Here is a 57,671-nt window from a genome sequence, read left to right on the forward strand (position 1 = left end):
TGTCGTCTTGTCATGATGATTAAGCTCATATGAGTAAATATAGAGTTACTATAGCTTATTCTAAAACAACTGTGCTAATTGATGACACGCCCTAGCTGTCACTCCTACCTTAGCTAATGACTGGATTTAGTAGCCTTAATGTCAGCGGTTTATTAAGTTTTTTGCGCTTATTTCACCCAGTTGCAATTCACTATATAATAAAACGATGACTACTACGGTGACTGCTATGACGGCTTCTAAATTTTTAAAAAATAGCACCTATCTACTGAGTGCTTTTCTTCTTGCTGCCTGTCAGCCTTCACCGCCTACCAATGAGCCTGTGACTGCAGAAAACAGTGAGACTGTAGATACCCCTATTGTCATTACCGACGATAGTGTGACCATGACGCCAGATCATATATTGAGCATAAAACCTTCACGTTATCAGCCCAGTCTTGGTTTACAAGGTAAGATCGAACCTATCAAACAGACTAAGCTTATCGCTGCATACCCCATTAACGTCGAAGAAATACTGGTTACTGAGGGTCAATGGGTAGAAAAAGATATGCCGCTGCTTATTGTTCGACGCCTGCAATCAGAAAGCAAAACAGCAGATGCATCCAACCCAGCCAAGAAAAAATCTTCGGCATCGAACAGCGTTGCCCCAGATTCTGAGATGACGAACGATGCGGTTGATGTAAAGCAAACACACTCACAAAAAACAGACGCTAGCTCAAAACCCAATCAACCTACAGTAGAAAATGGTGCAACAACCACTAAAAACGACCCAATTGCTCACAAAGAAGAGGCAGCAGCAAAAGCCACAGTGGGCGCTCCTAAAAACGCAGTCGGCAATCCTAAAAACAATGACCAAACCAGCGCTAATAGCACGGCAAGCTCAAAACCGCAGCAGAGTCAGTATAATTTGGTCACTGTGCGTGCCAGTTTTTCTGGCCATGTAAAAAACTTATATGCCAAAGCAGGTCAAAGACTAGAGGCGCGCACGCCTTTATTACAGATTAGCGATGAAACTAAATTACACTTTATCGCGACCCTACCTATTCAAGCAGAACCACAACTTTCGGTTGGTCAGACTGTCAATTTTACAGCTGAAGGTATGTCGGAACAGTTCACAGGACAAGTCAGTAAACTGACCGCGACCAGCCAGCCGAAAAAGCTGTTGGTCTATGTTAACGTCATTGATAATGAAGCAAGTCGAGACAAGTTATTGCCAGATATGAAAGTCACGGGGCGGGTTAATTATGGTCAAATAGATGTGGGCACTATCGTACCTAAGCGCGCGTTGCACGATGTTGACTTGACAGAATTACAAACGTCACCATATAAGCCTCTGTCACCGTTGACTGCTAACGTGTGGATTATTGGACAGGATCAGCGCCTGACACGCCAGCCTATTGAAGTAGTCGAATATGACCCTATCACAAAGCAATATTTAATTGCGGGTATTAGCAACGACAGTTTGATTTGTTTGGCTGATTTACCGGCTGATGCTAAAGGTAAAAAAGTCAATGTCTCATAGCTATGCATGCCGACAGTTACATTGTGTAGAAACATTAACAAAGCCTCTCTTGTTTTGTAACTGCGTAATTAGGCAATATGACCGTACAATATATAGCATTAACCGAGTATTCTGAATCATTGGTATTAAATGACTCAATATCTTGAAAGTTTGAGAAATCTTAGAAAGTTTGAGAACCTAGAGGCTTAATCGTTTAACTGTTTAAGATCCTAAAATCAGCGATGTATTTATCGTGATACAAAATATCAAAACAGATGAAACGTTTGGCCAACCATAACAACAACTAGAGGATAACCCATGAGCAAGCAGATTTTATTAATCGAAGACGATCCTGATCTAGCTGAGTTAATCAGCGATTACCTGACCATGAATTATTATGACGTCCATCATGCAGGGCTTGGTCAAGAAGGGCTTGATTTGTTGGATGCTAAAGAGCGTGACATTGATTTGGTCGTACTTGACTTAATGCTGCCTGATATGGATGGTATGCAAGTTTGTCAAAAAATTCGCGGCAATAAAAACAACATGACCAATAAAGTGCCAATTATCATGTTGACCGCGAAAGGTGATACCACCGATCGCGTGCTAGGTCTTGAGATGGGTGCTGACGATTATATATCTAAGCCTTTTGAGCCACGTGAGCTTCTCGCTCGAATCCGTGCTGTTATTCGCCGCCATGAGCAGCCCAATCAAGCAGATAGCCAGTCTGATAGCTTGACCTTTGGTCGTTTGAGTGTCTTTCCTGACAGCCATGAAGTGACCATCGACGATGAGCCTGTTCGTTTAACGACGCATCAGTTTCAATTATTGCATTACTTTGCCACCCATTCTGGTAAAGTATTGAATCGCGAGCAACTGTGGCAAGCCATGCCCAATGATGACAGCTCAGATAATATCGATCGCGCCATTGATGTTCATATCTCGCGTCTGCGTGCTTTAATTGAAGACAACCCACGCCAGCCAAAACGTATTATTACCGTACGCGGTGTTGGTTATCAATTTGCCACTGATCAGGTTTGATCACAAAAGCGGCAAATTAATCGATAAAAACCATACTTTTGATTTGTTTATGCAAATTAGAAGTATGAGTCGATATAAACGGCTGATAGTAGAGATGGGTTGATGCAGCAGTTGGGATTTCGTTCGGTATTTGCCAAATTATTTGCCAGTGTCATGCTGGCACTTATCTTATTTGCAGTGGCGATGGTGCTGTTGACGCAACTTGTGCACGATAAAGATGCAAGTATTCGATCAGAAGTATTGGCCACTCAGATTTTAGGACAAATAGACCCCTTCTTGCATGAGCTGAATATCTCTGTTAGCGAGGACAATCGCTTGCAAGCGCGCTTTATGCTAGCAGTGGTCAAAAAGAGCTTTGATATCTTTGATGAGTCATTACAGGCAAAGATGGGCTTGTATGACAGCGAAGGTCGATTGCTAATGCAAACGGATAACAGCGATTTGCCATTGGAGTTGCCCGCACCGCCCTCTTTATTTTCACGCGTTTTCCCCTCTCTCGCAGACACCTCCCCTACCAAGCAAGCTCAGGTTTATAGCAGCACCGGCTATACGCTTTTGTATGAATCACGCTTACCGCCTAAAAAACCAGTACTCTCTTCTGCGCTGAATTTATTTACTGGCACACTACTACTGTTACTTATTATGGCAGGTGTCCTATGGTGGATTGCTCGTACCATCACTTGGCGCATCAATCAGATGAGCCAGCAGATGGCGCAACTGGGTGATGGTGATTTTACCGTACGGGTGAATGCTCGTGGTAACGATGAGATCGCCTCACTAGCGCGTGGATTTAATCAAGCAGCACAAAAAATTGAACACCTTATCGATGCCAATAACCTGCTCTTAGCGCATGCTTCTCATGAGCTACGTACCCCCATTACTCGTATCCGCTTACAGATTGAGATGATGGATATGCTCGCAGGAGCGCTACCAGCTGATACCAAAGCAAAATTTGATAAACGTGCGCAAGCGATTAACCGCGATTTGTCAGGACTCAATGATTTGGTAGAGAGTATCTTACTGGTGAGTCGTTTAGACGCCGGTCATGCCTTGCAGCAAGTTGAAAGTTTAGATTTATACGATCTGGTGAATCAAGAACGGCAACATTATCCTGAAGCGACGCTCATTGGTGAACATATTGTGATCGATGGTCAATCATCAATGTTGACCCATTTGATTCGCAACTTGTTAACCAATGCCATGCTACACGGCAAGCCACCCGTGACGGTACTATTGTATGGTGTGCAAACTATTGATGAAGCAGATACCATACCTAATTACCTGCTACAAACGATACTCTGCAGTAGCTTTGCCGATTATAATAGCTCTGATTTTGACTCCTATCACGAACCAATCGAGGTTAATGAAGACAATACGCATAATCATATTGCGCATAGTAATATTACGCATAGTCATACACACTCAAACGATTCTTCTCATAGTACTGGTAAAGTTAAATCTGAAGCAACGGATGCTATTATCGTGTTGCCAGCACCACCGATATATAGAAACGGAGAAAATATTGCGGTTGAGCATGATCTCAATTCCGATATTGATACCGATACCAATGTAAAGATAGAGACTAAAATAGATAAGGCTGATATTAATAATATCAACGGAGACATTGACTCTATTGAGACCTGTGCGACAACAGAATCTACTGATGCGAATAGTGTTCAAACTGACGCAAGTACTTCGGCAAACTCAGTCAACAGTAACGATACCGTTGGAAGCACCAGTGCATCCTCATTGATTGCTAATTATCATAACTTTACCAATGATTTGACTGACAAAATTAAAAAGATGGTTTGGAAAGCAGTTCCTGACACTGAAGAGCCGTCTGCAGTTATCAATGACGCTAAGAGTACTGCCTTGAATGATGCAACTCCTAAATCCAAAGGCGCCATAATAAATAAAGGTGGCAATACACGCGACAAGGGTGATGCTCAAAACAACACTCAAAATTCTACAGAAATACTCAGTACACCGCGTAAAGAAGGCTTGTTTGCCAAGCATCTAAAAAAAGCCAAGACCGATCCTGTACGCCCATTACCGAAATATGCAGTATTGGCAGTGATTGATGAAGGCACGGGTATTCCAGAAGACAAACGTGAAGAAGTATTTAGTCCATTTGTGCGGTTGCAACAAAAAAATAAAGGCTCTGGACTAGGCTTATCGCTAGTATCACAAATCGTTACCGCACATCAAGGGCGCATCATTACTGATACGTTGAATGGACATACTAGGTTTTTAGTTGTTATACCAGTCAAGCACGACCCACATTATCACCAGCATGACTAGAATGGACTAAAAATGGCTAAATTTTGCCAAACATCGTCAAATAGCGTATCAATATCTCGATATTATTTGCGCTACTTTCCTTGTTTGACGGCAATTTATCTCATTTTTATCACTATTTTTAAAATGAGGACACGACCAAGTCAGCGATGCTATAGTCGATTCAATTTAAAAGTAGTACAAGGCAACCGAGTGTAGATGTATATTTAATACTTCAAGCGAAGTTAACGCCGTAATACTTTTATAGTGGAATGACTATATAAGGTGCTATGAACAGACACTTCATTCTACTCGATCGTCTCGACTCACATTCTACAAAACCCCTCTTACTAATAGCTATTAATCATAAGCCTGTCACGGATGTTCATATCCAAAGTGCTCGATAATATGCTATATTAGCGCCCCTTATTATAGGGTTATTAACGGTTGTTTCTTAATTGGCTTCTTACATTGTTAAAGAGGCCCGACAGCGCGTTTGTGACTATTAAAAAAATTATTGAATTTTGAGCCCTCCATGAATGACATGATTGTCTTAAACAATGTGACCAAGAGTTTTTTAAGCGACCGATCAATCAAAGACAAAGATGGCAAACCACATTGGTTTACTGCCGTTGAACCGACCTCGTTATCTGTCCAGCAAGGCGAAATCTTCGGCCTAATGGGATACTCGGGTGCCGGTAAGTCTACTTTGCTACGCCTAATCAATATGCTTGAGCGTCCAGATGCTGGTCAAGTCATCGTCGATGGCACTGACTTGACCACTTTGTCTGCCAGTGAATTGCGTATCGCTCGGCATAATATTGGTATGATTTTTCAGCAATTTAATCTGATGTCCAATCGTACTGTTTTTGACAACGTGGCCTTTAATTTAACCGTTTCAGGATATCCGAGCCGCGACATTCATAAACGAGTGATGGATTGCCTAGAGATTGTTGATCTAACAGACCGCGCTGGTCACTACCCTGCGCAGCTGTCAGGCGGACAAAAACAGCGTGTCGGTATTGCCAGAGCGATTGCCCCCAGTCCTAAAGTATTATTGGCTGATGAGCCAACCAGTGCGCTTGATCCTGCGACGACTCGCAGCTTGTTGACTTGTCTACGTGATATCAACGAACAACTTGGCGTCACCATTGTGATTGTGACTCATGAGATGAGTGTCATCCGTAGGCTGTGTGATCGCGCCGCATTACTGCATCAAGGTCAACTCTTGGAAGTTGCGGATGTGAGAGACGGTCTGATTCAAGCGACCACCCCGATTGGCAAAGGCTTAGTGCACGAAGACTAATGAGGCAGGAGAAATAAATATGTTAACTGGTAGTGAATTGTCCGCCTCGATAGACAAGCTGTTTGCCCTGCGCAAAGAGATTGTGAACGCGTTTATTGATACATTTATTATGCTTGGCATCTCAACGACGGTGGCCATTGTCATCGGTGGGTTGTTTGGCATATTTTTGTTTTTATCCAGTGATCGACAGTTTTTGCAAAACAAAACATTGTATGGTCTGCTTGGTGGCATCACCAACTTTATGCGCGCCTTTCCATTTGTCATTTTGATGATTGCCATGAGCCCATTTACGAAGGCTATCGTTGGCACAGGTATTGGACCGATTGCGGCCTCATTGGTACTCGCCATTGCAGGTTCGTTTTATTTTGCCCGTTTGGTCGAGCAAAACTTACGTGAAGTGCCACGCGGTATCATTGAGGCGACCGAGTCTATGGGCGCACGTCCCTTGACCATTATTAAAGTCCTACTCAATGAAGCACGCTCAGGACTGGTATTGTCCGTGACGATTCTCTGTATCAGCCTGCTCTCTTATTCAGCGGCGGCGGGTATGATTGGCGGCGGTGGTCTGGGAGATTTGGCCATTCGTTATGGCTACTATCGTTATCAAACGGAGGTGATGATTTTTATCGTTATTGTCCTATCAGTAATGGTCGTCTCCATTCAAGCATCAGGTAATTGGTTGGCTAACCGTTTGGATAAACGATAGAAAAAAGACTGAGACAAAGTCAGTTAATGCTAATATGAATAATACTCAGGGTTTAATGCCGATTCATCCTAAGCAAAATGCTTGACTTTGTTACTGAGACCCTTTAATTTTGATACTAACTTAACAGTCGTTAACTTAGCAGCATTACTATCCCTAATGTTGCTTTTTTAATGGCCAGCGTTTGCCCTCCATCCCATCCCTCTTATTAAGGAAGCTCCATGAAATTAACAGATATCAGCCGTCAGTTAGCAACTGCATTTGCTGCCGTTGGCGTATCAAGCCTAGTCTTGGTTGGTTGCAACAACTCATCAGCACCAGAAGCGACTAAAGAGCCTGTTACCGAAGGCTCAACAGCAGAGACTGCCGCTAGCGATATCGATCCTGAGCATACCAAAATCGTCATCGGTACCACCGAAGGTGACTTCGCTGATATGGTGCGTAACCAAGTGAAAAGCTCACTGGAAGCGCAAGGTTACGAAGTTGAGCTGATTGCTTTTACTGACTATGTACGCCCAAACCTTGCCTTGGCTGAAGGTGATTTGGACATCAACATCTTCCAGCATAAGCCTTATCTTGATACCTTCAAAAAAGAAAACAATCTTGATCTGGTAGAAGTTTTCCAAGTACCTACTGCCCCACTTGGCATTTACTCAGGTAAAAAGACCACGCTTGATGATGTTTATAAAGGCATGAGAGTCTCTGCACCAAATGATCCAAGTAACTTTGCTCGTGCGCTGGTAATGATGGATGATCTTGGCTGGATCACGCTAAAAGACAATATTGATCCGCTAACGGCATCAAAAACTGACATCGCTGATAACAGCAAATACGACATTGAAATCATTGAGCTAGAAGCCGCTCAATTGCCACGTGCTCGTGATGAAGTCGACTTTGCAGTTATCAATGGCAACTATGCCACGGATGCTGGCATCAAGCTGACTGAAGCACTATTTCAAGAACCTAGCTTTGCTTATGTCAACTGGTCAGCCATCAAATCAGCAGATGCTGGCAAAAAATGGGTCGAAGATGTGACCAATGCATATAATTCAGAAGCCTTTAAAAAGTATGCTCATGAAACTTTCCCTGGTTATAAGTACCCAAAAATCTGGGGCTCTGATCACAGTGCGCACACGGATACCGCAACAAAACCTGCACCTATAGAAGCTGCTGCTCAATAAGCTCATAAGCCAAAAGCACTTAAATCCAAAACACTTAAATATCGTCTTCGTCCCGATTGTAAACGCCCATTGCTAGATAGTGATGGGCGTTTTTTATGGACTCGATTTTACGATTTTTATTTTTTAACCGCGCGCTGCTGTCTATCAGTTACTAAAAATGACGTTACAGCCTGTTTGTCCTTTGTAGGAAAGCGTCACGTGCCCTTTTACTTGCTGCCAATTTTTTCTATAGTGGGTAGGTCAGATAGAGAGGGTGATCAGAATATTGATGATTCGATGCTCTATCAATAAATACATAAATAACAAGGATAATAAGATGCGTGCTAAAACTTATAATATTCGTACCGCTGGACAAGCAAATATTCCTGTACTAGGGCTTGGAACATGGCAATCGACTGGTCAAGATTGTGTTGATGTCGTCAGTCAAGCGTTGAAAATGGGTTACGAGCACATCGATACCGCTCAAGCTTATGGTAATGAAAAAGAAGTTGCTCAAGGTATTAAACAATCAGGGGTATCTCGGGATAAGTTCTTTTTGACCACAAAGATTTTTCCTGATGACATGAAGTTTGAGCCTGAGAAATTGATTGCCGCCGCCAAGCGCTCTTTAGCAGACTTAGATACTGATTATGTTGATTTGCTACTATTGCACTGGCCGGATGACCGTGTTCCTTTATCTGAAACCATTCCTGCCTTGTGCGAACTACAGAAACAAGGTTTGACACGCCATATCGGGGTCTCTAACTTTAATATTGCCAATATCATTGAAGCTGAGAAATATGCTGATGTACCGATTGTGGTCAATCAGGTTGAGTTTCATCCGTTCATCAAGCAAAAAACCTTGCAGACTTTTTTGAACAATCACCACATTCTACTCGAAGCTTATTCACCACTTGCACGCGGGGATGTATTCGATAATGAGATTATTAAAGAAATCGCTGACAAACATAATGTCACGCCAGCACAGATATCATTGGCTTGGATTCTGGCAGACAAGCATCGTATCGCTATTCCGAAAACGTCTAACCCTGATCATTTGCAAGGCAACTTAGACGCTATAAAAGTACAATTAAGTGCGGATGATATTGAGAAAATCAGCAGCTTAGCACGTGCTGATGGACGCAAAATTAAGCATCCAGATTACTCACCTGAATGGGACGACTAAGTTCTTGTAAAAAACCACCAAAACTTATTAGTACCAAAATTCATGTAAAAAAAGAGCCGCTAATATATTATTAGCGGCTCTTTTACTATGGTATGGACTATATAATTACTGCTGTAGAGTATCCGTCTCATGCACCTTTTCAGCAGGATTATATTGCTCAGAAGGAGGCACTACACCGCTTCGGTTGTTTTCTTTCATTGATTTGGCCACTTCTGGCGGCATGTAGTTTTCATCATGCTTCGCCAAGACTTCTCCAGCGACAAAAGTATCACCCTGCATCTTACCTGTCGCGACGACACCTGAGTTTTCAGCAAATAAATCTGGCAAAATACCTTGATAAGTCACAGGTACGGTCGATTGAAAGTCCGTAATGGCAAACTCAACGTTTAGTGGATTGTCTTCTGCGCGCTGGACACTACCCGCAACGACCATACCGCCTGCTCGAATACGCTTATCTTGTGGTGCTTCACCTTGTGCAATCGCGGTAGCATCAAAGTAGTAATCGGTCTGTTGCCCAATGGCATAAAGAACCAATACCACGGCTATCGCCGCCCCTGCAAGCGTAAACATAACCCACATCAGTTTTTTGCGACGAACTGCGTTCATACCACTACCTCATTGATGAGTCACTGTTTTATAAATTATAGTCAATGCCATACAAATATATAAAACAGAAAAATTTGAAGAAACTACCATTAGAAAAACGTTCTAAAAATGTCTTTCTAATCGTACTCTTCTAATGGCTATATGGTAGCATTTTTCGGACAAATCAATAAGCCCTATAACCTCTGTGGCAGTCACCTCTTTATCAGGTGCTAATTGCAGATTGAGTGGCTAAAAATTAACGGCTAACGCTAGATAGGACGAGCCTACTAGCTAATGAGGCTGTTTGGTGACAGGCATGGTTGTTTTAGCAGTACGCTGTGCTTGCCGCGCTTGCTGAATGGTCAACTGTTTGATTAAAGCCTGTCGTTGTCTACGACTATAAATAACAAAAGCCAGCATCATGCCAACGGTAATTGCCCAGCACGACCAAACAAAAACACCATGCTTACCCATGGCAAGAAATTCAGATACGCTATAAAAGTAAGGCTGCATAATATTTTCCTAGCCGTGATTTTTTTTGGCGACAGTCATGACCGTCATTTAGCTTGCCTGCGAATGTATTCTTTGACCCACGCTTTGCCTTGATCACGATACAAAATAAGGGTATTGGTACGATAAATCGCTAATGTTGCCACTAATAAATAACTACCAATAATCATCAGTAATAAGGGCATCCACATATCTGCTGACATCTTGGGGGCGGCGGTCAAAGTAAAGGTCGAGCCTTGATGCAAGGTGTTCCACCACTGTACCGAATACTTGATAATGGGCAGATTTACTGCGCCAACAATAGACAAAATGGCCGCGGCTTTACCACGATTGGCAGTATGCTCAAACGCGGCAAATAACGCCATCACGCCCGCATACAGAAACGCCAAAATGAGCATAGAGGTCAAACGTGCATCCCAAACCCAGTAAGTACCCCAAGTGGGTTTCGCCCAAATAGAACCCGTGATTAAGCTAATCACACAGAGCAAGAATCCTAGCGGAGCAAGCGCCTGTGCCACCAGACTGGCGGTCTTGATTTTCCAAACTAAAAAAATGACCCCGAGCACTGCTAAGGCAAAATAGATGGAAATAGCGATACTGGCAGCGGGTACGTGAATAAAGATAATGCGGTAGCTATTGCCCTGCAGATAATCAGGCGGCGCAAAAGCGAGACCCCAGATACTACCGATCAATAGGCAAATACTGGCTAATATGGCTAACCACTTGACCCAAGGCGAAAAAATGCGAAAAAACTGCTTGGTACCCACAGTGGTCAAAAAGCCTTGCCAGATGCGCTGCCACAAGCTAGGAGATGAGACGTTATTCAAGTTGGGCATGGGAATAAACCTATTGGCACAGCGTATTGGTTGTAACCGATATAGCGCATCATGGGCGCGACTACCTGCTAACCTGCTGGCGTTAAACACTGGATAGAATCTACAAGTGATTGTTTGCTTAGTTAACTGACTATTATAGCAAAATTGCCAGTTTTCAACATGCTGTTAATACAAAGGTTTTTTATAGGGGTTTTTATTACAAACTCTCAATACAGAGAGTTGTACATAACTTATATCGTTTCTAATTCAGCCACGCCATTTTTAACGTCATGGCAATCACCCATGGCGTCACCAAAACCGAGATAATACTGCCTGCTAGTAATAAAGCCAGTATCGGTAAACCATTGAGACCAGTGGCAAATAAATCAACCGCTCCTGTGGCAAAAATTAACACTGGTAACTGCATCGGCAAAGCAATCAAAGGCACTAGCACCGCACCATTCTTTAATGACAGCGTCAAACTACTCGCGACCGCTGACAGCATCAACAACATCGGACTGCCCGTAACAATAGAAGCCATCAATATCCACGCCTCAAACCAACTAAGCTGAAACAAAGGCACGGCAAGTAAACTAAGCGCTGCCACAATACCACTACTAAAAATCCAATGGATAACCAAACGAATCAACACCCATAAGGGCAATGATGCTTTGGCAACGACCAATTGCGCCAACGTGCCATTATCAAGGGCAGGCTTAAACAAGCCATCGACACCCATGACCAGTGACAATAGAGCGGCAATCCAAACCGCCGACACGCCAAGGCGTTGCAATAGCGCAGGCTCGCTACCCACTGCTAGCGGAAATAAGGTGATAATGACCAAAAACAGCACTAGCGGATAAAGCCACTGCACGGCGCCTTGCTGTTTGACTTGCCACTCGCGCCGCCATAACTGCATAAAGCTGATACCGCGCACCGCAGCTAAGTCAGTATTTGAGCTTTTATTCACTGTTTGTACTGGACCGTCTATTTCTATCATTTATTTGCTCTTCTACGGATGCTTGTGACACTTATACTGAGAGTATGCAAACTAGTATTCAAACCATATAATCGGACAAATCGAGCACTTGATTGGCAACACCAACGGCCTGATGACTGGTCATTAATATAGCGCCGCCTTCATGGGCAAAATCGCGCAATCTGTCTTCCATTCGCGCTACCATATCCACATCAAGGGCAGTAAAAGGCTCATCGAGTAGCCATAATGGTGTCACCTCAGGGGTCAATAAATATAACCGTGCAAGGGTAATGCGGCGGGTTTGCCCAGCAGATAAATGGCTTGAGCTAATCGTCTCAAAGCCTTGTAATCCGACCCAAGCCAAGGCGTCATCAATATCAGTAACGCTTGGGCTAATCCCATATAAATTCAGCAAAAAGGTCAGGTTTTGCGCGACCGTTAGATTTGGATGTATACCTAACTGGTGCGACACATACAAAGGCTGAATAGGTAAACTTGCTACTCCTTGATAATAAACCTCACCGCTTAACACTGGCAATAACCCAGCTAGCTGCATCAGTAAAGTGGTCTTACCAGTACCATTGGCACCAATTAAATGGCAAATACTACCTGCCGGTAAATCGAGCGCAACGCCTTCACATAGAGGGGTTTCGCCGCGCTGAACGGTCAGCTCATCAAGCGCAAGTAAGGCGGTATTCAGAGCTGTCATCAAAACCTCTCATTATTTATTAAGCAGCAGTCAATATTCATCACAAACACAGATGACGTTCATGGCATAATACTTTATGCTTACCCCACCCACACAGTATAACAAATTGTCGATTATTATGACCTCAAAACCTATGCAGACTTCAAAAGATAACCAAAATCTAGATACGCCAGCGCTAACCATAGATGGCTTAATCGAGGCACAAGTTGCCTTTATGCAGCAATGGCTACGCATGCAAGCTGAACCGCTGTCTATGCAGGCATGGCAATGGTTTGCTGCACAGCCATTAAATAAATATGTCAGCGCCGATGATTTGCAACAGCTGAGTAATGACTGGCTACTCAATCAACCGATGACGGATATGATGCGTAAAGATATTCGCGATATCTTGCATACGATTATTTATCATCCAGTCAATGATAACGTGCCGTTGTCTGAGCTGGTGGATGACACTCAAGTTGAAACCCTTGCCAACTATGTCGGTAGCCACGATCAGCAACGCAATATCTTGATTCACACCCTGGTCGGCAACGAGACTTTTGCCGATTTGCTAACCCAAACGCTATATCATGCCATTAATGACTTTATGGAAACCACGCTGGATAAAGCAGGCGCTGCTGGTAAACTGATGAAATTTGGGCGCAGCTCTTTTGAAAAGGCGACCAATAGAAACCTTGACGAAAAACTGCAGGCGTATTTGCATCGTAATATTAAAGATTTAGCACGCCGCGCAGAAGCCAATGCGCAAGAGCATTTATCAAATGACGAAGTCGCGCGATTATTAATCACTGGTTGGGCGCGAATCAAAGACCAGCCTGTCAGTCATCTACAGACTTATCTGCGTGATGAACCTGACAACAGCAGTATCGATCATATCGAAGCCAGCATGCAGCAAAGCTATAACCGCCTGCGCCAGTCACCTTATTTACACAGCCTTGTGGCAGCGAGCATCGATACTTGGTATGGTAATCATCAGTCAGATACTATTGCGACAGTAGTTTCGAGTCTTCATATTGATGAGCGGGCCATGACTCAATTCAGTACAGCGCTATTACCTATAGTGCACGATGCCATTGAAAGCGAGTGGTTGACGGCACATACTCGTGAAATGTTACAAGCGTTTTATGAGCAACCGAATATCAAAGAAGGTTTAGCACTTAATGCTCAATAATTTACTGTCTTGATGTATTTGTCTCAATTTTCCATCTCATTCATTTATTTGATAGCACCATACTTATGAGTCAACGTAATACACTCAGCTTGTGGCAAAAACTCAAACAGTTACTGACTGGTTCAGTAGCGCAGGCTGATGAAATTGATATGATACAAACAGAGCCTCATAACATGTATAGTAGTGATACATATAGTAGTGATACAGATGATGAGGATACTAGTGACGCTCATGATGCTACCAAAATTGATTCTCAACCTGATGTCAAAAATAAAAGCAAACATTCAGAAACTGACGCCTTTAACTCGAGTGCCAGTCAACACGAAACTAGCGACACGCCCATTATCGATTTTCTGAAACAGTACTTTAATGATAAGCAGTGGCACTATACTCACTATCGACCTAAAAGTAGTGGCAACAAAAACAATGACCGTCAGCAATCGCATCACTTATCGCTTAGAATGCGCAATAAAAGTCTCGATTGCGGCTATTTGTTTCGCGTGCAAGAAAAAAACAAGCTGCTGGCAGTCTATGGGATTTTGCCATTTTTGATACCAGAGAGTCACCAAAGCGCGGCGATGCTACTGATTACTCAAATAAATTATGACTTGCTAATCGGCAATCTAGAAATGGATGTCAATGATGGCGAGATACGCTACAAACACGCTATCGATGTCGAAGCGGTAGGCATCGGTAATGATATTATCGAGCATTTATTGCAAAGTGTCATCGCGATGACCACGGTCGCGAATGAGATATTTAGTGATTTGATCGATAATCAAAACCCTGCGGAAGACTTACCGACATTGCTGACCGAGCTACGTCAACAATCAGATTCTAGAACCTTCTTTTTGCCAACGCAATTTGTGCAGTAATGAACTGACTACCATAGCTATCCATAGCTATCCATAGCTTTTACAATGTCTCATCTGTACCTTACTTTCAAAGCGCTTAAACCTATTTATCCTTAAAATACTTTTCAAAAAAGACATCCTCTAACACTATGCTAAAAATTGCTTACTCTGATATTTTTCGATATTCTGTGCCGGAAAAACACCGCTTTCCTATGCAAAAATACACCATGATTCCCGAGCGGCTATTGGCTGAAGGCACTATCAGTACCGACAACTTTTTTGCCCCTGCACGTTTGAGCGAAGATGAGATTTTGACCACGCATACTGCGGACTACTGGTATCAGCTGAAAACCCAAACGCTACCACGAAAGGAAGCGCGAGCCATTGGCTTTGAAATGACACCTGAGCTGGTAGAACGTGGGCGTTATATTGCTCATGGCACTTATGAGTGTGCATTATATGCGCAGCAATATGGCGCGGCGATGAATGTCGCAGGTGGCACGCATCATGCGTTTGCTGATCATGGCGAAGGGTTTTGCGTGTTTAATGATGTTTGTATCGCGAGTAATTTATTATTAAATCGTGGACAAGCGCAAAAGATTTTGGTGGTTGATTTAGACGTCCATCAGGGCAATGGCAATGCCAGTATTATGGCAGGTGAGACACGCGTTTTTGTGTTTAGCATGCATGGCGCAAAGAACTATCCATTTCGAAAGCAAGTATCAGATTTGGATATTGAGCTAGACAATGATACTGGCGATGTGGAATATTTGCAGTTACTAGAGGCGACATTACCACGTTTGATTAGCGACGTTGCGCCCGATATGATTTTCTATCAATCTGCCGTCGATGTGCTGGCAACTGATAAATTAGGAAAGTTAGGGCTGACGATAGAGGGTTGTAAAGCGCGTGATGAATATGTATTACGCCAAGCAAAAGCCGCTAAAATTCCTATCGCTATCGTGATGGGTGGTGGCTATTCAGAAGATATCGACGATGTGGTTGAGGCGCACTGTAATACCTTTCGTTTGGCGCAACAGATATTTTTTAATGAAATAACAAAATAACGCGCGCATAAAATAGCATCTAAACAGCCAGCTGCCTCGCGAGCTATCTTATAAAAATGCCATAACTCCCTGCCAGCCGACACGAATACCAAGCACGGTAAGTATCAATAAAATAAGCTGACGAAAGCGCGCTTGAGGCAAATAGCGACGCAAGCGGATGCCAACTAAAAGCGCAGCAATCGATAGTACACTAAGCAAAGTAATCAGCTGCCATTCACCACTGCTGAGCGCCATAATAGGCTCACGTAATACGATAATTTGGGCGATTTTACCCAAAAAATAGCACATGTTGCCGACTTTGGCGATGGTGTTTTTATCATCGCTGGCAGACAGTAGATACATCATCAATATGGTCGACATGGCATTGGTCGAGCCGCCAATCACCCCTGCACTAAAGCCAACGATGATTAACACAGGCTTGGTAGCAGGTAGACGGAGTTGCTTACCAAGCAAGCTGCTTATGACATAAAAACCAATAACCGCTGCCAATAGTAATAAAATATAGGCGCTATCGACCCATAGTAAGAGCTTCGCGCCTAGAATACTACCGAGTAAGCTGGTCAATGCCAGTAACCAATAGCGCCTGCCGTAATAGATAAAATTTTGCCAGATTGTGCGCCCGCCACCCGCGAGCCAAGTCATGGCATTAAGCAATAATGACGGAAAAATGACCAATACAATAGCATGTGGTAACGGGTAGATACTAGCAAGCGCAGTGGTCGTCACCAACGTCACACCCAGCCCACTGATACCGTGTAGCAACGATGCCAGCGCAAAGATTACCATCAATAACAACGTCTGAGTGCTATCACCATCCATCATATTAGCCATAAATATTAAGACCTAATATCTGGATTAATAGTGACATAGCTAGGCATTGTGGCGTTGCCATATTGTCTCACCAATGATGCCAACCAACTGCTCGGCAATTTTATCTTTGCTCGCCTTCTCAAGTGTGACGCTATCGTGCTCATAACGCTCTGAGAAAAATACCTGCATGGCATTGTCATCGCTGGCAAAACCAATGTCTGCTCGTGAAACATCATTACACGCGATCAAATCTAAATCTTTAGACACCAGTTTGCCACGAGCATAGCGCTCGATATCTTGCGTTTCTGCTGCAAAACCAACGACAAACAGCACTGGATGCGCAAGCGAAATCGTCGCTAAGATATCAGGATTTTTGACCAAACTCAGCGTCATAGCATCTTGGGTTTTTTTAATTTTTTGCGGGGCAGCTTCTTCAGTACGATAATCAGCGACAGCAGCCGTGGCGATAAAGATATCCGCCATTACATTTTGATTCTCGCTATGAGCATGCTCCTCATCATCAATCTCATGGCTGTGGTTATGACTGTGGCTATGATCATCGCCGCAATCACACTCGCCATGATGTTCATGTTGATGGCTATGATCGTGATCGTGAGAATGGTCGTGCTCATCTTCAGGCACATACTGTAGCGCACTGTGCGTACCATCCACGCACTGCTGCGCCGCCATCAGCATCTCTTTAGCCGACAATACATCAATACGTGTGACATTCAGCGGTGTCGGTAGTGCCACTTTGCCGCCCGCAATCAAGATAACGTCTGCACCAGCAGCCACGCACGCACGTGCTAATGCAAATCCCATCTTGCCAGTAGAGTGATTGGACAAGTAGCGCACCGGATCGATAGCTTCTACCGTCGGTCCTGCAGTAATCACCACTCGTTTACCTGCCAATAATTGAGGCGTAGTTTGCATGGCGTTAAATAATAACACTTCTGCCAAGAGCTGCTCAGGTTCAGGCAAACGCCCTGCTCCCACATCACCGCAGGCTTGCTCACCGCTAGCAGGTTGAATAATCTGATAATTCATATCGCGCAGGGTCTGTACATTGAGATTGACCGCAGGGTGCGCCCACATCTGCTGATTCATGGCTGGTGCAATGATGACTGGTGCCGCCGTTGCAAGGCATACGGTTGTCAATAAATCATCAGCCATGCCCATCGCGAGACGCGCCAGCGTATTGGCAGAGGCTGGCGCAATGATGATTAAATCTGCCCATTTCGCCAGCTCAATATGACCCATGCCAGCTTCTGCTTTTTCATCGAGTAATGAGATATGCACCTCATTGCCAGTCAAAGCTTGCAGGGTCAGTGGCGTAATGAAGGCTTGTGCGCCTGTGGTCATAATGACACGCACCTCAAAGCCTGCCTTGATTAATAGGCGGGCAAAGATAGCAGATTTATAAGCGGCGATACCGCCAGTGATAGCAAGCACAATATTGGACATAAGCATGGCATCAATAAAAAGTTGAAAGATAAAATTGCGCTTATAGTAACAATTATGAGATAAGTTGGGTAAGAATTTCCGTATTTACTCAATATATCTGGCAGCAATCCATTCTCAAGGAGTGACAATGGCGATTAAAGACTGGCATGAAGATGATAGACCACGTGAAAAACTACTAAAATTTGGGGCAGCGCATTTATCTGATGCCGAGATATTAGCGATATTTCTGCGCACAGGTACGCAGTCACAGTCAGCTATCGAGCTGGCGCGTCATTTGATCGAGCAATTTGGTAGCTTGGCAGAATTATTAGCAGCGCCGCAACAGATGGTTCTTGCTTGTCATGGTATTGGTCCTGCTAAATACGCGCAGATATTGGCCTCACTTGAGATGGGCACGCGTTATTTGGACAGTCAGCTTAAAACTGGTCACGCACTTGGGCGCTCGCAAATGGTCAAAGACTATATCAGCACTCAGCTGCGCGGGGAGCATCGCGAAGTCTTTGCGGTACTTTGCTTAGACAATGCGTTAAATCTCATTAATTTTGAGATACTGTTTACTGGCGGCATCTCCTCTTGCTCCGTCTGTATCAAACACGTTCTGCGTCATGCCTTGAGTCACGCCGCCAGCCAACTCATCGTCGCACACAATCATCCGCATACCGATGCGACCCCTTCAACGGCAGACAATTTATTAACTTACGAGCTAAAGAAGGCCTGCGATTTAATCGATTTATCCTTGGTAGACCATATCATTGTTGGACGCAATGAGACATTATCTTATGCAGAAAGCGGCTTAGCGCCTTTTGGATAATTAATTACGACTGTTGTTTTTGCCTATATGAGAAAATCTTGATACATATAATCGACACAGCGTAGCATTTTAGCTATTGATAGTTATCGGCAACTGTTTCATATTGATGGCTAAATTTGTCTTTTATTTGTCTGTCACTGGTTAGACAGTTATCAAAGCCACTTTTGTAAAATGCTCAAAAAATTAAAATTGATTATAAAATATGCTACAAAATCCATAACGGCTCATTGGTTTAATTTGGTCACCAGACCCTTAAACATCAGCAAAAATAACAACAAGATTTATTCAAATACTTTAATACACACACATTTTTCGCGCTTTTGGTTTAGCGTTATAAAAGGAGACAGTCATGGCAATTGGCTTATTTATTTTGGCAATCATTATTCAATTAGCCATGGTTTTGGCCATCTTTTTATTGTCCCTATCACGAGTCACAGGCAGTATTGTTGCCCTAGTTACCGTCCTTGTCACCGCCTTTATCAGTCCTTGGTCGCTCATTTTGGGCATACCAATCGCTTTACTTTGCATCGTTTTGCTCGTCGCTCCTATTCGTCAGTCACTGATTACCAGACCTGTTTACAAGACTTTGGGCGGGGCAATGCCGAGCATGAGCGATACCGAGCGCGAAGCACTCGATGCGGGTACCAGCTGGTGGGAAAAAGAGCTATTCATGGGTGCGCCTAACTGGGATACTTTTGCTCAATATCCCTATCCAGAGCTGTCGGCAAAAGAGCAAAGCTTTATTGATAATGAAGTAGAAGTACTATGCGCCATGCTTGATGAATGGAAAATTCAGCATGAAGACAAAGAGCTGTCGCCTGAAGCGTGGCAATTTATCAAAGCCAATGGATTTTTAGGCTTAATCATTCCAAAAGAGTTTGGCGGTTTAGATTTTAGCTCTTATGCACAAAGCCGTATCATGAGTAAAATCGCTTCGCGCTCGCCGACCGCTGCGGTTACCTGTATGGTGCCAAACTCGCTCGGCCCTGGTGAGCTGTTGATGCATTACGGTACAGACGAACAAAAACAGCGTTGGCTACCCGGTCTTGCCAAAGGTGACGAGGTACCTTGCTTTGGTTTGACGGGCCCAGAAGCAGGCTCCGATGCTGGTGCGATTCCAGATACAGGGGTGGTTTGTTATGGTACGCACGAGGGCGAGCAAGTGCTCGGTTTGCGTATGAACTTTTCTAAGCGCTGGATTACCCTCGCACCTATCGCCACGGTCGTGGGTTTAGCATTCAAGATGCATGATCCTGAAGGTTTGCTTGGCAATCCTGATAAGACCGATTACGGTATCACTTGTGCGCTTGTGCCTGCCAGCCATGAAGGCGTTATCATAGGACCACGCCATAATCCAATTGGCTCGCCATTTATGAATGGTACAGTCGATGGTAAAGACGTCTTTATTCCACTAGATTACATCATCGGTGGCGTCGAAAATGCGGGTCGTGGTTGGCGTATGCTGATGGAGTGCTTGGGCGTTGGTCGCGGCATCTCTTTACCAGCTTTATCAACCTCAGCCAGTGAAATGACGTATCTGTCTGTCGGTGCTTTTGCCAAAGTACGCGAACAGTTTAAAATCTCTGTTGGCAAGTTTGAAGGCGTCCAAGACGCTACCAGCCGCATGGCAAGTAACACTTATATGCTAGAGGCATTTCGTCACCTCGTCACCTGCGGTCTGAACCAAGGCGGCACACCATCAGTGATGACGGCAATGGCAAAATACTATGCGACTGAAACCATGCGCAGTGTGGTTAACGACGGTATGGATGTGGTTGGTGGTCGCGCGGTACAGATGGGTCCACGTAACTTTTTGGCCACCCCTTATCAGGCAATTCCAGTATCTATCACGGTTGAAGGCGCAAATATCTTGACGCGCTCACTCATGATATTTGGTCAAGGTGCGATGCGTTGCCATCCTTATCTCTTTGATGAGCTGCAATTGCTGCAAAGCGAAGATAAAGAAGGCGCACTCAAACAGTTCGACACACTGTTTTTTAAACATTTGGGTTATACCTTTAATCGCGGCGCAAAGGCATTTGTCGCAGGTTATGTCGGTGGCAGTAATCATGCACCAAGCTTTGCGGACAGCTTTACTCGTCCCTACTACAAACACATCAACCGCCTGAGCGCAAGCTTTGCCTTAACGGCTGATATGGCGTTAGGGTTGCTCGCTGGCGATTTAAAACGTAAAGAGATGCTGTCTGGACGCTTAGCTGATATTCATAGCCATTTATTCATTAGCACTGCTATTTTGCAGTTTTATAAGCATGGTACTAAATCAGCGTCCGAACGCTTGCATGCTGAGGTTGCCTTACAAAATAGCTTATATACCATTCAAGAAGCTTTTGAAGCCTTTTTTGCAAACTTCCCTAATCGTATGGCGGCCAGTTTGGTCAGTTTTGTGACTTTTCCCAGCGGCTCTATCTTTACGCCGCCAAGCGATGAGCTCAAACGCAAGTTGGGCGATGCTTTTATGGATGACTTTGAAGCCAACCCGTTCCGTGATTATCTCAAAACCATGGTTTATTATAATACTGAAGCCGATGATGTCACTGGACGTATGGAACACGCTTATCAAACGCTACTGAGCATCGAGCCATTATGGCAGAGGTTTAAAAAGGCTGAACACAAAGACAGTTTTGAAGGGCTTACTTTTGAGGATCATGTGGTATATGCCAGCCAAAACGGCAATATTACCGAAGAAGAAGCTGAAGTGCTTATTCAGTATAATGCCATACGCTTTGACTCATTATTGACCGATGTGTTCGATAAACATTTATTGCATGCCCAAGAGCGCACCAATCCACACAGCCTCGATAATGCCGTACAGCAATTAACGGACTATGCACAATTGAAAAATGACGCGCAAGCCAGAAATGGTATTGCCACAAACATGACAGCTGAAAATGATGTCGACTCTAATGATTTGGGTACGCCCGTCAGTACAGACAAACCAACTGGCGATGCCAACCCCAATCATGGTTATGAGAATAACGGTGATGTAGAAATGGTCAAAGAGCAAGATACCATTGAGGAGGTACGTGCACAGACCGACTTTGATGAGTCTGAGCCTGAGGTAGAAGCACTAGATCATCGCCACCGTGATGCAGAGTCACACTTAAGTGAACGCATGAGTAACAACCATCGTCTGAATCAACATAATGCTGACGACCTAGAGCGTTCTGAAATATCTGAAGATGCAGAAAATGTGAAGGATAATATAGACAAACCTGCCGCTACTGATCCTAAATGGCAGGATGGTCTACGCCGTGATGAAAGTGACAAAGTCTAAAATCAAAAGCTTTGATAATTCTTGAAATGACAAGCTTTGAAACAATAGGCTTTGAAATAGCAAGGCACAAAAGAATCAGGCTTAAAATATTTAAAAAACAATAGGTGTTAAGGCTGCTAGAAGCCTTGCACGATACATTCTGACCATTCACTTAGAAAAGACTGCCCCATTTAAGCAGTCTTTTTTTAGTTATGAATCGCCATTTTTAACCATTAAGGCGTGTTTGATGATTCAACCATGGCACTGACAGAGACTGCTTTTTAGGCAGCTCAACATTAAAAACAGTCAGCTTAGTCATTCTAAGCGTCTACTTTTAACAATGAAATGGCAAAAAACAGCCCTGTCTCCCTCTCTTAATATTGGAAATAATACTAAATTCTCCCAGCTCCATATAAAAAATATGTTATAAAACTAATTCAGGCATGAGCATTATCCTCATTTTATGCTTTGTCTGGAACAGTTTTAGCGATCAGCAGTATCTATTTTTGAATGTTCAACATGCGCTAATATTGGTCAATATGCCTTGTTATTTACCTACTTTACTCGCGAAAAATTCGGCGCAGACAACTTAACTATTGATTTATATTACCTTAGTCATAAAAAAACGTTGCAGTATCCTTAACAATTATTTTATATTGTGCCCCGAAAACGTGACACTAAGTGGAAGTTGAAAGAATTTAATAGACGTAGCAAGAGCGGTGATAATAATGGCAACAATCACATTGATGTGAGCAGCCTATCTATTCGCTACTGGGGCACGTACACAAAGGATATAAGTTATGTGGAAAAATATGGGACTGACCGGCAAGATTATTGTCGCTATGGTACTCGGTATCATACTGGGATTGTTTATAAACTATTCAGGACTGAACGCTGAAGGCGGTTTCATTCATACGTACATTACCAATGGCTTCCTCGCCATTGTCGGCAAGCTATTTGTCAACTCACTCAAAATGCTAGTCGTGCCTTTGGTGCTGATCTCACTGATTTGCGGTGTTTGCGGTATTGGGGATATTCGTTTGCTTGGTCGTATCGGCACCAAGACATTTCTTATTTATATGATGACAACAGCTCTGGCTATCGCAACAGCGATTGGGCTTGGCGTGCTATTTGGTATCGGTAAAGGCATGAATATCGAAACCGAAGCGGCATTTGAAGCAGCATCAGCACCGCCACTGCTTGATGTGTTCTCTAATATTATCCCATCAAACCCCATCAGCGCGATGGCAAATGGTGATATGTTATCAATTATTTTCTTTGCTATTTTGATCGGTGTTAGTATCTTGATGGTGGGTAAACCTGCCAAAGGCTTAGTGCAGAGCTTAGAATTAATCAATGAAGTCATCTTAAAAATGGTGACCATCATTATGAATCTTGCACCTTATGGTGTATTTGCGCTATTGACCAAAGCAATGGCAGAGCTGGGTTTAGACTTGATTTGGTCACTGCTGGGTTATGTGGCGGTATTGGTCGGCTCATTGGCATTCCATTTCTTTGTCACTATGATGATTGTACTCAAAGTCTCTTCGGGTTTATCCATCAAAACCTTTTTGGCAAAAATGCGTGAAGTTCAGATTTTTGCTTTTAGTACGTCAAGTTCGAACGCGACGATTCCTATTACCTTGCGTACGGTCACTAAGCGCATGGGTGTCAATAACTCAGTTGCTTCATTTACTGTTCCATTTGGTGCGACCATCAATATGGATGGTACCGCCATTATGCAAGGTACGGCGACCATTTTCATTGCCAATATTTATGGCATTGACTTGGGCGTGACTGAGTATCTGACTGTCATTCTAATGTCCGTTTTGGCTTCCGTGGGTACCGCTGGTGTACCGGGTGTTGGTCTGATTATGCTATCAATGGTATTTGCCCAAGTCGGTCTACCTATCGAAGGCATCGGTCTTATCTTAGGTGTGGATCGTATCCTTGATATGTTACGTACCGCAGTGAACGTCGGTGGCGATGCCGCTGTGACGGCTATTGTGGCAAAATCAGAAGGCAAAATGGATTTGGCTATTTATAACGATCCTAACGCTGGTGCAAAAGACGTGTTCGATGGTCACATTGATGAAGACAATGAGCGTGAATTCTCTGAAGTCTTTAGTGATGGGATCATGGGCAGTGAGTACGATGATATCGATCGTCGCCGCTAGGCATTGAATAGATTTTGATAATTTATTCACGATACATAAAAAACCTCAGTCATATTGGCTGAGGTTTTTTGCTTTAATAAATACATTTATTTGATGAAAATCAATCAACCAAAAACGTATTTGGTTACCATCGCCAAGCATACCACTACAATCATCGGACGAATCAGCTTACTACCGCCCTTGACCACCATATGAGAGCCAAAATACGCGCCTATTGTTTGTCCCACCATCATGGCAAGCCCTACCTTCCACAAGACATTACCACCCAAAATAAAGAATATTAACGAGCCAATATTGGTCGATAAATTCAATACCTTTGCTGCGCCTGTCGCTTCGATGATTTGCCGACCGCGCAACGCCACGTTGCCGAGCGCAAAAAACATCCCTGTGCCTGGTCCAATATAACCATCATAAAAACCAATTAATGGTGCAACCACTTTTTGCCATTTGCCTTCTGAGATACGCGGCGCAGCTTCTACTTCGCCAAGTCGAGGCGCAAACAAAGTATAAATCCCGATAGCCGCAATCAAAAACGGAATCAGTGTCTCAAGCAGATCCGGCGGCGACATCTGTACAGCAATAGTGCCGAGAACAGAACCGATAAAGGCGCCAATAATAGCTACTTTGATACGTTGCGGTTTGACCACCCCTTTTCTAATCATCGTAATAGAGGCTGCTAGCGCACCTGAAGCGGCTTGTAGCTTATTGGTACCGAGCGTTAGCACTGGTGGGATATTGGCAAGTAACATAGCAGGGATGGTCAATAAACCGCCACCACCAGCGATGGCATCAATAAAGCCTGCCAACGCTGCCACAGCGGTGAGCATTAATATAACCTCTAACGAAAGCGATAAGTCCATGACGCTGACCTGTAAATTTTATGATGGAAAATGAGTAAGTCCTAAAAACTGGCTTTAAGAACTGGAAATAAAATATTAGTAGCAATGTTGCTATCAAATTTGCTATTCATTAGCTGATAGTACTGCTGATATGTATTAAAGCTGTGACAGAACATCACAAAATGCCAATCATTATAAAGATAAAACGCTAAAAAAAGCCAAAAACGTAAAAAAGTCTGCTAGATTTGTCTAACGGCTTAATAAGTATCTAAAATAAACAGCGATTGATTAAAAGTATGTAACGACTTATCACGCTTTTGTCTGCTCTATCGACTTTATAATATCGCTATTATTAATGTGACAAGCGGCACTTATAACTTTTGGTTGACGTATTTTGTTGTCTATATCAATAAGAGTATGAGAAACTGTTGCTGTCTATCATGTCTTTATGAGTCGTGTCATAGATATTTGAGGTTATTGGATTAATTTGTAATTCGTGTTTAGCAAATGAGGATGATATGGCAATACGCAGGATTAAAGCATTTTTTGAATTTGAGGCAGCGGGCGGTATCGTCCTAGCATTGGCTGCCATTGCTGCAATGATTATTGCCAACTCCCCTCTCAATGTGTGGTATGAGGGCTTTATTCACGCACCCGTTGCCATTCAAATCGGTGAGTTTGCTATCGCTAAAGACGCTCATCACTGGATCAATGACGGTTTGATGGCGATTTTCTTTTTCTTAGTGGGACTTGAGCTAAAGCGTGAAGTGTTGATCGGTGAGCTGTCTAACGTTAAGCAAATCATCCTGCCAGCTGGTGCGGCGCTCGGTGGCATGATTATGCCAGCGATTGTCTATCTGCTCTTTAACTATAACGAGCCTGAGTTTTGGAAAGGATGGGCGATTCCAGCGGCGACTGATATTGCTTTTGCCCTAGGTATTTTGAGTTTGTTAGGCAACCGCGTTCCCAACTCTTTAAAAGTATTTTTAGTATCGATTGCTATTTTTGATGATATTGGCGCCATTTTAATCATCGCTTTATTTTATACCAGTGATTTGTCATTAGAGTCATTGGCAGTGGCAGGTCTATGTCTGCCGTTCTTATACCTTCTCAATCGTCGCAACGTCACCAGCATCACGCCTTATCTGCTGATCGGTGTGATCATGTGGATTGCGGTACTCAAATCTGGCATCCACGCCACCTTGGCTGGCGTGGTCTTAGCACTATTTATTCCTATGTTTGACCGTACTGATCCTGAGCACTCACCACTAGAAGAGCTAGAGCACGATCTACATAACACCGTTGCCTTCGGTATCTTGCCATTATTCGCATTTGCCAACTCAGGCATATCCCTCAAAGGTGCAGGCTTCGCTGAGCTGTTCCATTCGGTACCGCTTGGTATTGCGGCTGGTCTATTCATCGGTAAGCAAATTGGTGTAATGGTTATGTGCTGGTTAATCTTTAAGCTTGGTATCTCAACCATGCCAAGAGGCATGAATTATAAGCAGATTTACGGTGCAGCCTTACTCTGTGGTGTTGGTTTTACCATGAGTCTGTTCATTGGCGGTCTGGCATTTGCTGGTGAAACAGCCTTATTTGATGAGCGCTTAGGCATTATTATGGGCTCAATCGTCTCTGGTATCGCAGGTTACCTCATGCTCAAAGTCAGCTTAAAAGACAATGTAAGCGGCACCTCAGTCGATCTGACTCGCCCTCATTAATAAGAAGATAAGCCACTTAAAGGCGATTTAGCTTATCGGTGGCTTATTATTTTATAGTTCATGTACTTTGGCAGCCGAGCATGGTTCATTAAAAGTATTTTTCATTAGCCTTAGAAGAGAGAATCATGCGACAGTTTGTACTGCGGCCTTCGTTAAGCTTAGCGCTCCTTGGTAGCATTGTTTTACTATCAAGCTGTGCCACGCTCTCTAAGCAGGAGTGCCTCGTTGGTGACTGGCAGGCTATTGGCTACAACGATGGCGTGGCAGGTTACCAATCAGACCGCCTCGCTTCACATGCCAAAGCCTGTGCCAAGGCCAGTGTTGCCCCCAACTATCTGGCATGGGAGCGCGGTCGCCAGCTGGGGCTTAAGCAATACTGCACGACCAGTAATGCTTACAATGTCGGTCGGCGCGGACGTCAGCTCAATAATGTCTGCCCCTTAACCTTGGCGAATACACTGCAAACTGCTAATCAAAAAGGCTTAGACTATTACGCCTTAGACAGTCAGTTAGACAAAGACAAGCGCCTCATAGAAACCTACCAAGAAGAATTTGATAAGCTAGAAAGTGGGGCGATGTTAAACTTTGCTAATGAAAAAGAAGCACGCGCGCGTCTACTGTCATTAGCCGACGAGCTGCGTAAAGCCAAACGCCGTATGAACACCACGCAAAGACAATTAGAAGCTCTAAACCAGTCAAATAGCTATTAATACTATTGGCCTTGTGAAATGATCTAATAGGAAAATATTTGGTAAGAAAGCATTTGGTAAAGAGGCATTTAATAAATATGGATTCAATCAACATAACTGATAAACAGACGGCTGATACTTTGAATCACCAACAACCCTTAATAAAACCTTATCAGCGTCACGGACGGACGACCGCGATTGATGACCATAGCGACTTGCAAGTATTAAAGCGCATCAAGCGTTATTTATTGCCAAAAGACTTCGTTATCTCGCAAGATTTATTAAATGAAATAGTCGCGGGCTACGATATTGGCGATTCACTGGCAGATACGTTGGCCGCTGACGGCATTCGTTTTGCCAAGCCCCTACAGCAATTTATTATTAGTGATAGCAGCAATAACTTCGACGCGGATCTCGCAAATAATTCTGCATTTAACGCCTTAGCTGAACAATTTAGCCATCATCCCACTTGGTTCGATCCCAAGCTTGCCCAAATCGGTGCGGTTGCCTATCGACGCTATCCGCTGATGCTGATTTGGCTACTACGTAATGTCGCCTTGATGGCAGGCTACAGCATTCCTGCCCTCTCCCTGCCGCTCATTCAGACAGGCGCATTGATGCACGATGCCTTGCCCCGCCTGATGCGTACGTATGCCTATATCTTAGCCGTCTCTGAACATCCCCCATTACATAAGCCAAATACAAGCGCCCATAATCAACGTCAGTCTATCGAGCAAGTATTGGCGATTGGCTCAGAAGGTTGGCGGCAATCAATCAAGGTGCGGCAAATTCATACCCTAGTACGGCAAAACTTGCTCAAAGGTAAAGGCAATGCTGCTAAAGGCGTCATACCAGATGCCGACCAACATCACAACCCAGATGGCAGCTGGAATACTGATTATTGGGGTCTTCCTATCAATCAAACCGATATGATTGCTACTCATTTGCAGTTTTCATTATTGATTATGCGCGGGTTACGGCTGCTTGGCGCACGCATCAGCACTGAAGAAGCGGCAGGTATTCTGCATCTATGGAATCTTGCCAGTTATTGGATGGGGGTTGACTTAGATCGCCTGCCAAAAGATGAAACCGCCTGTTGGGAATGGCTCTATACCTATTTGTCAATTCAGCAACTTGATTTTAAAATGGGGCAACCATTAGCCAAGGCTCTGCATGATTTGCCACGTCAGCTGATGGGCGAAGACAATCGGCGGGGGCGTTTCGTTGAGATGGTCAATGCTAGCGTGACCCGTACTTTGGTCGGCGATGATATCGGCGATGGGCTAGATTTACCAAAATCAAAAATCCGCTTTGGTGTCTTATCATCGGTGCCGCTTCTCTTTGCCCTTGATACGGCACGTCAGCACAATCAAAGTGTGGCTGAAAAACTAGAAGCCTTCCGTGCCAAACGCCAAGATAATATGAACTGGTGGCTAAAGAAAAATGACGAATATTATAAGTAAGCAATTATAAATAAAGCATAGTAGATAAAAGAAAAGGATAATGATTAGATGTCAGTCGCCTTACGGATTAATTTCGCGTATTTTGGATACGATAATACCACTCAAGCTGGCGATCAAAGCCTGTTTCTAACAGACTGGCAATGACTCGTCCTGTCAGACCCCAAACCGTTTCACCATCCACTTGCCAGCTAGGCGTGAGAATGGTCGCGATCTTATCTTGCATTGCATATTCTACCGCATACTCGACAGTAGGCTGAGTCAGCAAGGTTTCAAAATCTGCCCAAAAGATGCGCGAGATTTCGCCAAGCTCAGGGACCAATAATAAATCAGGCGCAATCAGCGCCACAATAGGACGCACACTCATACCGCTTTTGGAGGTTTGAATGGGCAATTGACCAATTAGCTGGACTTTATTAGGTGGTAGTGCGGTCTCTTCACAGGCTTCACGCAAAGCGGTGACGACATTATTACCGTCGCCTGCGTCATGTTTACCACCAACGCAAGAGACCTCGCCAGCATGGCTGTTCATGTGCGCAGCGCGGCGTGTCAGTAGCAGTTTGGGATGGCGTTCATGGGTAATGGCAACCAATACCGAGGCATCGGCAATGGGTGTTTGATACAAGCTATCTAGAATGCGAGTGCTACGAGAAGTGCTAGCCTCATACAACGCAGGACTGGTGACGGCATTTAAGGTCTCATGCTGCACCCGTTCCGCCAGCGTTCTAATAGTGGGATAACGAATAAAGTCCGGCACAGCGACTGAAAATTCATCAAAACGTAGCGACTGCGGGGGAAGTAACATGATTATTGCCCTATATTTTTATTAGAATTAAGCATCGGATGGTGGAGCTTATCTCTCGCAATGTGTACAACGCTTGCGCCAGTGTTATTGCTACGCATATCGCATCTATATGCTGGCCTCCATTCATTCATCGTCATGCTTGGCGACGTAAAGTGGCATTTTTTAATACCCCCTACTCTGATAAATGCGCGCGCTTTGCTGGTTGCCCTTATTTACAACGACACCAGTCGCGGCAGCCATTACTCTCGTTATTGGTAAAGCTATCATTCAATAGTTAGCGTGAGTCTAGCCTAGCGCAATCTTATCGTGACTGCATATACTTTATGTGACTGTCCTGCTCTGCCTGCTGATGCATTCATTAATAGCAACCGTAGCCGTAAGCAGTTGCGCAAACCTGTGTGCTTGTTATTATCACTGCCAGTGTGATGAGAATTTGTGTTATCTTAGGATTAGCAGCTATGATCACATAACATCTGATAAGCTAAAGTCATACTATTTTATAAAATAAGAATCATAATTCTTCAAAGAACGACAACCCTTTTTCTCATTTCTATTTATCATATATATTTATCATTAAATAAGGCAGTTGATATGCGCTATTGTTTACAATGCGGTCATGAAGCGGAACGCAAAATACCAGCCACGGATAATATCCCACGCTTGGTATGCCCCAATTGCCACTATATTCACTATGAAAATCCAAAAGTGATTTGTGGCTCACTCGTTGTGCATAAGCATCGGGTACTGCTATGTCGCCGCGCGATCGAGCCACAGTATGGCTTATGGACACTGCCAGCTGGCTTTATGGAAAATGGCGAAACCATGGCAGAAGGGGCCGCTCGTGAAAGCTTTGAAGAAGCAGAAGCGGTCGTCATCAATCCGCATTTATATTGCTTATATGATATTCCTGATATCGGGCAAATCTATAGCATCTATATCACTGAGCTAAAAGACGGCGCTTATGGCATCGGCTCTGAAAGTCTTGATTGTGCATTATTTACCGAAGAAGACATTCCATGGGACAAACTTGCCTTTGAAGCGGTACGTCGCACCCTAAAAAGTTACTTTGCTGACCGCAAGCAATACGATAACCATGAAAATTTCCCTATTCATCAGGATATCATCGGTAAAGACCAAGCGATCAAGCGCTACTAGCCCTAAGCATATAAAGAATAGAGTTATCAAAAATAACCTTATAAAAAATCGACTGCTTTACAAAAGTGGTTGGTAAAAACCATTGATAAGTCTTATGCTAAGTTTTGAATATAGCCACTTATCAATGGTTTTTTATTGTCTGAAGTTAATCGTTTAAGCCGACTTGCGAGAATATTATGCTGACTTTATTGCAACGCTCTTTACCGCTACTACCACTGACCATCGCCATGACTCTAACCAGTATAAGTATCACCAGCCATGCGGAAGATGCACGGTTAACCGCCAAACAATCCGACCCACAAACGCTTGGCTGGATGCAAGGTTTTCCGCCGCCTGCCGATAAACTGATTACTCAACCTTCCTCTAATTTTTTTAGTTTTCCCAAGCTGCGTTGGACGGTCTGTCATATCCGTGAATTGATGCCCACTACTGACGTCAGTCGCGGTATCGGCGCGCCTTCTAAGCTCAGCTATGCGTTAGATAAAAACATCGATGCCATCACCTTTATGCCTACTAACAGTAAGCGCCTAATGACGTGGAAGCAATCACTGGATGCCAATTATACTGACGGCATTATGGTCATGCATCATGGCAAGGTAGTATACGAGCGCCAAAACGGCTGCCTCAATGAACTGGGCAATCATGCGGCGATGTCGATGACCAAATCAATGACTGGGCTGTTAGCAGAAATCCTCGTGACCGAAGGTAAGCTTGACGATAAAGCCTTGGTAGCGTCTATCATTCCAGAGCTCAAAAACAGTGGTTTTGGTGATGCAACCGTACGCCAAGTCATGGATATGACCACAGCGCTCGATTATAGTGAAGACTATGCCGATCCTAATGCCGATATCTGGAAGTATTCAGAAGCGGCAAGCCCACTACCAAAACCGAAAGACTATAAAGGACCCAATGGTTACTTTGAGTACCTGCAAACAGTTAAGAAGAATGGCGAACATGGGGAAGCTTTCAACTATCGAACCATTAATAGCGACGCCCTAGGTTGGATTATTTCGCGTACGACTGGTAAAGCGGTGAATGAATTACTCTCGGAACGCATCTGGCAAAAAATCGGTGCTGAACAAAGCGCCTATATGACGGTCGATGCTAAAGGTACGCCGTTTGCCGGCGGCGGTCTTAGTGCAGGTTTGCATGATATGGCACGCATTGGTAGCTTGATGCTCAATAAAGGCGAGATTAATGGTGAGCGCTTATTCCCAGCTGCGGTCGTTGATAATATCGAAGCGGGTGGCGATAAAGAGGCTTTTGCGAAAGCCGATTATAAGCAGCTGACTAACGGCAGCTACACAAGCATGTGGTGGTTATTTAATAACCCCACGCCCATCTATGCAGCACGCGGCGTCCACGGTCAAACTGTCTATGTGGATCCAGCAGCTGATATGGTCATCGTTCGTTTTGCGTCATATCCGGATGCTAGTAACGGTAAAATCGACCCTACCTCGCTACCAGCTTATAAAGCGGTGGCAAATTACTTAATCAAAAAGTAAGCCTTTAAAAAACCAGTCTCTAAGAAATAGCGCTTTAAAAGACTCACCCAAAATAAAAACCGCCGCTTTCAATATAAATACTGAAAGCGGCGGTTTTTTTATAACAATTAAATCAGTAGACTTGAAGAAGATTAACTTTTAATTTTACAAACGTTAAAGCCCAATTCTTTTACCGCTACTTCTTTATCATAAGGCGCGAGTACTGCCCGTACGTGCTTTTGTCCTTGTAGATATTGCTTAGCAACACGCTGCAAGTCTGCCACGGTCACGGCTAAGATTGCCGCGCGCATTTTACGCTGCCACTCTACACCGCGATGATGCAAATCTGCAAAGCAGGCTTTAACCGCCTCTCCTGCTGGAGAGCCTGGCTTATCCATTCCTGAGATAATACCTAAGATGGCCTCTTCTAACTGCTCGTCCGTTTGCGGCTCATTAAATAGCCACTCGATACTGGCATCGAAGTGCGCAAAGGTCTCAGCGCACTGCGGATCACGGTAGCTAAAGAACTTAAAGGCACAGGCATTAGCATCGTAGCCCGCACCGCCGCCATAAGCACCGCCGCGCTCACGAATAGCGCTATGCAGATAACCATTGCGTAGATAAGGCGCGAGTACCATTAAGGCTGCCGTATCTGGATGATCAGCCGCTGGCACGGTATAAGCACTGGCATTATGATAAACGTTGGTTGGCACTAGCCACGCCAAGTCTTCAACATCGAGCACCACATCACTTTCTAGCGCTTCGACCGCGTCTTTATCACCATTTAACGCCGCATCAAGTTGCAATTCGGCAAACTCGCTTGGAATATTGGCGTCGATACTCGCATCGGTATTTTTTAACTGCGCTGCAATCTTTGGCGCTTGACTGTCTTTCCAGCTATCAACGATTAAATTGCTTAAGCGTTCAGTTTGCTCCGCTTCGCAGATGATGACGGCATGCTTAGGTAAACTGATTAGACGTTGATGTAAGTCCATCAAACTGGTTGCTAGTTTATCCCACTGTGCATCATCGCTACTGGCATGAGTTAAGAAGTCTTTTAGCGCGTTCAATGCTGGCAGACCACTGCGTACATATTCTAATTGCGCTTGGCGACTCATGCCGCGACTGGCGGTTTGCATCGCATAAGAATGCCCTGAACCAGCAAGGTTTGACTGCCAGCCTGCTTGACGCTGCTGCAAGATTTCTTTGATACGGTCATGCTCACTAAAGATACTGTGTTCCATGACTTCTTTGAGCAAATCAATCGCTTCAGGTTTACGATTCAGCGCGCGCGTTGCCACCACAAAGTAGCTGCTAATCGCTTGGCTGTCATCGACATTGGTACGTTGGCTAATTCTAGCAGTCACCCCTGATGAATGCGCCGCTTGTTTAGCCTGCATTTCATGGGCACTTAGAGAATCTGTACCTAGCTCTGATAACAAGCTTAAATAGATAGGCAATAACGGATGATTAATGACTTCATTAACGGGTAGCTCGCTTGTATCCTCATTACCAATCGCATCAGTCAACGGTACAATTATTTGATAATAATATAAGCCATTGGTGCCCGCTTCATATTCAAATAAGGTGCTTTCTTTACCACTTAAATTAATCTGCTTTTGCGTGCCTTGTTTAAAGCTGATATCGGTCGGTACGTCTTCTAAACCCACTTTTGGTAATAAGCTTAAATCATCAGGCGCTGCTTGGCGCGCTGCCAAATCAAGCGCTTGTTGTTTTAAGATAGCTTTATCATCAGCGGTCAAATCCATCTCGATGGTATCAAGACGGGTCTGCTCAGCTGCCGCCAAACGGGCAGTTTTTTCGCTGTCAGGCGTCATTGTGACGCGGACACGATGCTGATTATCAAGCAAATGCTGCTTGATTAAATTCGGTAACCATTGCGCATCTTTTACTTGCTCACGTAGCCATTTTAGGTGCTCATCAACTTCCCAGACATCGATAGGATTACCGTCATGAATAGCAGTACTAAAGCCTTCTAGCATGAGATTTAGACCATAGGGCATGCTATCGCCGCCGATATGGCGCTGATCAATCTCGATTTGATGCAAGATGGTTTCGATCGTTTCATCATCAATCGGCTTGCTCGCCACTTGTGTAAGCAAATCAATAATGCCTTGCTCTACCGCTTCGGCATGTTCAGGGTTTGAACCGCGCAGACCGGTATAAAAGACCATTTCATAATGACTGTCATCCAGCCCTAGTAGTGGACTTGGCGCTTTACCGAGTGGATGGCTATCTAGATACGCACGCAGCGGCGAACCAGCATGCTCAACCAACACGCCTTCTAATAAACGCAATGCCAAACGCTGCTTGGGATCAGTAATCGATGGTAATAACCACGCAATCACGTGATGGGTTTGGTCAGGACCTGCTTCGTCAGCCGTATAAGTATCAATTGCGCTAATCGGTGCAGACAAACGCTGCTCTGGACGTGAGACGTGTTTTTTACCTGCTTCAAACTGAATCAAGGCATCTTCATGGATTTTGGCTTGGGTTTCAGCGACTGGAATATTACCAAAGCTCATAATCACACTGTTTGACGGATGATAATGGCTCTGATGAAATTCAACCAGCTCAGTATGGGTCAAGTCAGGAATATCGGCAGGATCGCCGCCCGAATTATAGTGATACGTCGTCGTTGGGAATAAATGATGGGCGACCGTATGATACAACTGGTCAATCTCACCACTCATTGCGCCTTTCATTTCATTAAAAACGATACCCTTAAATTGCGGCTTGTCATTTTCGTCTAACTCAACACGGATGCCTTCTTGGGCAAAATCCAGCGGATGAATATTCGGAAAAAACGAGGCATCCAGATAAACGGCTAGCAAATTAAAGTAGTCATTTTTATTTTGCGTCGCATACGGATACGCCGTCCAATCGGCAGCGGTCATCGCATTCATAAACGTGTTTAATGAGCGTTTAATCATGGAGAAAAACGGGTCACGAACGGGGAACTTCTCAGAGCCACATAAAGCCACGTGCTCTAAAATATGCGCTTCGCCTTTTGAATCCATTGGCTGAGTTCGAAAGCCCACCAAAAAGGCATTTTCGTCACTCGGATGTGCCAAATGGTAATGCATCGCGCCTGTTTTGACGTGTTGGCTTATCAATACGTCCATCGATAATGCATCGATATGGCGGTGCTCAATCAGCTCAAAGGCAGGATGCAAAGTTAGATCAGTAGTAGATAATGTGTCGGTCATAATTTTCCTTATGGATTGCTCTAATTTTATTTAGAATAATATGCGATTAATGACTAAATCTAGCCAGTGGCGATAAAATAGAATCAGAGTAAACAATAGATAAATAGTGTATTTAGTACTTATCGTAGGGTGTTTTTTATATGATATTTATATAAAAATATTGTGAGTATTATTGTGATTAACTTATGAGTAATATTCAAATTTAATGGCATGTACCCGTGCATCATTTTAAATGACAGCAATGCACCGGTATAAATTAAAAAGAATTTGCCTAACGGAATTAGATGGGGTTCGCACCTTCATAAGTCAAGATACTGTAGTAATAAAGATGACCAATATGGCAGAATGTCGGATTTTCACAAAGCGAACTCAAAGCGTACTTAACAGCAGCCATCAGTAGTGCTATAGTTAAAATCATCTGTCACAAGGAGCCGCTCATGAGTTACGAACATATTTTATTGGTCACCGACTTAATGTCCGATGCTGATGTGGTCGCCCAAAAGGCCAAACGTATCGTCGAGAATCGTCCTAACGCCAAGTTATCGGTATTACATATCGTCAAAGATACCATGGTTGGTTTTGGCTATGAGCTGGTGCCAGCCTCCAGCTTATACGATGAGATTGACGATGAACGCTGTCAAGAAGCGCGTGCCAAACTGGCACAGTTTTTGGACCGTAATGACCTACATGCAGTGAATTCTGAAGTGACCACTGCCATCTCTAACAGTGAAGGCATCGTCAACTATTGCCACAAGCATGACGTTGATTTGCTGGTCATCGGTCGTCATGAACGCCATGGTATCGCAGCTTGGCTCAGTGGCGCGACGGCAGATAATATCTTGCCTAACGTCCCATGCGACAGCTTGGTCGTAAGACTGGATAAACCCGTTAATAAATAGTTTAAAAAAGACTTAACGCTGTATCTAAATTAGTTAAAGCTATCAAAAATAGCGCATCGGATAACTTTGCGCTTTTTTATTACTAATTAAAATAGTAAACATTCTTACCAATACCTCTATATTTACTACTAAAATTAATTTTCTGTCAAAATATCAATAAAGCTTTGCCAAATCGGGCTTTGATGGCGGGCTTTATGCCACACTAGCCACCAAGTTCGTGACAAATCGATGCCCGCGACTTTCACCTGTACCAGCGCTCCTGCTGTCAGCTCTGCCTGAATGACATGCTGTGATAAACAGCCAAGACCAATATCTGCACTCACCATATGCTTAATAGCTTCCGACTGCTGAATCGCCATCACGATTTCTGCATCAGGCAAATGCTTGAGCAGCTGCTCGTCGATAATTTGCCGTGTACCTGACCCTGCCTCTCGTACCAATAGCGGCAGCTTAGCCAGTTGTGCAATGCTAAGTTCGTAGCAATTATCCGCATCGTTATACGCTGCCATGTCTGTCAACCATTTGCTATCACGCTTGGTAAAGATCATCAAGGTATCTGTCCGCCACGCACGCTGCTCAATGACTTTCATATCTGTGGGGCGTGGCATACCCTCTACGAGCGCAATATCAATATTTAATTGCTCAACTTCGCTGACCACTTCTTGAGTATTGGCGATATACATATCGATATGGGCATCGGGTAGCGTCGCATATAGCTTGGCAAGCAGCGGCGGCAGCACATAATTTCCAATCGTGGTACTGGCACCGATATGAATCTGCCCTGCTTGATGCTTATGATAATGCTCTAGAGTTAAGGCCTGCCCTAGGATAGCTTGTGCCTGTATATAAATAGGATGGGCGTTGGGGTGCTGATTGAGCCTACGTCCGACCCGCTCAAACAGTGGCATTTGCAGCCTTGCTTCTAATTCTGTCAGCGCACTACTGACCGCCGACTGCGATAAATGCAGCGCTTCACTGGCACGGCTAGTACTACCCGTTTGATAAATACTGACAAACACCGATAATTGCTTGAGGGTAATCTTTGGTAATACCTGCATGGCTTTTTTCATAATTTCTCTGATACCCCATCTTATTGATACAATCTAAAAACCACCTGTTATTTTAAAAACCCTTTATTATCTAAAAAACCATCTTTTTAGCCCAAAGACTTTTATTAACCTAAAAAATCGATAGTTTTTATCCAATTAATCTGTTTTTATTATAGATTGGTCTGCCTTATAATGTCTATTCATAAGCTTATGCTTATTTCGATTATAGATAATACATAATAGGACAGTCAGTCATGTACGCCTTGACCCAATCAGTAAATAACTATCTCCCGCGCAGCCGCCATTTAGCAGGGCTTATCGTCGTGCTGATTGGCAGCTTATTTTGTTTGTGGCTCAATACTAGTGTAAACACATGGACAAATGGACGTATCGTTGGCTTATCTTCTCTCACTCTAGCCATTCTCCTTGGTATGGTATTGGGCAATACGGTCTATCCCAGCCTTGCTGAGCGCTTAAGTGTCGGCGTGGCATTTGCCAAAGGTCAAATATTGCGCCTCGCCATCATGTTTTATGGCTTTAAGCTGACCTTAACGCAAGTATCAAGTGTCGGACTGTCTGCGGTGATGAGCGATGCGTTGGTATTAACATCGACCTTTTTACTCACCTATTGGATAGGTACCCGATGGTTAAAAGTCGATAAACAAACGACGCTATTGATTGGGTCAGGCGCGAGTATTTGCGGTGCCGCCGCGGTGATTGCCGCCGAGCCAGTGGTCAAAGCGGAAGCCCACAAAGTCACTATTGCCGTGGCGACAGTGGTGGTCTTTGGTACGGTTGCGATGTTGCTCTATCCGTTTTTATACCATCTTGGTTGGTTGCAACCTTGGCTAAATGCTCAGCAGTACGGGATTTATACGGGTTCCACCATTCATGAAGTGGCGCAAGTCGTCGTCGCTGGTAACGCCGTCAGTCCCGAAGTGGGTGACACAGCGGTTGTCACCAAGATGATACGCGTCATGATGCTTGCCCCTTTTTTACTTATTTTATCGTTTGCCTTAACCAAAGGTAGCAGCGACAATGGTAAAAAACCATCGTTTATAAATCGCATTCAACAAGTCAAAGTGCCTTGGTTTGCCTTCATATTCATTGCCATCGTCTTACTGCACACTTGGGTGCCGATGAGCGCAAGCTTTGAGCGTAGCATGGTGATGCTAGACGATGTGCTGCTCACCATGGCGATGTTTGCGCTTGGTCTAACCACGCATTTGGGCGCTATTAAACAAGCTGGCGTTAAACCTCTTATCTTGGGGGCGATTATGTTTGCTTGGTTGATCGTTGGCGGTGGATTGATTAATATTGGTATCAGTTTTTTATAAGACGCTCATTCCTATGATAGCTTGTCCACTATAAGTTTATGCAGAATCAACGAAGCCTACGACTATTAACATAGTAAGTAGGCTTTTTTATAAGTAATCTACACCAAATTTTAGACGAAAAAAAGCGAACCCGAAGGTTCGCTTTTTTTTCATCTTGCTCTAAGTGTCTATAAAGACAAATTAGATAGCAACGATGTTATGGGCTTGTGGGCCTTTTTGACCTTGAGTTACAGTGAACTCAACTTCTTGGCCTTCAGCTAAAGTTTTGAAGCCTGAACCAGTGATTTCGCTGTAATGAGCAAAAACGTCTGCGCCAGTTTCTGGAGCGATAAAACCAAAGCCTTTAGCTTCGTTGAACCACTTAACTGTACCTTTTTGAACGTCTGACATAATATAATCCTACTTTTAAATTTATTAATGGCCTAGTGACCGATAACGCTTGCAAATAGCTACTGAACGATAAATATTAAAACGAAGGATTATAACTAATACTACGAGGTAATGATTTGGTGCAGAACTGCTCTTAAGCTTGGACGTATTATAGGGGGAACATCCTGATTTCGCAAGTCTTATCTTAGCTTTCATGTAACTAAAGCCCATTTATTACGATTTTTGACCTGAAAATCAACGCATTTTAGGCATTTGGCAGACGGAACAAATAGACCGCTACCCCAGTACAGACCACGGCTACCAGCCATGCCATCCATATCATATCGGCGGGAATATTAAAAAATAACATCGTTGTTGAAATAGTCATCATTATTGTCGCTAACCACTTAGCATAGAGTGGCACGGCATGATTATTTTCCCAATCGCGGACAAATTTCCCAAAGTATTTATGATTAATCAACCAGAAATGAAAGCGCCGCGAACTACGTGCCCAGCAACCTGCCGCTAGTAATATAAAAGGCGCAGTCGGCATGACTGGCAGTAACACGCCGATAATCCCTAATACAAAAAATAGCCAGCCCAGTATGACAAACGTCCAACGCACCGTTGGGCTGTTATGCTGATTGGTTTTGGGTCGATAATAAAAGGCTTTTTTGTGTTGGCTCATAAAAATACTGTCATTGAATGATATGGAGTGGCTAATATTTAATGAAGGTTAGACAGCTAAATTGTTAAACCGGATAATCATTTATAGAACTGCCTACCTATATAGGTAGCTAAGCATGCAATATCACTCAAAATGGTACAAGGCTATTTTTACGAGGTTTTTGCTATCAATAGGTATGTTTGGTTAGTGGTTGGGTAAGTGAGCTCACAGCCTTTGACTGAATTTTTAGCAATAAAAAACCGCTCATAGTCTAGCTATGAGCGTTTTTTAGTTTTAGTGACAAGTGTCTGATTGGTTTATTTCGCTATCAATCCTATCTCGCGTGCCTCTTTTAACCAGCTTGGAAACTCTTCTAACATGTTTTCATACAGGGCTTCTTCGCTGATATCATCCAAATCATCGAGTTCAAAAAAGTCGCAATTATCAATCACGCGCCCTGTCATGTCGTCTAGTTTTTTTAGGATGCCATAACCACGACCACCCAAGCCCACAAACTGCCAAAATATCGGCAGTTTCGCGGCTTCCGTCATGACTCTCGTGATACCGCGATTGTCATTCACCCCGCCATCACTGATAAATAGCACGTATACAGGCACATCTAAGCCGTCCTTTTGATAAAACTCCGTCACGGCTTTCATGACTTCTGCTTCGTTATTCACACGTGGGCCAAGTGCCCATTTGCGCCAGCCGCCATGAGCATTATCAATGAAACCGTCATAGTTGCTCAGCCCAATCTCACCCAAATACTGCGGATCTCGGGCGAATGCCCAGCAATCTAATGCTTGGTCGTCATCGAAGCTCACTGCCAATGGCAATAAGCGGTTGACCACCTCTTGTACGCGGCCTTTTTTGTACTGTCTGTTCATTGAACCTGAGGCATCTAGCACCAACGCCACTTTTGCAGTTAATTGCTGCAATTGGCGTTTCTCAAGCGATATCGTGGCTTTTTTGGCCAAATTGACCAGTTTTGGGGCTTTGTCTAGCATGACCTTCTCTAACGACGGTTTTGCTTGCACTGGCGTTGCGGTCGTCTCTGTTGCTGTCGAGCTGCCCTCTTCTACATCACCACCGAAATGCTGCACGATGGCGGCAAGTCCACCATTAAAGCCTTGCGCGACGTTAGATACCCGCCAAACGCCACTCTTACGATACAGCTGCATCAGCATACTGGCTTGCTGCTGGGCAAAGTCTGCTGCTTGATATTCTGCCTGTGCCTTTTGTGATTGCTGCCAAATGCCAATCTCTAACGATTGAATTTGATTGAGCGGTGTGTCGGCTGATAACACAAAAAACAAGCTGTCTATATTAGTTGCCAGTTTGGATAAATTCACTTCAAACTCGGCTTGGATGCCTTTATTCGCCGTTGGCTGTGATTCGTAATGGGTGAGCTTGATTTGCCCACAAGGTGAGGTCGGCTGATTGTAAAACACCATGTAATCATCGTTGATCAGTTTGCCCGCTGCATCTAAGGCAAAGCAGCTGATGTCCATCTCTATCGGGCTTTGGCGAGTGAATTTGAGTGTGATGGGTGCGGTATCGTCAATAGCAAAGTTACTTAGAGGCGCGCGTTGTCCGACAGTGAGATGGTTCATGGTGTTCCTTAACGTTGAGTGTGTCTTTTAACCGCTATGATTATCTGCCAAATTAATATTGCAAACCAGATATAGAAAAACAAGCTTATGAACTCAATTCCATTTCTATCTTTGATAAACACCCTAAAAGGAAGTATGTTTATTGCCAATTCGTTCCAAAATCCTGAAAAAATATCAAATCCTTCGCAGGATAAAAAATATTCATGACTTTCGAAATACCATTTACTCCATGAAGCATTGTTGAGCCAATCCCATGATGTAAAATACGGATTCTTTTTAAAATAATATTTGTTCCATAAAGTTATTACCGTATATACAACAACTGAGATAGTTAAAATAAAAATCGGTCTGAGGTAGTTCTCACCAAATTCAGAAATAAAATTATTAGCATTAAAAACCCATCTAGATCTTCTAGACTCTTTATATTTTTCGTTTTTTTTATATTTTATATCTCTGTCATTTTCTTTTATACTTTTAATATATTCAATTTCCTTGAGTTTTATTTCATCAAGTTCTTTCTTGTAAGCCTTCATTTCCTCAGCAAAGAATTTATTTGCCTCAAGCTTGTTTCCTACATCATCAAATGAGTTCTTAATAATTCTAAATGTTTCTCTATCAGTATACTCTGTATTGATTTTAGTGTTTAAAAAATTAGGTTCCTGTTTCAGATTTGCCCGTGAAAAACTCAAACCTGATTTAAAATGTGTGTCCCTAAAATTAGAGAAATCCTTAAAAGTCACATAAATAAAATCCGTTCTATTTTCTATAAGACTGTCACCAAAAATCACATACTCGAATGCAGCAAATTCTTCAAAAATACTTTTATAGAATTTAGCTTTTATAAACGAACTCTTATATACATCGAAAATACCCTTTATATTTGAATCCTCGAAATTAATATTTTTCACTATGCAATTTTTTAATTCAAACTTTTCATCAAACTTAGTCTCTTCAATTATTAGACTATTTATACTAAAAATTCCCTTAATTTCATTTGACAGGCCTTTATTGTAATTATCCATAATTTTTTTATTTTTTTCTATATAATCTATATCTATACCATTTATTTTAAAACTACTATCAAAATTACAATTTTTTATCGAAAGATCGTTGAAAGAGTAAATATTTTTATATTTACAAATCAAATCTTCATAACCATACTTACCATCAATAATTTTTATATATTCAAATATATCTGAAATAGTAATAAAATAACTTCTTACTTTAACATTATCAATATTTATATTTTTCTTAAAATCACAATTCCTAAATAGCCTATAATATATATAATTGATTTTTTTCTGCCCTATTATACTAACATCACTTTCAAATACACACTCTTTGTATTTATATTCATCTTCATTTGGTGAAGAAATGACAGGACTATAACCTATATCTTTTTTATCCTTAGTATAAAGGTACTCCGTATCTGCCTTTATCTCTATCTTTTCATAAAATATACAAGATGAATAAAAAATACAACTTTTATCAAAAGCTAAATTTTCTCTAAAAATACAGTTTTTGAAATAAACTTTTTGAAATTCTTTTATTATATAACCATTTATACTTTCAGGGAAAAAAATATCCTCTATAAGTAAATCACTATCATTAATAACGCTTTTAAGATCGTTATTATCCTTAAAACTACCAAAACGTAAACCCTCTAACCTAATACTAGATAAGGCAGTAGTCTTAATAAGTTTCTGATAGTCATTACTACTTTTAATAGAATTAATATTTTTTATTTTTTCAAATAAATAACCCATAAATAAATTATGAAACTCTGACAAATAACTATTTGTATTTTCAATTTTTTCATCCAGACAGTGTAATGCACAGGCACCAGTATTTTCAAAAACGGGATTTTTACACATTTCAAATTTACCACATTCTTTATGAGTTGGTTCTTTAGTAGACGATGACATATTTAAAAACCTATTAACATTAATATTATTTCTAATAAAATTAAAAAATTATTACTACAGAGCCAACCTATTTAAAATTCTGCAAGCTTCCTGAAAAGATAATACCATACAAATATCTAGCCATATGGTAAAACTAAAGGTTAAGTAAAGAACCAACCAGTAGACAATAAAAAACGCCATCACAATTGTGACAGCGTTCTTTATTACTATAGATATTTACGCTTTATTTACAACGCTTTCAACTGCTCCATCTGTGCCGTCATCGCGGTCAACTGCCCTTCTAGCTCAGCCAGTTTCGCTTTCTCAGCATCGACCACTTCCGCAGGAGCTTTACTGACAAAGCCTTCATTACCTAGCTTACGCGCGATACCTTCAGCTTGACCTTTCAACTTATCATATGACTTACCTAAACGTGCCAGCTCAGCCGTTGGATCGATCAGACCTTTCATCGGTACGAGTATGCGCAGCTGACCAACCATGCTTGATGATGAGAGTGGCACCTCATCGCCTTCTTTGACGATGGTTAAGCTCTCAACTTTGGCAAGCGCTTTGAACTGGTTTTTGATACGTGACAGACGCGCATCTTCATCAGCAGAGATATTTTGTAGTAGCACTGGCAGACGTACCGCATTACCCAGTTTCATCTCACCACGGATGTTACGCACGCTAGCGATTAGCTCTTGTAGCCACGCCATATCCGCCTCAACTTGCTCACTGATTTGTGCGTCGTCCGTTTTTGGATAGTCAGCGACCACGATGCTGTCGGTATTTTTGCGACCCAGTAGCGGTGCGACCGTCTGCCAGATTTGCTCGGTCAGATACGGCATGATTGGATGGCTAAAGCGTAGTGCCGTCTCTAGCACATGCAGTAGTACATAACGGATTTGCGCTTTACGTTCGTCAGATACCGAGTCATCATTTAGACTGGCTTTGGCAAGCTCAACGTACCAATCACAGTACTCATTCCAGATAAACTCATAGATATCTTGGCTGACCATATCGAGACGATACTGAGCGAAATGCTGATGGATGTCGGCAATGGTAGAGTTCAGGCGACTCATGATCCATTTTTCTGGCAATTCCCATACGTCAGGATTTGCCGCTTGGTCGATAGGCTTGGCATTGCCTTCGCTATCGACGCAGTTCATGAGTACAAAACGGCTGGCGTTCCAGATTTTATTACAGAAGTTACGATAGCCCTCGACACGCTTTAGATCAAAGTTGATATCGCGACCGGTACTGGCTAACGAGGTAAAAGTAAAGCGCAGTGCATCCGTACCAAAGGCTGGAATGCCTTCTGGAAACTCTTTCCGCGTTTGCTTTTCGATTTTAGCCGCGTCTTTTGGATTCATCATATTGCTGGTGCGTTTTTCTACCAATGCTTCCAGATCAATACCGTCGATGAGGTCAATCGGATCTAAGACGTTACCTTTCGATTTTGACATTTTTTGACCATTGCCATCACGCACCAGACCATGCACATAGACGGTCTTAAACGGTACTTGCGGCGTGCCGTCTTCGTTTTTCACGAAGTGCATGGTCATCATGATCATGCGGGCCACCCAAAAGAAAATAATGTCAAAACCTGTCACGAGCACGCTGGTTGGGTGAAAGGTGTCCATCACGCGTGGGTCGGCGTTGACGTCTGCCCAATCAAGCGTACTAAACGTCCATAGACCAGAGCTGAACCACGTATCAAGTACGTCATCATCTTGGCGCAAGATTACGTCATCGCCAAGGCTGTATTTACTACGCACTTCCGCTTCGTCACGGGCGACATAGACTTCACCAGTCGCATCGTCATACCATGCAGGGATACGATGTCCCCACCACAACTGACGGCTGATACACCAATCTTGTAGATCGGTCATCCATGACATATACATATTTTTGTACTGCGCAGGGACAAACTCAATGCTGCCGTCTTGTACCGCATCAATCGCAGGCTTGGCAAGCTCTTTAACAGCGACATACCACTGATCGGTCAACCACGGCTCAACGATCGTGCCGCCACGCTCAGCACGCGGAGCTTTGAGTGCGTAGTCTTCGATATCTTCTAGCCAGCCCTGCTCGCCTGCTTGCTCTACAAGGAACTTACGGGCTGCGAAGCGCTCAAGTCCAGCATACTCGCTAGGTGTGGTTTCTAATTCTGGCTCACGCGTTTGCAAGTCAGGATAAACTTCCATCGCTGGCAAAATATTGGCGCGCTCATCGAGGATGTTAATCAATGGCAAGCTATGACGACGACCCAACTCATAATCGTTGAAATCGTGCGCTGGGGTGATTTTTACGCAGCCCGTACCGAAGTCTTTTTCGACATAATCATCAGCGACGATAGGCACGACACGACCAGTAATTGGCAAGGTAATCGTTTTGCCAACCAAATGTGCATAACGCTCATCGCTAGGATTAACTGCAACAGCAGTATCACCAAGGAGTGTTTCAGGACGTGTGGTTGCTACCACTAGATAGTTTTTACCATCTTGAGTCAGCAGCTCTTTGTCCGTGAAATGATAACGGAAATGCCACAAGCTGCCTTTTTCATCATGGTTTTCTACTTCTAGATCAGACAGCGCGGTTTGGAACTTTGGATCCCAGTTGACCAAACGCTTACCACGATATATCAAACCATCATCGAATAGGCGTACGAACACTTCTTTTACCGCGTTAGACAGACCATCATCCATGGTAAAGCGCTCACGCGACCAATCAACCGAGCTGCCCAAACGGCGGATTTGGCTGGTGATATTGCCGCCCGACTCTTCTTTCCATTCCCACACTTTATCGACGAAATCTTCACGCGTCATGTCACGGCGCTTAATACCTTGCGCCTCCAAACGACGCTCAACGACCATTTGGGTCGCGATACCAGCATGATCCGTACCCGGTTGCCACAGCGTATTGTCACCATCCATGCGGTGATAACGCGTGAGCGCATCCATGATTGCGTTGTTAAAACCATGACCCATATGTAGCGAGCCAGTGACGTTCGGCGGTGGTAGTGCGATAGAGAACGACTCGTCTTTATCAAACGTCGGCTGAAAATAGCCGCTTTCTTCCCAGCCTTGATACATGCCTGCTTCAACTTCTGCAGGATTGTAAGCATTCTCTAACTGGCTTAGGGCCGCTTGAATAGATGTAGTGAGGTTGTGGTTACTCATAATGGCATTATCTTTTATTGATTGAATGTGATTAAAGCGAATATAAAAATTAGGAAAATCATGAATAGAGTGATTTTAACGCAGATGGCCAGATTTTGTTAGATGCTAAGGCAATTTATCAGACTTGCAGAGTGGCATTGCCCCATTAATAAGCGCAAAAGCCCATAAACGTCCCCAATCGAATGAGAATCCCACAAAATAAGTGCTAGTGATGTTATAAAATATGGGTCATGCTATGAGATATATTTTATAACATCACTAGCATATAAATGGCGTCTTTATCCTAAAATCATGATCTTATAAACAGCGAGCCGACCGTGTCCAAAGATACCGAGCACACCTATAACAATAGCAGCCACTCTCAAGCTGATGAATCTGACGCTAATGCAATAGACGATAAGCGCTTGATTGATGATAGCGCTTATCAACCATCTGTTACTGAAGATAAAGACGTTAGCAAGACTGCGATTCCAGATGATACCGAGGCGACAGAAAGTTTAGAAGACGAAGATTTCTCTGAAGATATGAGCGAAGCAGATAAGGAAACCATCAAAAAAGTCGCCAATGATGACAACTTGAGTCAAGCAAAGAGCTATGCCAGTATCTTGGTTGAGCAAGTGATGGATGCCAAAGAAACCTTTGAGCGTTCGCTTGGCTCGCTATTTACCAGTGCCTTTACCGCTGGGCTTGAGATTGGTATTAGCTTCTTTATGATTTTATCGGCTTTTGCGCTGTTGAGTGGCGTACTACCAAGCCAATATGCAATCGTGCTCGCCTCCCTACTTTATCCAATTGGATTTATCATCGTCGTCATTGGTCAGTCGCTATTATTCACCGAACAAACCTCATTATTAAGCCTACCTGTGCTTAACAAGATTGAACCGTTGCATAAATTACTACGCCTTTGGGGCATTGTCATCGCTGGCAACATCGTTGGCGGCTGTTTGTTTGCCGCATTGATGATAGGGTTGGGTTTAAATATGCAGCTGTTTAGCGTGAGCGACATCGACACTTATGCCGAACACATTTTAGGGTTTAGGTGGTGGGTCATATTTGGTAGTGCCATCTTGGCAGGCTGGATGATGGGCGTCACCGCTTGGCTTGTGACCTCAGCACGCGACACCCTTAGCCGCATCGTTTTGGTGACGCTTATTACTGGCAGTATTGGTTTTTTAGGATTGCATCACAGTATCGTGGGCAACATTGAGATTTTTTCTGCCTTGCTATACGGCAATACCGTCAGCTTGGGGCGTTATTTACTGTTTTTAGTAGTGATATTGGTGGGCAATACCGTCGGCGGCGTGGTGTTTGTGGCGGTACTCAAAAACCGTACCTTCTTATTTCAAATCGAAAAAGTAAAAGAACAAACGGCTAGTGAACAAGCGGAAGCTAGAAGCAGTATAAATACCCGCCGACCTTGACTTGATTGGTATTGGTTAATGCTAAATGCTAAATGCTAAATGCTATAAATAGATAATTCACCTATTACCCATAACAAGGTTCAATATTTAAACCTGTTACGGGTTTTCAGCATCTACAGCATACGCGCTGCCAACACGCTATTTTCTATTTCAGATTTTCTCAGCTTATCGTGTTGAGCGCTAAATATACGCACCAAAATCCCCGCGCTTAAGAACATCACCAAAGTATAAATGGCTGGCATCATCGACATGTCGTAGTTAGATAATAGTGTCAATGCCATAAATATCGACAAGGTACTATTCTGTAAACCGACTTCTAGCGTCACCGAGGTGCGTTGTGCTAAGTTGAGACCGAACCATTTACTACTATAATAACCGAGCGCCATGGTTGAGAGATTTAATAATACCGATACGGGACCCGTAGCGATAAAGGCGTCGACAATGATATCGCGTTGCACATAGCCCAAAAACAGCACTAAAAACGTTAAAAATATCACTCCAAATCGAGACACATAGACTTGTGAGCGATCGGCAACGGTTGGTGCATAGCGTTTAATCAGCATACCGACACTAATAGGCACTATCGTCAGTACCACCAAAGTCAGCATCGTTTTTACTACTGGTAACTCAAACTCACTACCGCTGCCCATAAAATAAATCAATGAAAAGCTCAGCACAATGGGAATGGTAAAGACGGTAATCACGCTCGCAATCGCGGTCATCGTCACCGACAGCGCCACATCGCCTTTGGCTAAATAGGTAAATAAGTTTGAGGTAGTGCCGCCCGGACACAATACGAGGAGCATAACCCCGACGGCATACTCTGGGCGTAATGGCATGATATTGGCTAACGCAAAGCCAATGATAGGTAACAGTATCAACTGATTGGTCAAGCCAATGCCGACTGCTTTTGGGTATTTTAAAACCCGTTTAAAATCGTTGGTGACGAGGGTCAGACCCATGCCCATCATGATTAAAAACAGACAAATAGGAATGATAACTGAATTGACTAACGTGACTATGGCAAGACCTTCCATAACTACATCCTTGTAGATAAGAGCTGTTTATAGGTTCATTTTATAGATGAATTTTATAGACCGAGTATGCTGATTAACTGACGCCTGATTAGCAATCCTTGCTAAGGTGTGTCCTCATAATCAATAGCCGTTAAACACCGACAATCAATTAAAAAACAGCAAAAAATAAGACGCGATGAAAGCAAGTATATAGGGGTAAAGTCGCCCTTATTTGCTTTATTCAACGACTCATCAGTCAAATATGGTTTTTGGGTTTAGAAAACAATGAAATATCATTGAACAGCAACCTTCAATCACCACCACCTGAATCACCACCACCTGAATCACTGCTACTTGAGTCGCTGCTGCTTGAATCACTACCATCGCTATCGTCAAGATTATCCTGATCCCAAGAAGAATCCAAAGAAACTGGCGAATTGTCGCTACTTCCAAACCAACTGGCGACTTTTATGACGATATAAAGGATTATAAATCCAGCGATAATCTGTAGAAGAAGCATGGTTTATTCTTTATAAATAACAGGTGAGGTAAGTAAGAAACGGTATAGATGAGGGACAATCAAAACGCATGACTAGCATTCAATCATAGATATTGATTATATTAATTCTGAGTGATTCATTGCGCTTTAGAGTTACTCACGGCTTTTCACTGCAGTGCCATAAGCGATGGCTTCAACCATGCTGCCCAATTGATTGATATTGCTAACTTCTAGACGTAAGCCATAGATATGGTTATAGCCTTTGGCTTGTGCTTCGGTACGCATACGTACAAGAGCCTCGCGGCGGGCACGGTCGAGTAAGGTCTCGTAAGTGGTCAAGTTTTTGCCAAAAATGCTCAATACCCGAGCGATAATCATTTTGAAATAATCTTGGGCAATAACCACACTACCAAGTACCAGCTCGCCCTCAGTATGGGCAACAAGTTTTGGCACATAAAAGCGCTCGCTTGAGACCATAATATGGCTTAATTCCTGCTCTGCAATGCTTAACTGCGCGAGATGTTGGCGCTCATGACGCGACCCAAAAAACCAACCAGCAGCGAATAGTAAAATAAACGGTGCGTAATTGATAAGCATTTGGGTAAGGGAGTTATTCATGGCACGTCTCTTGTCATAAACTTATCATAAAAAAGCATCGATGCTTTAAGATTTGGTTAGCTAACCAAAAGGGTTGAAACGTGGCAAGTCATCGGTCGCTGTCGGTGCAGAATTTTGTAGATTTGGCTGTTGACCAGACTGATGATAAGAGTCGCTTGGTGGGGTTTGGTAGACTTGCTGCGGCATCGGTATGGCTTTGACAGCAGTGCCATAGACAAACAATTCAGAGGCTCCCTGCGCGATGCTAGAGGTCGAAAAACGCAACCCCACCACCGCATCTGCACCCAAAGCTTCTGCTTTGACAATCATCCGATCGATCGCCTCTTGGCGTGACTCTTCTAACAGCTCGGTATAAGCCGTTAACTCACCACCGACGATATTTTTTAGTCCAGCAAACAAGTCTTTGCCGACGTGTTTTGAGCGTACGGTACTGCCGTACACCACATCTAAACGCTCGGTGATTTGGTAGTTGGGCAAATGCTCAAGATTGGAGAGTTGCACAGTCATAATACGACCTTATCGGTGACGTTATATAGACAGCGTCAACTTGGATATAGACCAAACCACGCTGTCCCTATATTGATAAAAAAGGCTAATCGTTGGTATGGAACAATAAAAATAACTCGGTCAAATTGCCTTCGATGCTATTGGCCATTTGTGCCAGCTTGTCTTCATCTTTACGCATCTCTGCAAGCTCTGGATCTTCATCATCAATACCGCTTAGCAAAATCATTGGTAAAGTCAAGACAGCCACATCTTCAGCCGTTTCTTCATCTTCAAACCAATCGCTGGCTTCGTCGCCATACATCGCATCGACAAAGCCAATTGACCAAGCAACGATATCTGATTCATCTGAAAAATCAACGGCCACTTCTTCATCACCCGCATCTTCACCAAACGGTAGCTCAATAGGTGTCTCGTTTTTTAGCTCAGCGATAATAGAATCGCGCCAGCGCTGGATACCGTCGATGACATTTTCTGGGATTTCGCTAACATGACCTTCAAACAGTGCATCCAGCCAATTCGGTAATGGACGCCCAATAACTGTCGCTGTCAAAAAACCATGCGCGGCGACACTATCAAGCACAAACGGGCTCTCTTGATTGTCCAAATAGTCTAATAATTCATCGAAGCTTAGTTGGTTACTCATGATGTAATTGTCCTTGAAAGATAGAGTGCGGCAGTCGCCATAAACAATCGGTTAAGTGCAGAATAGTGGATAATTTGAAGGTAAAAATGGTTTCGGTAAAGCACCCAAACCATCTTTATAAAATAAGAATCATTGCATAGAGCGGGTGGCGAGCAACCGTCAAAAAGTAACGATCGCGATATCATTAGCATTACACTGTCAGCTAATATGCCGTTATTAAAAGGCTTTAGTCGGCTGAAATGACTGAGCACTTTCACATTAGGCTATGACTTAAGTTTAAAAACTAAAGATCGTCATCATCCCAATCATCGCCATCTTCATCGAAATTGTCTATATCATCTAGATCATCCTTTAGCTCTTTGGCCAAACGCTTCTCTTCTAGCAGATTATCGATCAGTCGACGCTTCTCAAGACTACTTAAGCGCGTACGCACGCTCGTCTCGGCCTCTTCCACCATCTTTGCATCATCATCGTCGACAAAATCATCATCAAAATCGTCGTCAATATCAGCGTCACTCATGACAAACTCCTATCATTTTTAGCAAGGGTATTAAGAATACATTAATATATATATGCCTTATAAAGTCTCTACTTCACGTTGTCAATGCTTTTTATTATTACTGCCCTATTTTTAGGCTGTTTAAAGATAACGACAGAGACAATATCTCAGACAATTGTATAGTAATAAGCGAATATAAGCAGCATTAAATAGCCGACTCATCTTCGCTTTCAATTATCAATACCGCATTGCGCACATCTGCTAAGCGTTGAATCATCGAATCATTACCACCATCGAACACCGCACATTCACGCTCATAAACCGTGGTTGGGCGCATGATACTCTGCACCTGCACATGGTGGCTGATTTGCTTGAGACCTGCATTGGGTAACAAAATCAGCATTTGCTCTTTTTTGCCGACGCTGTGTAATAATTGCGTCATTGCTTGCGCCTGTGCATCATCGCTGACACCTGCTTTAGCAGGTAGTGCAAAGCGACTTAGCTCAATGTGCTTGTCATGGATGATTTTGTTGAGCATCAAATACAGCTTGCCAAGCATTACACCTGCTAACGCCACTTTGGCATGGCTATTGTCCGCCTTTAACAACACGCTAGCACCCGTGTCATCGAAACGTGGCTCGTTCATCGCGCTGACACCCAACAACAATGGCTGCTTAAGTAACTCAGTCACCGCTTGGTTCAATAGCTGCGTACATAATGCCAAATAAGGTAAACGCTGAGCCGGTGCCAGACGCTCAAGCATATTGAACTCGTCATGGAATACAATCTGCACTCTCACACTATCAAATGAGCGGGTGGCAGACAACCGAGAGGCGCTCCCAGATTTAGGAGCGCGGCTTATCTCATCTTGGGTAGCACCATTTGCTGCGTCATGCTCTGCTCGCTCTTCAGTCGTACTATCGATAGGCTGACTATTAGAGCCAGTGGTATCAGTCGCCGCTTGATTCTGTTGCGTTCTTAAATACTGGTTTACTTCACTATGTACATCCAATTTGTGTGCATTGGTCGGCTGACCGTCCGTTGCACTCTCTACAGAATGCTCCGATGTTTCTCTATCCGTATCCTTGGCACGGCGTTCAAACTCCCGATCATAACTGCGCTGATCGATTTGCATATACTGCTCACGATGCAAATCTTGAATATCGCGGCTAAGCGCGTTAATTTGCTCTTTGGTTGGACGAGCAAGGTAACCATAAACCAGCCAAAGCAACAAATGCAGCAGCATCGTACCGATGACAAACGGCCATTGCATAGCGATAATCTCGCCTTTGCTAATATCCTTTAATGTCAACGACACGCTGCCAATCACCGAATCGCCATTAGTAGCAATCTGCCGAATGGTATCACCTTGCTGCATGGGCGCATTGCCAACAGGCACCAAGATGTCGTCGTTATTGTCTTTAATCAATATGCGCGTCACGTCTTGCTCGCTGGTATAGCGATTGGCAATGACACTTAAGCTGACACGGTCTTTATTTTCTAAAGACAACCTGGCTTCATCAATCAGCTGGGCGACCATCTGCTCGCCTTTTAACGCACGACTTTTGCTCAGCTGTTGATCGGTACTGATGACCAATAACAACGTCTGCAAACAAAAACTAACCAGAAGAATAATGGCAAACAACCCTTGCCGCGGCGCTAAATACGTCATGATATGGTAAACTTTTTTGGATAAGAGAAATTAAAAAAAACAAGGCTATCCCTCATTTTTTGGCGAATTTAAAAAAACTATAATAGTACGCATCTTAACAAGTATGTATTGAATTTAAGTACCATAACCCGACACGTCTGTTGTTGCCTAAAATAACATTTACAACAAGATTTGGTTAATTAAAAACTGCTGTCTCAAATACTAATACTCAGGATAATCTACGGCACATTTGGTAAGCGGCGACTGAGAGCATTATTGTGAATATCATCATCAATACAGTCCGCTTATCTTATCTACTATATCACCATAATAAGTCTTATAGCGTTAGTAGATTTATAAATTTATCATAATAATCACATCCAATTTCAAATGATTTTTCAACGATTGCTGCCATCTTTAATCGACGGTGATACTTTGCGCGTCATCTATAGGCGCTGCCGAGTAAAGCTGCTATTATTCCCAATCTTATATGAGCATACAAGGGACCATTGAGCCATGCCACACAATACATCTTACTCGTTACCAAAAGACAGCAAAGCATGGCAACAAGCCGTTGACTCTATTGCGTCACTGTTACCAGATAACACGAACTTACAAGATTTTGATGCGCTACAGTCCCTGCCAGTTTTTGCTCTTATTGTTGTGCTACCGACCAAAATATCGACGCTTGATATCCACCAGTATGTGCAATCATGGGTCGATGAACAGCCAAGCTGGCATTTGGTCACCGTCGCTGAAGATACTGATGCCAGTTTTGTCAATATTACCGTTTCTGATACAGAGCCAACGGCAGCAAACGCACAGCGCTTGCCTTTTACTCAAGCACAAGTATTCCGCTATTTGTTGGTTCCAGTCACTGATACGCTCATGCATCCTGGCAAAAAGACTGCAGCAGCTCACATCATTGATGATCAGCTGACCACGCGCTTGCGTCATGACTTGACCGAAGCTTATAACGATACTCGTCAAGCGAGCAGTACTGAACGCTTGGATATTGTCGATTGCCATATTTTATCAGTCGGTCATATGCTACGTACCCACAAACTTGCCTGCTTTGATATGGATTCCACCTTAATCGAGCAAGAAGTTATCGTTGAGTTGGCAAAAACAGCGGGCATCGGCGAAGAAGTCGAAGCCATTACGGAAGCGGCAATGCGCGGTGAAATGGATTTTGATGAATCTTTTGCCCAGCGTGTGGCGTTACTAAAAGGCATCTCGACCGATGTGCTGGATGATATCTGCAGCCGCCTAACGCTATCAATGGGCGCTCGCACTACCATCAGTGCACTAAAAGCTTTGGGCTACCATACCGTACTGGTATCAGGCGGCTTTACCTACTTTGCGCGCTACATCGCTGAGCAATTAGGCATTGACGAAGTTCACGCCAACGCCCTAGATATCGACGAAGGGGAAGTCACTGGTCACGTACAGCTGCCCATCGTCAATGGTGCCAAAAAAGCAGCGATCGTTGAGCATACTGCGGAACGTTTAGGCATCGAGATGTCACAAGTGGTCTGTATCGGTGACGGTGCCAATGATTTACCGATGATGGCCATTGCAGACCTAGGCATCGCCTATCACGCCAAGCCCATTGTCCAAGCACGTGCTGATGCCGCCATCAATGTCACAGGGCTTGAAGGCATATTTTATGCCCTTGGTTATCCAGCACTTGCGCCCACGGAGTAACGACTACACTCGTAACACCATATCATGGAGCTAGGTTAGTGTTTTTAACATTAATCTGGCTTTTACGTCTTATTACATTGCGACATTGCGACATTGCGACATTCAATTTTCGTATCACTGCCCTAGCATACTTAGCGGCATCGCATTAACTTTCACTGTGTTTTTAAATAAAAAAGGATTGTCCATGACGGCATCACCATCACCGCGGCAAAATGAGCCGTCAGCGCCACAACCACTGGATAAGAGCAGCACTGCTGCATCCTCCGATAGCCCAAAGCAGCTATTTGGGGTTTATATCAGAGGAATGGCCATGGGGGCAGCGGATATCGTACCGGGTGTCTCTGGCGGTACCATTGCGCTGATTGCCGGTATTTATGAGCGCTTGATTAACGCCCTGAGTAGCATCGGCCCCAATCTCTGGCAGATATTTCGACAGGAAGGCGGAATCAAAGGTTTGGTTTCGGTGTGGCGACAAGTTGATGCCACTTTTTTGTTATTTTTGTTATTGGGAATCGCCACCAGTTTTGCTACTTTAGCCGGTATTATCAAACACCTATTAGATAATCAACCGTTATTTATTTGGTCGTTATTTTTTGGACTGGTTGTCGCAACGGTATTTATATTATTGAGTGAGATTCAACGTTGGAATATAGGGCGGGCTGCACTATTCGTGACTGGTCTTGTTGCCGCTGTGGTCATTAGCAGCTTACCATTACTCACGACCACACCAAGCTTGCCTTATTTGTTTTTTGCAGGAGCAGTCGCTATTTGTGCCATGATACTGCCCGGCATATCTGGGTCTTTTATCTTATTACTATTAGGTGCTTATGACGCAGTATTAGAAGCCGTACATAGCCTTAACTTTACGATAATCTTCACGGTCATTGCGGGTATGGCAACGGGATTGTTATTATTTACTCGCGCACTTAAATGGCTATTGTCTCGCTACTATCAGGCAACTTTAGCCTTGCTCACAGGTTTTATCGCAGGCTCGCTTGTGAAAGTATGGCCATGGAAAGTAGATGCGTTAGGCGCGCTTAATAGTGACGCGATACACAACGTGATGCCATGGCAATATCCTACTGGTCCACATTGGCTAACCACTGTAGGACTGATGCTGCTAGGCGCGATTTTAGTCTCACTATTGTCTTGGTGGGGCACTCGTAGCAATCGCGTTTAATCCTACCTTAAACCTGCATCATTCTCTTTTTAAAACCCAAAAATCTTTCTCTCTACTCTTAATAATAAGCGCCCATCCTTGCGGCGCTTATGCTTAAACCTTGCCATACAAAACCATCAAAATGTGCTAAAAAACCAAACGTCAACGGTTGTCGCAAAGTCGCCTATCCCCTCTTTAGCTTTGTTCCCCAAACTTTCATAATGACTCTATTGGAATTCACCTTATGAATAGCGAGATGAATGATGTTACTGACTATATTTTCAGTTATTGGTATAGAAACGTGGAGCACGGCGGCACTGCTTGGTTATAGCTTGCTGGCAGGCTTGATTTTAGCGCTTGCCTTATCCTCACAGCGCTGGCTGCTCTGGTATCTATTTGGTGGTATGGCATATTGGCTAGCGGTTGAGGCGATTCAAAGCATTGTGGCGGGTCGTCCTATGCTATCAGAGCTGTCAGAATGGCACAGCTATATCATCGCCATGGGCATCAGTTGGTTGCCTTTAGCGTGCTGGGTGCTGTATCGGGCACTACGTTACGAGGATGTCAGTCAATCCGTTCAGCAGCAGCGTCAATTGCAAGCGGCACGTTATATCGAGCACACGCCTGTTTATGATGACGACTACCAACCGCGCTTCCACTGATAGAGTCGCGCTTATATCAACGAGCGACGCTGTTAGGTTGACTCATTTTCTGTTTGCAGTACTTTTACTTACCTCTTATATAGCCTGTATTACATTATCTTTATCCGACTGTATCTCGTACAAAAATTACGATTAACCTGCCGTCAAATTCGCTCAATCTAGCATAGGTAGTGCGAGCATTCATTTTCGTTGCTATTCTCTTTTCTACTGTCATTTTTATAAATATTAACAACTTATTTTAATCAAGATGACGTCATTGAATGTTACAAGATACTTAACGCTCTCTACGTAACTCCTAAAGAATAGCAACCTCTCTATCGTTTATAATCTAGTTATATATTTGTCACAAAAATTGTTATAAAGTACGCATTATTTTGCGTCTCATTCTTTAGGAGTTCGATTATGTTTACTGTTCCTGTATTAGATATTAAATCTGATCCGTTAGATGTGCTATTGGCTGTGATTGGCTATCGTTTGTCTATGCTTGCT

The 57,671-nt window shown here is 43.5% G+C and carries 49 protein-coding genes (1 of these 49 running past the window's edge); 26 read left to right on the forward strand and 23 right to left on the reverse strand.

All coding sequences use genetic code 11. The features are described from left to right. Positions 1 to 226: 226 nt before the first annotated feature. The 7 genes from C8D84_RS09875 to C8D84_RS09905 all read left to right on the forward strand — a co-directional run bounded on the left by C8D84_RS09875 (position 227) and on the right by C8D84_RS09905 (position 9,171). Positions 227 to 1,519, forward strand: coding sequence for an efflux RND transporter periplasmic adaptor subunit (locus C8D84_RS09875; protein ID WP_109591832.1), 1,293 nt, complete (start codon positions 227 to 229; stop codon positions 1,517 to 1,519). Between the two features lie 297 nt (positions 1,520 to 1,816). Next, on the forward strand, positions 1,817 to 2,539 hold the full coding sequence (locus C8D84_RS09880; protein ID WP_045444030.1) for a response regulator transcription factor: 723 nt from the start codon (positions 1,817 to 1,819) through the stop codon (positions 2,537 to 2,539). A 102-nt stretch (positions 2,540 to 2,641) separates the two neighbouring features. After that, positions 2,642 to 4,840, forward strand: a complete 2,199-nt coding sequence (locus C8D84_RS09885) for a sensor histidine kinase (RefSeq protein WP_109591834.1) — start codon at positions 2,642 to 2,644, stop codon at positions 4,838 to 4,840. A 511-nt stretch (positions 4,841 to 5,351) separates the two neighbouring features. Beyond that, positions 5,352 to 6,122, forward strand: a complete 771-nt coding sequence (locus tag C8D84_RS09890) for a methionine ABC transporter ATP-binding protein (protein WP_055124775.1) — start codon at positions 5,352 to 5,354, stop codon at positions 6,120 to 6,122. A gap of 19 nt (positions 6,123 to 6,141) precedes the next feature. After that, positions 6,142 to 6,828 (forward strand): methionine ABC transporter permease, encoded by a 687-nt coding sequence (locus C8D84_RS09895; RefSeq protein ID WP_109591836.1) that lies wholly within the window; start codon positions 6,142 to 6,144, stop codon positions 6,826 to 6,828. 218 nt (positions 6,829 to 7,046) lie between these two features. After that, positions 7,047 to 8,006 (forward strand): MetQ/NlpA family ABC transporter substrate-binding protein, encoded by a 960-nt coding sequence (locus tag C8D84_RS09900; protein WP_109591838.1) that lies wholly within the window; start codon positions 7,047 to 7,049, stop codon positions 8,004 to 8,006. A gap of 316 nt (positions 8,007 to 8,322) precedes the next feature. After that, positions 8,323 to 9,171, forward strand: a complete 849-nt coding sequence (locus C8D84_RS09905; RefSeq protein WP_109591840.1) for an aldo/keto reductase — start codon at positions 8,323 to 8,325, stop codon at positions 9,169 to 9,171. Between the two features lie 105 nt (positions 9,172 to 9,276). Here the strand turns inward: C8D84_RS09905 and ccmE are convergent, their stop codons facing one another. The 5 genes from ccmE to ccmA all read right to left on the reverse strand — a co-directional run bounded on the left by ccmE (position 9,277) and on the right by ccmA (position 12,769). Continuing rightward, a complete protein-coding gene (gene ccmE, locus C8D84_RS09910) occupies positions 9,277 to 9,777 on the reverse strand; it encodes a cytochrome c maturation protein CcmE (protein ID WP_045453493.1) in 501 nt (166 codons plus the stop codon). A 270-nt stretch (positions 9,778 to 10,047) separates the two neighbouring features. Next, entirely contained in the window at positions 10,048 to 10,269 is a 222-nt protein-coding gene (ccmD, locus tag C8D84_RS09915) for a heme exporter protein CcmD (protein WP_045453491.1), read from the reverse strand. Between the two features lie 44 nt (positions 10,270 to 10,313). Further along, positions 10,314 to 11,102, reverse strand: a complete 789-nt coding sequence (gene ccmC / locus C8D84_RS09920) for a heme ABC transporter permease CcmC (RefSeq protein WP_109591842.1) — start codon at positions 11,100 to 11,102, stop codon at positions 10,314 to 10,316. 241 nt (positions 11,103 to 11,343) lie between these two features. Continuing rightward, positions 11,344 to 12,000 carry a heme exporter protein CcmB gene (locus C8D84_RS09925; RefSeq protein WP_109591941.1) on the reverse strand — a complete coding sequence of 219 codons (657 nt, stop codon included), beginning with the start codon at positions 11,998 to 12,000 and terminating at the stop codon, positions 11,344 to 11,346. A 139-nt stretch (positions 12,001 to 12,139) separates the two neighbouring features. Then, entirely contained in the window at positions 12,140 to 12,769 is a 630-nt protein-coding gene (ccmA, locus tag C8D84_RS09930) for a heme ABC exporter ATP-binding protein CcmA (protein ID WP_109591844.1), read from the reverse strand. Between the two features lie 133 nt (positions 12,770 to 12,902). Here ccmA and C8D84_RS09935 point away from each other — a divergent pair, with 133 nt between their 5' ends. The 3 genes from C8D84_RS09935 to C8D84_RS09945 all read left to right on the forward strand — a co-directional run bounded on the left by C8D84_RS09935 (position 12,903) and on the right by C8D84_RS09945 (position 15,861). After that, positions 12,903 to 13,940, forward strand: a complete 1,038-nt coding sequence (locus C8D84_RS09935) for a hypothetical protein (protein WP_228244532.1) — start codon at positions 12,903 to 12,905, stop codon at positions 13,938 to 13,940. A gap of 65 nt (positions 13,941 to 14,005) precedes the next feature. After that, positions 14,006 to 14,815 (forward strand): type III secretion system chaperone family protein, encoded by an 810-nt coding sequence (locus tag C8D84_RS09940; RefSeq protein ID WP_109591846.1) that lies wholly within the window; start codon positions 14,006 to 14,008, stop codon positions 14,813 to 14,815. Positions 14,816 to 14,943: 128 nt separating this feature from the next. After that, complete coding sequence (locus C8D84_RS09945; RefSeq protein WP_109591848.1) at positions 14,944 to 15,861, forward strand: histone deacetylase family protein; 918 nt, start codon at positions 14,944 to 14,946, stop codon at positions 15,859 to 15,861. A 48-nt stretch (positions 15,862 to 15,909) separates the two neighbouring features. On the opposite strand, the gene C8D84_RS09950 is transcribed toward C8D84_RS09945, so the two are convergent. After that, entirely contained in the window at positions 15,910 to 16,692 is a 783-nt protein-coding gene (locus tag C8D84_RS09950) for a sulfite exporter TauE/SafE family protein (RefSeq protein WP_109591850.1), read from the reverse strand. A gap of 39 nt (positions 16,693 to 16,731) precedes the next feature. Further along, positions 16,732 to 18,135 carry a bifunctional phosphopantothenoylcysteine decarboxylase/phosphopantothenate--cysteine ligase CoaBC gene (gene coaBC, locus C8D84_RS09955; protein ID WP_109591852.1) on the reverse strand — a complete coding sequence of 468 codons (1,404 nt, stop codon included), beginning with the start codon at positions 18,133 to 18,135 and terminating at the stop codon, positions 16,732 to 16,734. Between the two features lie 127 nt (positions 18,136 to 18,262). Here coaBC and radC point away from each other — a divergent pair, with 127 nt between their 5' ends. The 3 genes from radC (at position 18,263) to C8D84_RS09970 (ending at position 24,397) form a co-directional block, all read left to right on the forward strand. After that, the gene (gene radC, locus C8D84_RS09960) at positions 18,263 to 18,946 is read left to right on the forward strand and encodes a RadC family protein (protein ID WP_109591854.1); all 684 of its coding nucleotides are present in this window, start codon (positions 18,263 to 18,265) and stop codon (positions 18,944 to 18,946) included. A 349-nt stretch (positions 18,947 to 19,295) separates the two neighbouring features. Further along, complete coding sequence (locus C8D84_RS09965; protein ID WP_109591856.1) at positions 19,296 to 22,241, forward strand: acyl-CoA dehydrogenase; 2,946 nt, start codon at positions 19,296 to 19,298, stop codon at positions 22,239 to 22,241. Between the two features lie 779 nt (positions 22,242 to 23,020). Continuing rightward, on the forward strand, positions 23,021 to 24,397 hold the full coding sequence (locus C8D84_RS09970) for a dicarboxylate/amino acid:cation symporter (RefSeq protein WP_045444003.1): 1,377 nt from the start codon (positions 23,021 to 23,023) through the stop codon (positions 24,395 to 24,397). A 104-nt stretch (positions 24,398 to 24,501) separates the two neighbouring features. Here C8D84_RS09970 and C8D84_RS09975 read toward each other — a convergent pair whose 3' ends face one another. Then, positions 24,502 to 25,257, reverse strand: coding sequence for a TSUP family transporter (locus C8D84_RS09975; RefSeq protein ID WP_109591858.1), 756 nt, complete (start codon positions 25,255 to 25,257; stop codon positions 24,502 to 24,504). Positions 25,258 to 25,754: 497 nt separating this feature from the next. Between C8D84_RS09975 and nhaA the strand changes: the two genes are divergently transcribed. The 3 genes from nhaA (at position 25,755) to C8D84_RS09990 (ending at position 29,109) form a co-directional block, all read left to right on the forward strand. Continuing rightward, positions 25,755 to 26,957, forward strand: coding sequence for a Na+/H+ antiporter NhaA (nhaA, locus tag C8D84_RS09980; RefSeq protein ID WP_109591860.1), 1,203 nt, complete (start codon positions 25,755 to 25,757; stop codon positions 26,955 to 26,957). A gap of 125 nt (positions 26,958 to 27,082) precedes the next feature. Then, the gene (locus C8D84_RS09985; protein ID WP_109591862.1) at positions 27,083 to 27,667 is read left to right on the forward strand and encodes a DUF2799 domain-containing protein; all 585 of its coding nucleotides are present in this window, start codon (positions 27,083 to 27,085) and stop codon (positions 27,665 to 27,667) included. A 77-nt stretch (positions 27,668 to 27,744) separates the two neighbouring features. Continuing rightward, positions 27,745 to 29,109, forward strand: a complete 1,365-nt coding sequence (locus tag C8D84_RS09990; RefSeq protein WP_109591864.1) for an oxygenase MpaB family protein — start codon at positions 27,745 to 27,747, stop codon at positions 29,107 to 29,109. 67 nt (positions 29,110 to 29,176) lie between these two features. Here the strand turns inward: C8D84_RS09990 and C8D84_RS09995 are convergent, their stop codons facing one another. Next, positions 29,177 to 29,911: an NUDIX hydrolase gene (locus C8D84_RS09995; RefSeq protein WP_109591867.1), complete on the reverse strand. Its 735-nt coding sequence runs from the start codon at positions 29,909 to 29,911 to the stop codon at positions 29,177 to 29,179. A 33-nt stretch (positions 29,912 to 29,944) separates the two neighbouring features. On the opposite strand from C8D84_RS09995, the gene C8D84_RS10000 reads away from it, so the two are divergent. The 3 genes from C8D84_RS10000 (at position 29,945) to C8D84_RS10010 (ending at position 32,571) form a co-directional block, all read left to right on the forward strand. Then, the gene (locus tag C8D84_RS10000; RefSeq protein WP_228244536.1) at positions 29,945 to 30,169 is read left to right on the forward strand and encodes an HPP family protein; all 225 of its coding nucleotides are present in this window, start codon (positions 29,945 to 29,947) and stop codon (positions 30,167 to 30,169) included. A 333-nt stretch (positions 30,170 to 30,502) separates the two neighbouring features. Then, positions 30,503 to 31,066 carry an NUDIX hydrolase gene (locus tag C8D84_RS10005; protein ID WP_045453478.1) on the forward strand — a complete coding sequence of 188 codons (564 nt, stop codon included), beginning with the start codon at positions 30,503 to 30,505 and terminating at the stop codon, positions 31,064 to 31,066. A gap of 176 nt (positions 31,067 to 31,242) precedes the next feature. Next, positions 31,243 to 32,571 (forward strand): serine hydrolase domain-containing protein, encoded by a 1,329-nt coding sequence (locus tag C8D84_RS10010; RefSeq protein WP_109591871.1) that lies wholly within the window; start codon positions 31,243 to 31,245, stop codon positions 32,569 to 32,571. A gap of 131 nt (positions 32,572 to 32,702) precedes the next feature. Here C8D84_RS10010 and C8D84_RS10015 read toward each other — a convergent pair whose 3' ends face one another. Beyond that, the gene (locus tag C8D84_RS10015) at positions 32,703 to 35,780 is read right to left on the reverse strand and encodes an insulinase family protein (protein ID WP_109591873.1); all 3,078 of its coding nucleotides are present in this window, start codon (positions 35,778 to 35,780) and stop codon (positions 32,703 to 32,705) included. A 437-nt stretch (positions 35,781 to 36,217) separates the two neighbouring features. Between C8D84_RS10015 and C8D84_RS10020 the strand changes: the two genes are divergently transcribed. Further along, positions 36,218 to 36,679 carry a universal stress protein gene (locus C8D84_RS10020; RefSeq protein ID WP_087813544.1) on the forward strand — a complete coding sequence of 154 codons (462 nt, stop codon included), beginning with the start codon at positions 36,218 to 36,220 and terminating at the stop codon, positions 36,677 to 36,679. Between the two features lie 134 nt (positions 36,680 to 36,813). Here the strand turns inward: C8D84_RS10020 and C8D84_RS10025 are convergent, their stop codons facing one another. Then, entirely contained in the window at positions 36,814 to 37,749 is a 936-nt protein-coding gene (locus C8D84_RS10025) for a LysR substrate-binding domain-containing protein (protein ID WP_109591875.1), read from the reverse strand. Between the two features lie 233 nt (positions 37,750 to 37,982). Between C8D84_RS10025 and C8D84_RS10030 the strand changes: the two genes are divergently transcribed. Continuing rightward, positions 37,983 to 39,065 (forward strand): YeiH family protein, encoded by a 1,083-nt coding sequence (locus C8D84_RS10030; RefSeq protein ID WP_109591877.1) that lies wholly within the window; start codon positions 37,983 to 37,985, stop codon positions 39,063 to 39,065. Between the two features lie 180 nt (positions 39,066 to 39,245). Here the strand turns inward: C8D84_RS10030 and C8D84_RS10035 are convergent, their stop codons facing one another. The 5 genes from C8D84_RS10035 to C8D84_RS10055 all read right to left on the reverse strand — a co-directional run bounded on the left by C8D84_RS10035 (position 39,246) and on the right by C8D84_RS10055 (position 46,800). Next, entirely contained in the window at positions 39,246 to 39,455 is a 210-nt protein-coding gene (locus C8D84_RS10035; RefSeq protein ID WP_045453470.1) for a cold-shock protein, read from the reverse strand. Positions 39,456 to 39,699: 244 nt separating this feature from the next. Beyond that, a complete protein-coding gene (locus tag C8D84_RS10040; protein ID WP_087813547.1) occupies positions 39,700 to 40,122 on the reverse strand; it encodes a YbaN family protein in 423 nt (140 codons plus the stop codon). A gap of 296 nt (positions 40,123 to 40,418) precedes the next feature. After that, a complete protein-coding gene (locus C8D84_RS10045) occupies positions 40,419 to 41,714 on the reverse strand; it encodes a VWA domain-containing protein (protein WP_109591879.1) in 1,296 nt (431 codons plus the stop codon). A gap of 8 nt (positions 41,715 to 41,722) precedes the next feature. Continuing rightward, positions 41,723 to 43,639 (reverse strand): hypothetical protein, encoded by a 1,917-nt coding sequence (locus tag C8D84_RS10050; protein WP_109591881.1) that lies wholly within the window; start codon positions 43,637 to 43,639, stop codon positions 41,723 to 41,725. Positions 43,640 to 43,866: 227 nt separating this feature from the next. After that, complete coding sequence (locus tag C8D84_RS10055; RefSeq protein ID WP_109591882.1) at positions 43,867 to 46,800, reverse strand: valine--tRNA ligase; 2,934 nt, start codon at positions 46,798 to 46,800, stop codon at positions 43,867 to 43,869. A gap of 317 nt (positions 46,801 to 47,117) precedes the next feature. Here C8D84_RS10055 and C8D84_RS10060 point away from each other — a divergent pair, with 317 nt between their 5' ends. Continuing rightward, entirely contained in the window at positions 47,118 to 48,221 is a 1,104-nt protein-coding gene (locus tag C8D84_RS10060) for a formate/nitrite transporter family protein (RefSeq protein WP_109591883.1), read from the forward strand. A 113-nt stretch (positions 48,222 to 48,334) separates the two neighbouring features. Here the strand turns inward: C8D84_RS10060 and C8D84_RS10065 are convergent, their stop codons facing one another. The 7 genes from C8D84_RS10065 to C8D84_RS10095 form a co-directional block, all read right to left on the reverse strand. After that, the gene (locus C8D84_RS10065) at positions 48,335 to 49,258 is read right to left on the reverse strand and encodes a bile acid:sodium symporter family protein (RefSeq protein ID WP_109591884.1); all 924 of its coding nucleotides are present in this window, start codon (positions 49,256 to 49,258) and stop codon (positions 48,335 to 48,337) included. 289 nt (positions 49,259 to 49,547) lie between these two features. Then, on the reverse strand, positions 49,548 to 49,757 hold the full coding sequence (locus C8D84_RS10070) for a hypothetical protein (protein WP_109591885.1): 210 nt from the start codon (positions 49,755 to 49,757) through the stop codon (positions 49,548 to 49,550). A gap of 132 nt (positions 49,758 to 49,889) precedes the next feature. Continuing rightward, positions 49,890 to 50,354 (reverse strand): YbjQ family protein, encoded by a 465-nt coding sequence (locus C8D84_RS10075; RefSeq protein ID WP_109591886.1) that lies wholly within the window; start codon positions 50,352 to 50,354, stop codon positions 49,890 to 49,892. A gap of 60 nt (positions 50,355 to 50,414) precedes the next feature. After that, a complete protein-coding gene (locus C8D84_RS10080) occupies positions 50,415 to 50,861 on the reverse strand; it encodes a YbjQ family protein (RefSeq protein ID WP_060491846.1) in 447 nt (148 codons plus the stop codon). Positions 50,862 to 50,946: 85 nt separating this feature from the next. Next, complete coding sequence (locus C8D84_RS10085) at positions 50,947 to 51,504, reverse strand: YecA/YgfB family protein (RefSeq protein ID WP_055124803.1); 558 nt, start codon at positions 51,502 to 51,504, stop codon at positions 50,947 to 50,949. A gap of 283 nt (positions 51,505 to 51,787) precedes the next feature. Beyond that, positions 51,788 to 52,024: a PA3496 family putative envelope integrity protein gene (locus tag C8D84_RS10090; protein ID WP_045443968.1), complete on the reverse strand. Its 237-nt coding sequence runs from the start codon at positions 52,022 to 52,024 to the stop codon at positions 51,788 to 51,790. A gap of 184 nt (positions 52,025 to 52,208) precedes the next feature. Next, positions 52,209 to 53,675, reverse strand: coding sequence for a hypothetical protein (locus C8D84_RS10095; RefSeq protein WP_109591889.1), 1,467 nt, complete (start codon positions 53,673 to 53,675; stop codon positions 52,209 to 52,211). 495 nt (positions 53,676 to 54,170) lie between these two features. On the opposite strand from C8D84_RS10095, the gene serB reads away from it, so the two are divergent. From serB to C8D84_RS10115, 4 genes are all read left to right on the forward strand, one after another. Then, complete coding sequence (gene serB / locus C8D84_RS10100) at positions 54,171 to 55,361, forward strand: phosphoserine phosphatase SerB (protein WP_109591891.1); 1,191 nt, start codon at positions 54,171 to 54,173, stop codon at positions 55,359 to 55,361. Positions 55,362 to 55,545: 184 nt separating this feature from the next. Continuing rightward, a complete protein-coding gene (locus tag C8D84_RS10105) occupies positions 55,546 to 56,541 on the forward strand; it encodes a DUF368 domain-containing protein (RefSeq protein ID WP_109591893.1) in 996 nt (331 codons plus the stop codon). Positions 56,542 to 56,780: 239 nt separating this feature from the next. Beyond that, a complete protein-coding gene (gene aciT, locus C8D84_RS10110) occupies positions 56,781 to 57,182 on the forward strand; it encodes an AciT family ciprofloxacin tolerance protein (RefSeq protein ID WP_228244533.1) in 402 nt (133 codons plus the stop codon). A gap of 402 nt (positions 57,183 to 57,584) precedes the next feature. Then, positions 57,585 to 57,671, forward strand: partial view of an SCP2 sterol-binding domain-containing protein gene (locus tag C8D84_RS10115; protein WP_045443962.1) — the start only. The gene runs 420 nt beyond the window's last position; 87 of the gene's 507 nt are visible here — the first part of the coding sequence; the start codon lies at positions 57,585 to 57,587; its stop codon lies off the right edge, out of view.

This window comes from Psychrobacter immobilis, assembly GCF_003148585.1.
In the GTDB taxonomy this organism is placed as follows: Bacteria; Pseudomonadota; Gammaproteobacteria; order Pseudomonadales; family Moraxellaceae; genus Psychrobacter; species Psychrobacter immobilis.

What these genes read in the sequence shown, in the direction of transcription:
- C8D84_RS10065 (WP_109591884.1), bottom strand. Translation starts at nt 49,258, where the DNA reads ATGGAAGGTCTTGCCATAGTCACGTTAGTCAATTCAGTTATCATTCCT.
- C8D84_RS10085 (WP_055124803.1), bottom strand. Translation starts at nt 51,504, where the DNA reads ATGAGTAACCAACTAAGCTTCGATGAATTATTAGACTATTTGGACAAT.
- C8D84_RS10030 (WP_109591877.1), top strand. Translation starts at nt 37,983, where the DNA reads ATGTACGCCTTGACCCAATCAGTAAATAACTATCTCCCGCGCAGCCGC.
- C8D84_RS09925 (WP_109591941.1), bottom strand. Translation starts at nt 12,000, where the DNA reads ATGCAGTTATGGCGGCGCGAGTGGCAAGTCAAACAGCAAGGCGCCGTG.
- C8D84_RS10070 (WP_109591885.1), bottom strand. Translation starts at nt 49,757, where the DNA reads ATGCTTCTTCTACAGATTATCGCTGGATTTATAATCCTTTATATCGTC.
- C8D84_RS09940 (WP_109591846.1), top strand. Translation starts at nt 14,006, where the DNA reads ATGAGTCAACGTAATACACTCAGCTTGTGGCAAAAACTCAAACAGTTA.
- ccmD (WP_045453491.1), bottom strand. Translation starts at nt 10,269, where the DNA reads ATGCAGCCTTACTTTTATAGCGTATCTGAATTTCTTGCCATGGGTAAG.
- C8D84_RS10095 (WP_109591889.1), bottom strand. Translation starts at nt 53,675, where the DNA reads ATGACGTATTTAGCGCCGCGGCAAGGGTTGTTTGCCATTATTCTTCTG.
- ccmC (WP_109591842.1), bottom strand. Translation starts at nt 11,102, where the DNA reads ATGCCCAACTTGAATAACGTCTCATCTCCTAGCTTGTGGCAGCGCATC.
- radC (WP_109591854.1), top strand. Translation starts at nt 18,263, where the DNA reads ATGGCGATTAAAGACTGGCATGAAGATGATAGACCACGTGAAAAACTA.
- C8D84_RS10045 (WP_109591879.1), bottom strand. Translation starts at nt 41,714, where the DNA reads ATGAACCATCTCACTGTCGGACAACGCGCGCCTCTAAGTAACTTTGCT.
- C8D84_RS10055 (WP_109591882.1), bottom strand. Translation starts at nt 46,800, where the DNA reads ATGAGTAACCACAACCTCACTACATCTATTCAAGCGGCCCTAAGCCAG.
- serB (WP_109591891.1), top strand. Translation starts at nt 54,171, where the DNA reads ATGCCACACAATACATCTTACTCGTTACCAAAAGACAGCAAAGCATGG.
- C8D84_RS09990 (WP_109591864.1), top strand. Translation starts at nt 27,745, where the DNA reads ATGGATTCAATCAACATAACTGATAAACAGACGGCTGATACTTTGAAT.
- ccmA (WP_109591844.1), bottom strand. Translation starts at nt 12,769, where the DNA reads ATGACAGCTCTGAATACCGCCTTACTTGCGCTTGATGAGCTGACCGTT.
- C8D84_RS09895 (WP_109591836.1), top strand. Translation starts at nt 6,142, where the DNA reads ATGTTAACTGGTAGTGAATTGTCCGCCTCGATAGACAAGCTGTTTGCC.
- ccmE (WP_045453493.1), bottom strand. Translation starts at nt 9,777, where the DNA reads ATGAACGCAGTTCGTCGCAAAAAACTGATGTGGGTTATGTTTACGCTT.
- C8D84_RS09885 (WP_109591834.1), top strand. Translation starts at nt 2,642, where the DNA reads ATGCAGCAGTTGGGATTTCGTTCGGTATTTGCCAAATTATTTGCCAGT.
- C8D84_RS09890 (WP_055124775.1), top strand. Translation starts at nt 5,352, where the DNA reads ATGAATGACATGATTGTCTTAAACAATGTGACCAAGAGTTTTTTAAGC.
- C8D84_RS10035 (WP_045453470.1), bottom strand. Translation starts at nt 39,455, where the DNA reads ATGTCAGACGTTCAAAAAGGTACAGTTAAGTGGTTCAACGAAGCTAAA.
- C8D84_RS09995 (WP_109591867.1), bottom strand. Translation starts at nt 29,911, where the DNA reads ATGTTACTTCCCCCGCAGTCGCTACGTTTTGATGAATTTTCAGTCGCT.
- nhaA (WP_109591860.1), top strand. Translation starts at nt 25,755, where the DNA reads ATGGCAATACGCAGGATTAAAGCATTTTTTGAATTTGAGGCAGCGGGC.
- C8D84_RS10050 (WP_109591881.1), bottom strand. Translation starts at nt 43,639, where the DNA reads ATGTCATCGTCTACTAAAGAACCAACTCATAAAGAATGTGGTAAATTT.
- C8D84_RS10090 (WP_045443968.1), bottom strand. Translation starts at nt 52,024, where the DNA reads ATGAGTGACGCTGATATTGACGACGATTTTGATGATGATTTTGTCGAC.
- C8D84_RS09880 (WP_045444030.1), top strand. Translation starts at nt 1,817, where the DNA reads ATGAGCAAGCAGATTTTATTAATCGAAGACGATCCTGATCTAGCTGAG.
- C8D84_RS09945 (WP_109591848.1), top strand. Translation starts at nt 14,944, where the DNA reads ATGCTAAAAATTGCTTACTCTGATATTTTTCGATATTCTGTGCCGGAA.
- aciT (WP_228244533.1), top strand. Translation starts at nt 56,781, where the DNA reads ATGATGTTACTGACTATATTTTCAGTTATTGGTATAGAAACGTGGAGC.
- C8D84_RS10075 (WP_109591886.1), bottom strand. Translation starts at nt 50,354, where the DNA reads ATGAATAACTCCCTTACCCAAATGCTTATCAATTACGCACCGTTTATT.
- coaBC (WP_109591852.1), bottom strand. Translation starts at nt 18,135, where the DNA reads ATGTCCAATATTGTGCTTGCTATCACTGGCGGTATCGCCGCTTATAAA.
- C8D84_RS10025 (WP_109591875.1), bottom strand. Translation starts at nt 37,749, where the DNA reads ATGAAAAAAGCCATGCAGGTATTACCAAAGATTACCCTCAAGCAATTA.
- C8D84_RS09950 (WP_109591850.1), bottom strand. Translation starts at nt 16,692, where the DNA reads ATGGCTAATATGATGGATGGTGATAGCACTCAGACGTTGTTATTGATG.
- C8D84_RS10040 (WP_087813547.1), bottom strand. Translation starts at nt 40,122, where the DNA reads ATGAGCCAACACAAAAAAGCCTTTTATTATCGACCCAAAACCAATCAG.
- C8D84_RS10015 (WP_109591873.1), bottom strand. Translation starts at nt 35,780, where the DNA reads ATGACCGACACATTATCTACTACTGATCTAACTTTGCATCCTGCCTTT.
- C8D84_RS10005 (WP_045453478.1), top strand. Translation starts at nt 30,503, where the DNA reads ATGCGCTATTGTTTACAATGCGGTCATGAAGCGGAACGCAAAATACCA.
- C8D84_RS09905 (WP_109591840.1), top strand. Translation starts at nt 8,323, where the DNA reads ATGCGTGCTAAAACTTATAATATTCGTACCGCTGGACAAGCAAATATT.
- C8D84_RS09985 (WP_109591862.1), top strand. Translation starts at nt 27,083, where the DNA reads ATGCGACAGTTTGTACTGCGGCCTTCGTTAAGCTTAGCGCTCCTTGGT.
- C8D84_RS09875 (WP_109591832.1), top strand. Translation starts at nt 227, where the DNA reads ATGACGGCTTCTAAATTTTTAAAAAATAGCACCTATCTACTGAGTGCT.
- C8D84_RS09900 (WP_109591838.1), top strand. Translation starts at nt 7,047, where the DNA reads ATGAAATTAACAGATATCAGCCGTCAGTTAGCAACTGCATTTGCTGCC.
- C8D84_RS09975 (WP_109591858.1), bottom strand. Translation starts at nt 25,257, where the DNA reads ATGGACTTATCGCTTTCGTTAGAGGTTATATTAATGCTCACCGCTGTG.
- C8D84_RS10020 (WP_087813544.1), top strand. Translation starts at nt 36,218, where the DNA reads ATGAGTTACGAACATATTTTATTGGTCACCGACTTAATGTCCGATGCT.
- C8D84_RS09965 (WP_109591856.1), top strand. Translation starts at nt 19,296, where the DNA reads ATGGCAATTGGCTTATTTATTTTGGCAATCATTATTCAATTAGCCATG.
- C8D84_RS10105 (WP_109591893.1), top strand. Translation starts at nt 55,546, where the DNA reads ATGACGGCATCACCATCACCGCGGCAAAATGAGCCGTCAGCGCCACAA.
- C8D84_RS09970 (WP_045444003.1), top strand. Translation starts at nt 23,021, where the DNA reads ATGTGGAAAAATATGGGACTGACCGGCAAGATTATTGTCGCTATGGTA.
- C8D84_RS10080 (WP_060491846.1), bottom strand. Translation starts at nt 50,861, where the DNA reads ATGACTGTGCAACTCTCCAATCTTGAGCATTTGCCCAACTACCAAATC.
- C8D84_RS09935 (WP_228244532.1), top strand. Translation starts at nt 12,903, where the DNA reads ATGCAGACTTCAAAAGATAACCAAAATCTAGATACGCCAGCGCTAACC.
- C8D84_RS10010 (WP_109591871.1), top strand. Translation starts at nt 31,243, where the DNA reads ATGCTGACTTTATTGCAACGCTCTTTACCGCTACTACCACTGACCATC.